This window comes from Paenibacillus sp. Lou8.1 (assembly GCF_024213565.1).
GTDB classification, from domain to species: Bacteria; Bacillota; Bacilli; order Paenibacillales; family Paenibacillaceae; genus Paenibacillus; species Paenibacillus polymyxa_B.
Map to the genome: position 1 here is coordinate 57672 of NZ_JANAVN010000018.1, position 54088 is coordinate 111759.

A 54088-nucleotide genomic window follows, 5' to 3' on the forward strand; every position below is an offset into this window, starting at 1 on the left:
TGCGTTGCTGGTATTCATGCCGTTGATTTTCTTGGAGGTGAAATGCATTTATGAACCAGACTGATCATGCTCATTCAGATCATTCCATTGTGTTGGTAGATGGGGTATGCCACTTTTGTCAGGGAGCGGCCCGCTTTATTATCAAGCGTGACCCTAAGGGAACATTTCATTTTGGTTCCCTGCAATCCGAGGCAGGACAAGAACTATTACGTGCAGGAGGACTATCTACAGATCAGCTGGATACGTTTGTGCTGATTGAAGACGGTACGTATTATACAAGGTCCACCGCTGCTTTGCGAATTGCCAAACGTCTTCGTTTTCCATACCCGCTGGCCTATGTGTTCATCCTGGTTCCCCGCTTTGTGCGCAACGCTGTCTATAACTGGGTGGCGCGTAACCGATATCGTTGGTTTGGCAAGGATGAAGAGGATCAATGTCAGATCCCCCCACCAGAAATCAGACAACGATTTTTTTAGTTGCTTTTTTAAGTTTCTTTTTTGGAGCGATGTCTACGAATTAGTAAGATCACAGCGATCACGATTAGTATCAGGCTCGTAACAGCTACATACACGATATGTCGTACATTGGGTACGTTAACAGACAATTTTAGCTCGTTAGATTCCAAAGGAGCAATGTCCCAATACAGTGTTTTTCCGTCTTCCGACACACGGTCCGCATTATTGGTAGCAGGTTGGATGGGTAAGGATAGGCTGAAGTTAAGATCCAGCTGCCGCTCCAGTAATTTGCGCGCAAACACATTCATTTGCTCAAATTTGTCACTCAGTCCTTGAGCTTCTTCAGGAAGCATCCGTGGTAGATCGAGCTTCATGGTAAGATCAATATTCGTTGTGAAAAAATGTTGGCTCACAGCGCGCTTTATTTCTAATCCCTCAGGTAGATTTAATCCCTGACTGGGATTTTTTTTGTTTGTGCTCCAATCTCCTTGATAATGCCCCTTGATTTGATATCCCTTTCTTCCCTGTTCAGCTAGCGGCTGTACATCTACATTGTTGCTTTGAATACGCTTGACTAATCGATCTAGTAGCCCGGGATTGTCCAACATCATCAGTGTCTGGTTGTTTACACTGAACGTTGCATCCAGATCTACACTTTGATCGAGATGAACATCTACATGGATGTCACCTCGAGCACAGGAAGTTAGGGCAAGCAGACAGCACACCAGCATAAAAATAAGCAGTATTTTTCGTATCCGAACTTGCCGACGTTTGTTCCGATAAGGGCTGTATCCTGTTGGCTCCATGACCTGCACCTCTTTATATGTATTCTTTGGTTTAACGATTGGATATCTTCTATATATTACACATTGGGAGAACGAAAATCGAACGGTATAACGAAATACATAAGAATTATATTTTTTAAAAATGTTTCCCTAGGTAAAAACTTTAGTGTATACTCTAAAATATAGTATTGATAAAAAATAATTGAATCAAGGAAATAGTTTGTCCCAAAACGAAGTTCAAAGGAGGATTTTAAAACATGAACAAGCAGTTTAAGAAGGCTTTGCCGCGATGGGTAACGACAGTTGGAGTATTGTCTCTAGCTCTGGTTTTAGCGACTGCATGTACCGATGCTAAGAAGAAGGAGCAGGGAACTGCGAGAGAAACAGGACAAAAAATAAAGGCTACGGCTACCATCGGTATGATCTCTGACATTGTCGGCAAGGTCGGCGGTAATCATGTAGAGGTCACGGGAATTATGAAGTCAGGCGTTGACCCGCATTTGTACAAGGCTTCTCAGGGAGATATGCGCAAGCTGGATCAGGCCGATGTTATTTTTTATAACGGGTTGCATCTGGAAGGAAAAATGCAGGACATTCTGGAGAAGATCAGCAAGCAAAAACCCGTCATACCCGTGTCCAAAAACATCGCACAGGATCAGTTGCGTGCAGGTAGCCCGGAAATGGGATCTGAGCATGATCCGCATATCTGGTTTAACGTACAGAATTGGATGTCTGCGGTAGAAACCGTCAGAGATGAATTGTCGGCGCTAGACGCTGTTCATGCGGAGGAATATAAGGCCAACGCAGAAGCCTATCTTACTGAGCTGCGAGAGCTGGATGATTATACGAGAAAGCAGATTGCCAGTATACCGGAAGCCCAGCGCGTGCTTGTCACGGCACATGATGCTTTCGGCTATTTCGGAGATGCCTACCACATTCAAGTGAGAGGACTTCAAGGTATGAGCACAGAATCAGAAGCGGGTTCTCAAGATGTGACCAAGCTGCGAGATTATCTGGTCGAACATAAAATCAAGGCTATATTCGTAGAATCTAGTGTTCCGAGAAAGGCCATAGATGCGGTTATTCAGGGGGCCGCTCAGCAAGGTCATACAATTAAGGTTGGTGGCGAGCTGTATTCGGATGCCATGGGTGAAGAAGGCACAGAAGATGGCACATATATTGGAATGGTCAAGCATAACGTTAATACGATTGTTAAAGCTCTTAAATAAGGAGGCAAAGATACATGGGGCATTCACCACTTGTCGTTCGTGATTTATCGGTAGCTTATCAAAAAAAGCCCGTTTTGTTCGATGTTTCCTTTGAGGTGCCGGAAGGCAAGCTGATTGGTATTATCGGCCCGAACGGGGCTGGGAAATCTACGTTGATCAAGGCAGCGCTTGGACTGATTCCAAAGCTTAGGGGCGAGGTGCTGGTCTACGGCAAGCCCTATAAGCAACAGTTGCTCAAGGTTGGCTATGTACCACAGCGGGAGTCGGTGGATTGGGATTTTCCGACGAACGCGCTGGATGTGGTTATGATGGGACGGTATGGCAGATTGGGCTGGTTTAAGCGTCCGGGTGCAGCAGATCGTCAGGCTGCGATGGAGAGTTTGGACAAGGTTGGAATGAGCAAATATGCAGACAGGCAGATTAGTCAATTGTCTGGCGGTCAGCAACAACGTGTTTTTTTAGCCAGAGCACTCGCGCAGGATGCTCAGCTTTATTTTATGGATGAACCGTTTGTCGGTGTGGACGCTGCAACAGAAAAAGCCATTATTTCGCTGCTCAACGATCTGAAACAGCAGGGTAAAACCGTACTTGTCGTTCATCATGATTTATCTACAGTCACGGATTATTTTGATCAGGTTATGCTGTTGAACGGGCATCTTATGGCGTTTGGAGAGACGACAGATATTTTTACCGAGGAAAATCTGCAGCGTACGTATGGCGGGCGTCTGAGTATACTCAAAACAAGCCCGGATTCCGGTACGATACTCGGAGTGAGGTGAGCAGTATGACAAGTTTGGCAACGCTTTTGACCGACCCGAATATGCAGTGGATTTTGCTGGGCTGCATTTTGCTCGGTTTAAGCAGCGGGGTGATTGGCAGTTTTATGTATTTGCGCAAGCAGTCGCTCATGGGAGATGCCTTGGCACATGCAGCTTTGCCGGGGGTATGTGTGGCTTTTATGATCACAGGTACAAAATCCGTGTTTGGATTTATGATTGGGGCCGCCATTGCAGGGATTGTTGCGACCTTTGCCATCAGTGCGTTAACCCGGTATTCACGAATTAAAAGCGATTCCGCGATTGCAGCGGTGCTGTCGGTATTTTTTGGCTTCGGCATTATGTTGTTGACCGAAATTCAGCATAGTGGCGCAGGCAACCAAAGCGGATTGGATAAATTTCTATTTGGTCAAGCTGCGGCAATGGTATTGTCTGATGTCTATACGATGGCGGTAATTTCGGTGGTACTCATCGGAATATGTATATTATTTTTCAAGGAATTTAAGCTGCTCAGCTTTGATCCCGGCTTTGCCCGCGGACTTGGTTTTCCGGCAGGTTTGCTGGATAAGTTGTTGATGCTAATGATTGTCATTGCGGTGGTTGCTGGCATTCAGGCCGTGGGAGTCATTATGATGGCTGCCCTGCTGATTACCCCGGCCGTGTCGGCAAGATACTGGACAGAGAAGCTGGGTGTCATGGTGTGCCTATCAGGCTTATTTGGTGCTATAGCGGGACTTGGCGGGACGGTCATTAGCTCTTTGGGACAAAATCTGCCTACAGGACCGTTATGCGTGTTGTGTGCGACTGTGGTGTTTGGAGTGAGCTTGATTTTTGCGCCGCAGCGCGGGATGATCTCCAAGGCTATCGTTCGGTTGAACGCCAGAAAAAATCTGGAGCAGACATTCGGAACACAGCCAAGGGAGGAGCGTGCCCTATGAGTTCATTCTATGTAATTTTGACGGGAATGTTAGTGGCAGGGGGATGTAGTATCGTTGGGTGCTTTCTCGTGCTTCGAAAAATGGCTATGATCGGTGATGCAATCAGTCATGCGGTATTGCCGGGGATTGTCATTGCCTTTCTCATCAGCGGATCGAGGGATTCGGTGTGGATGATGTTTGGTGCGGCTGTGCTGGGTCTTCTAACGGTGTACCTAATTCAGCTATTCCAACAAAGCGGTCTGCAAAGTGATGCTGCCATTGGCGTGGTGTTTACGACATTGTTTGCTATCGGTGTTTTGCTGATCAGTGTGTTTGCTTCCAATGCCCATCTGGATATGGATCACGTTTTGTATGGTGAAATTGCTTATGTGCCGTGGAATACGCTAGAAATAGCCGGCTTCGATGTCGGTCCGAGAGCTGTGTGGATTACGGGCGCAATGTTTTTGATCAATTTGCTCGTGATAGGGGGCTTTTTCAAGCAATTTAAAATCACTTCCTTCGACCCCGCCCTGGCAGCTTCATTAGGCATTCCAGTTGTTTTTTTTCATTATCTGCTGATGAGCCTCGTCTCACTAACGACGGTGGCATCATTTGAGAGCGTGGGCGCAATTCTGGTGGTTGGCATGCTCGTTGTGCCGCCGCTTACCGCTTATCTGCTGACGGAGAAGTTGTCTCGTATGATTGTATACAGCGTCGGATTTGGAGCCATCAGTTCGGTTGTAGGCTTTTACACAGCAAGTGTATTGGATGCTTCTATTGCGGCATGTATGCTATGTGTATCGGGTGTGTTGCTGCTTTTGGCTTTTCTCTTTTCCCCGTCTCACGGTGTGATATGGCAAAAGTTATTTCAACAACGGGGGATCGTTGGCGAAGATAGCAAGTGATTGTAGGAAGTGATCCCATATGAGTTACCTAAAATAGCGTGTATTCAGGCATAAGAGACCTGAATGCACGTTTTTTTGCGCTTATACTGCCCTGCGCGGCTTTTTATGGAGCAAGCTTGATTGATCATCTTGAATTGATTGGGACACGGGAGTACATTCATTACAACCATATAAGAATGAACGGAATGAGCGGTTACGCTGGGGGAGGAACGAAAGTGGAGAGCTTCAAACGTAAATCACCAGAGGAAATACTGGATTCGATTAACAAACTGCATCGAGGCAGACTCAAAATATACATGGGTGCGGTCAGTGGCTCGGGCAAAACGTATCATATGCTGCAGGAGGGACAATCGTTGCAGCATGAAGGTATTGATGTTGTAATTTGCGCGGTCTCAACCATGCAGCGGCCTGTGACTGTGGAACAGGTCGGCACGCTGGAGCGCGTGCCTAGTATTCATTGGATAAAAGATGGTGAGGAGCAAAAGGATCTGAATGTGGAAGCTTTGGTGACACGAAATCCCGAGGTGGTACTGGTGGATCATTTGGCACATCATAACCGGAAAGACGCCCCATTTCCAACACGGCTGGAGGATATTCGGTATTTACTGGAGCAGGGAATTAGCGTCATTACGACGGTTAATGTTTATGAACTCGAAGGAATTACGGAGTGGGTATATCAGCTAACAGGCTTTGAAGCGGAATATACGGTTCCAGTTGATACACTGGAGCTGGCGGATGAAATTCGTCTGATTGATGCCACCCCGGAGATGATTTTGGAACGGCTGGCGAAAGGCTACATGCATACACCCAATCCTGAGATGTTTCACCGGGGAAATCTGGGTAAATTGCGTGAGCTAGCCCTGCGATTGGTAGCAGAGGATGTGAACGATTCGCTGGAACGGCACCGAGAGGAGTTAGGCTTGCACGGGGCGTCAGGAGCGGCAGAGCGTATTTTGGTACCTGTTCAATATCATTGGAATGGGTCTATTTATGTACGTAGGGGAGAACAGGTCGCCAAGCGGTTGGGTGGAGATATGCTAGTGGTCTCCTTTGTCAGCTCGAAGCGCAGGCTGTCCAAGGAATCAGCAGCCTTCAAGCGTTCGATTGAGCAGTTGGCTGACAAGATCGGATCAACATTTGAAGAAATCCCGCTTTTTTCCCGCAGAAGGTTGCCTCGTCAACTGATTCATTATGCGGTGACGCACAATGTTACCCGAATTGTTATGGGGCATTCTCGGCAGACTCCGTGGCAGGAGCTGATGAAAGGATCGCTGGTGAACGGGATTTTAAAACGAATGAAAAATATGGATTTGCTGCTGATTGCGGACCGGGCCGAGCAGGAGGGTGAGCGAATCTTGCCAACAATGAGACAGGAAGAGGGAGATAATGATCCGTATCATCGTTTGAGTGTTGAGGAAGCACAGGCTGAGGCAGCCAAAATCCTGCGGGGCAAGCTCAAGGTATACATTGGCGCTGCTCCGGGGGTCGGCAAAACATACACGATGCTGAGAGAGGGGAATGATCTGCTGGAAAGTGGGATCGATGTAGTTATCGGACTGCTGGAAACGCATGGAAGAGCAGAAACATTGGCACAAGTAGGCTCTCTGGAGATGATTCCCCGTCAGTCCATTGAGCGTCATGGCGCACATTTGGAAGAAATGGACACCGAAGCCATTCTCAGGCGTAATCCCGAGGTGGTGCTTATTGATGAGCTTGCACATACCAACGTGCCCGGAAGTATAAGATCTAAGCGCTATGAGGATGTGCTTACCATTTTGGAACAAGGTATTTCTGTGATATCCACAATGAATGTACAGCATCTGGAGAGCCTGAATGATGCGGTAGAACAGATTACTGGCATACGTGTGAGAGAGACTGTTCCCGATCATATGATGCGTCTGGCCGATGAAGTACAGCTTGTGGATGTGGCTCCTAAATCGTTGCAGCAACGCATGCGTGAGGGCAAAATATACGATCCTGTGAAGGTGGAACAGGCACTTAGCCACTTTTTTAAACTGGGCAATCTGATTGCGCTGCGTGAACTTGCTTTGCGGGAATTGGCAGATGACGTAGATGAGCGGCTGGAATCCTGGGATCGACACGAATCACTTCGGGGACCGTGGCGCAGGGAGGAAGTGATCTTCGTAGGTGTGACGCTAAGCGAAAATGCTGAAAGGTTGATTCGCCGTGGTTTTCGTATCGCCTTTCGTCTGAAGGCTGTGTGGATTGTGACTTATGCTCATGTCGGTGAGCGTATCCCTGAGAGACTGAACCCTCGTCTGGAACAACTAAAGTTGCTGACCCACCGACTGGGGGGGACCTTTGAGATACGGCTTGTTTCCAGCCGACGCGAAATTGCCGACATTTTGATTGCTCCGGTGGAAGGATATTCAGGTACACAGCTCATCGTGGGGCAGTCTTCCCGAAGTAGCCGTTGGGGTAAGGCTGCGGTTGTGCCGAGGATTCTCCGTCAAGCACGTCATATGGATGTTCTCATTGTGGCGGATTATGATCCGGATATTAAGCTGGAGGTAGATCATTAATTAGCCCAGTAAATTCATAAATAGTCATATGCTGGTTACCGATGGTTCGCTGCTTCCATAGTATATTCTATCTCAAAGAAATGGAGGCGAATTTGAATGTATAAACATCGTAAGCATGATTGTCATTTTCCAAAGCCAAAAAAACGTGTCTTTAAGAAGATCATTAAGGTGACTGTCATTAAGTTTAAACCTAAATTTAAACGTGATCACTGGAAACATGAAGATTTTGATAAGAAATGTCATTGCCGGAAACGTCGCCATCATCGCCATCATGACTGTCATCGTCGTCACCACAAATTCTACTAAGATGAAGATAGTAGGAGGCGGGGCTAGACTGCCCGCCTTCTCCTAGTACGAGGATTTTGGAAGATACTTGCACAAAAAATACTTGCTCTAATATAAGCGCTATGCTATTCTACCAGTAAATAGATTGCACGTGACGGAAGCACCGTTCACCAACCGTATGTACTTACGGATGGATGAACGGTGCTTTTTTGCGTTGTTGTGTTAGGGAAAGGGATGAGCGTTATGGTTCCAGTGAAAGTGGTATTGGCTGTAGAAGGCCGGGATTATATTGAGCCGCTGCTGAATTATGTTCACGGAAGCGAGTACGCCAGAAGGCTGAGAATAACGGCTTTTTCGCAACCGGAGGCATTTCATCAATACATGATGGAAACCAGCGGAATGAAAAGACCGGACGTGGTGGTTGGTGAAGCGGCTTTTTTGAATCTATGGACAGATAGGGAAGCTGCTGATATTCCTTGTTTGGTATTGCATGAGGGAGAACAAGTGAGCGAATATGGACAGTCTTTATTAAAATATCAGCCCTTATCTGAGCTGGTCGGTTTTATTTTGGAAACGGCGAGACAGAAGTCGAACGGTCGGAAATGTGTAAACAGCCGGGAAGGTGGACTGATTATCGGCATGGTAGCAGCTTCCGGCGGACTGGGCAAGACAACGGCCGCACTCAATATGTCCAAACAGCTGGGGAGTGAGGGATATTCGGTATTCTATCTGAATCTGGAGACGGTGGATTCAAGCTCGTTGTTCACTGGTTCAGGCAGTGCTAGCGAAGCAGAAGGAGAAGGGCTATCCAGGCTGCTCTATGATCTCAAGGCGGAGGGGAATGAGGGCATTCCATTATCCGTGGCAGCCTATTGTGTTCGCCGCCCTGAAATTCAGGCGGATACTTTTCAGCCTGTTTATAATCGTAAGGAACTGACGGACATGACTTGTGATGAAGCGAAAGAACTGATTCGAACGGTTGCCGAAAGCGGACAGTATGATGTAGTGATCGTAGATGGCGATTCTGAAAAAGGTGACCGGGCTCAAGCCGTGCTTGAAGCTAGTCATAAGCTGATCTGGTTGCTGGCAGACGATTTAATGAGCATGCACAAGTGCGGATTATGGCTGGATGTTTTAGAAACCACGCAGTCTGAAGGGCTTGAAGATATGATATGCAAAACCAGCTTTGTGGTGAACCGCTATATGGGAACGATGATCAACTCGTTACCTCGTGACTTCATGGAGCTAAACGGAGCGTTACCCTATATACCTTCATGGAAGCAGATGCAGCACCGTGAGCTACTGCTTAGTTCACCTATTTATCAGCGGGAAATTCGTCATCTGTGCCACGAGCTGCTGAATGTGGACAGTGTAACACATCCGCCGGCCGTTTGGTCTTAAAAGGGGCTGATGAACATGAATGAGGAACGGTTTAAGGCATTGCGAGCAGATATCCGAAACGGGCTGGACGTAACGTCTTCGGTAAAGGATACCGATCTGGTACGGCATATTGAAAATCGAATTTTACACGATGTAGAGCTGGCGGGCTTAACTTCCCGTGAGAAGCACGCACTTGTCCGCAAGATTTTTAACTCTTTCCGTGGGCTAGATGTACTCCAGCCATTGATTGACGACCCGACCGTTACGGAAATTATGATCAACAGTCACCGCGAAATCTTTGTGGAGCGGGCTGGTGAGGTGATGCAGGTACCCGATCAATTTGAGTCCCGCGAGCGACTGGAGGATTTAATCCAGACGATTGTAGCCGGGGTGAACCGAATTGTGAATGAGGCTTCCCCCATTGTGGATGCCCGGTTAAAGGATGGGTCACGCGTAAATATTGTGCTGCCTCCAGTTGCTCTCAAGGGTCCGACGATGACAATACGGAAGTTTCCCGAGCGTCCTATGACGATGGATGACTTGATACGAATGGGTGCGCTGGATGCAGAAACCGCTGCTATGCTCAAGGACTTGGTACGTAGCAAGTACAACATTTTTATCAGCGGGGGAACGGGTTCTGGTAAAACAACTTTTCTGAATGCATTATCCCAGTTTATCCCGTCGTCTGAACGGATTATTACCATTGAAGACTCAGCAGAGCTACAAATTGTGACGGTCCCTAATCTGGTTTCCATGGAAACAAGGAATGCGAACACCGAGGGAAAGGGAGAAATCACGATTCGTGATCTGATTCGTTCCTCCCTGCGTATGCGGCCTAATCGCATTGTGGTGGGTGAGGTCCGGGGAAGTGAGGCGCTGGATATGCTGCAAGCCATGAATACTGGTCATGATGGAAGTCTATACAATACAATGTGGTAGTCATATGTAATAAGCGCTCATAAAAGAGCGCTATAAATTAATTATAAAGTACCTCACCAATATAAGCATCGAAAAATTTGTTCTTTACGCCTTTAACATTCGTTTCATCTGTATGCAACACTATTTTAGAACACAATGTGAAAATCATATCTTTCTTTTCTTCATCATCCATTTCAGGCCACAATTGATCAAGCTCTTTTAAATCATCGGATTTGGGAACAGCAGACATCATGTTCTTATTTTCAGCCATATGTTTTTTGATTTCTTCTTCAGCTGCATCTTCTTCCATAATACGTTTACGGATCTGATCCTTAGTGATAAGACCTTCCACAAACATGTATTGCCACTTTTCGCGTCGTTCCGCTATTTTTTTTAACTCTTTCTTTGCCAAAGCAATTTCGTCTACTACTTTAATCTCATTATTTTGCATAGTAGCAGCAACTTGTTTAACGGTTTCCTGATCTGTGGTGACTTGCTTAATATACTCCATAAATAGATGCTCCACATGTATCTGTCTAAATGTAGGCATGTCACAGCTTTTATTAGCGTGTTTGTTAGAGCAGATATAATAAGGCGTACGGACAAGGCTTCCATCGGTCCTTTTTCGCTTGTTGGACATCTTACCAAACATAGCTGCTCCACAGCGTCCACAACGCAGCACGCCAGAAAACCAGTAGGTCTGTACACGGCTGAATCCTCCGCTAGTTCTACGTTTCATATATTCTTTTGTTTCTTCATATTCCAGGCGCGTAAAGATAACGGGATGTTCCCCATCACCATACAGACATTTTACTCTGTCATCGCGTCCGTGGTTAACGTAGTTTCCTCCTGGTAGTTTGGAACCCAGCCGCAGGATACCAGCATAAAACGGGTTCTCTAATGTATAAGTTACCGTTGCGGCAGTCCACAGTTTGCCGCGGCGAAGCTTACCTTCACGATTGAGTCTCACTGCAACTGACTGGTAGCCAAGACCGCTCATGTACAACTTACGGGCATAACGGATTATTTCTGCTTCTTCTTCTATTAATTCACTATCTTGTGTGTATCCATAGGGCAGGACTCCACCTGGACGCTTACCTTCTAATATCATTTGCTCTATACCAAACCGCACTCGCTCAGAGATGGTGCCACGTTCCCATTCTGCCATCGCAGCTACGATTGTGATAAAGAGACGCCCCATAGCAGTCGTAGTATCAAATATTTCAGTGGCTGACTTGAACTTTACACTACGCTTATCAAAACGCTTCAAAAGGTCGTGCAGATCGCTTACAGAGCGCGTGAGACGGTCAAGTTTATAAACGAGTACCACGTCAAATTTATGTTCTTCCATGTCCGAAAGCATGCGTTCCATTTCAGGCCGCTTAAGGTCTTTAGCTGACTGTCCTTCATCTATGTAAAAGTCGTGGATTTCCCAGTCTTGAGACGCTGCATAGCTTGTGAGCCTTGTACGTTGTCCTTCAATAGAGAAGCCATCTTCTACTTGCATGTCGGTACTTACCCGGATGTATACTGCTACTCTCATAGTGTGCCTCCTAACTGTCTTACTAGAATTGTAAGGTGTATACTGCAAAATAAAAAGCCCTCTTAACAGAGGACTAATGTGGTATAATCTGGATTGTACGACATAACGGCTATCAAGGGCGGTCGGCTAATCTCCTGTAAAGGGGGTGAAGCCATGGAAGTTAAAGACACGCTGATGTTGATGATTCAATTTGCAACATTGGTGATTCTGATACTTTCTTTCCATAAACGGAAATAGACCGCCCTGTGGTAAGGTCAACGGTCTATTTCGTGATCGCAAACCAAGCCGACCGCTCTTATAGCGGACATGTTGTACAGGGGAGCGGCTGCAACCGTTCCCTTTTTCTATTCTTATGGTATCATACGAAGTTTATACATTGCAATTCAATTTCCAAATGGAATACAATGAAATGAATAGAGGTTCTATTTAGGGGTGAAATTTATGTTTAGAATGGAACGGCGAGGTAAATGGTTTGGCGGCGGTACTAGCTTTCTTTATGTGGACGAATCTACTCATCGAGAGAAAAAGGAACAAGAATACTACATTATCAATGAACAAGAATTTCAAATCATCCGTGTGAGAGATGAACAACAGATAAAAATGATGCATAATTGTTTGTATGGTGCTCAAATGAAGCATCATGAGATAGAATGGTTAGTTAACAACGCGGAATTTGAATATTTCGATAGCGTAGATGAATATATAACCAAAAAACAGGAGTTTTATGATAGTGTCCTACGGGGCGATAAATAAACACAAATAAGCTCTGCTAACCTTAATGGGTCGGCAGAGCTTTTATTCATGGCAATTCAATTACTGATTAAAATTAAAATCCCCAACCTTAAGGCTGGTGCATGCCTCTGTTGGGGATTTTTGCTTACTTACATTGATAAACGAAAATGATCCACTCTTAGGTTGGCACCAGTGTAGGTCACTTCTGGATTCATTTTACCATATCCGTTTATTCAAGCAAGAGCATAGTTAATCATTTTTTTTAAGCCTTTCGATCATATGAGTAATTATTTTTTGTCCTTCTTCGTCTAAAGATTCAAAGTCCTTAAGTAATTTCATTTTATGCTGATCCTCTAATTTTAACTTTAAGTCTTCATCAATTATGTCTGCTTTTTCTAATAATATCTCGTAAGGATATTGGTAAGCTTTAGATAAAAGTTTTAATGTATCAGAAGTAGGTTTTATAGGTTTTTTGCTTCGAAGATCATTTCCTTTTTCTAAAATACTTAAATACGTGTGACTTATTCCAATTCTTTCTGCTGCTTCCCTTAATGACTCTTTTCCTCTGAGATCTCTTAATAAATCCCCTAATTCTGACATTTCAATCCACCTTTTTAATAAAAGTTATCGAAAACAGTGCATTTGTGTAACACTAACTTTACATTATGTTTGACAGGAACTAAAGAAAGTACTGATTTTTTTCTGTAAAACATACTTGACTATTATGTTTAACATGTGTTACATTGTCATCAAGGAGGTGTTACACATGTTAAACAACAAGCTTCGTGAATTCCGTAAAAGGAGAGGGATGTCTGTTGCTGAGTTAGCGAGGAGAGCTAAAACAACTCGTCAGACAATCACTAGTATAGAACTTCACGGACAAGAACCATCGGGTTCGTTACTGATTTTAATCAGTGAAGTGCTAGAAAAAGACCCAAGGGAAATTTTTTTTAATCGACTTGTAACACATGTTGAACAGAACGAGAAAAGTGCATGAAAGAAGTGATTATATGGCGCAACTTTCACTTTCATCAGACTTAATCGAAGTAACTGCTGAAATTAACAGTTTCAAACAAGTTGCTGGACAGGCTGTCTTTGAGATTGGAAAACGATTGAAGCATGTGAAAGACAATGATCTTGTACATGGACAGTGGGAACCTTGGTTGCAATCAATAGATATTGCACCGAGAACAGCAAGAGCATTAATCCAAGCTTATGAACAGTTTGGAAATCGGCAGACGTCTGCCGATTTACCAACCGGGAAAATTTTCGAAATGCTCTCACTTCCAGAATCGATTGACCGTGAAGAATTCACTAAGCAAGCACACGAAATACCCTCAACTGGCGAACAGAAGACAGTTGACGAAATGACCGTTCGTGAGCTTAGAGAAGTGAAGAAAGCACTTCAACAAGCACAAAAGCAAGCCGAAACAGCCAAAAACTCAGCGATTCATTATGAACACCTGTGGCAAGAAGCGAAGAATCAACCTCCTCAAGTCATAGAACGTCCGTTTGAAGTGGTTCCAGATTCTTTGAAAAAGAAAATTGAAAACTTAGAGTTCGAAAACAATGATTTAAGGCACGGTTACAAGAATGCCAAAGAAAAGCTACTGGAGTATGAAGTAAAAGACACTACTGATTTTGATGAAGAGAAGTCTAGAAAACAACTTCACAGACTTCAACTTGATGCAAATTATAACTCCTTGGAAGTTAGAGTTCATATTAATAAGTTTCTCGAAAAAGTGGCTATTTCGAGTTACATGCTGGGTGCTATTGCTTCATCGGATGCCCAAACAAAGAAAAGTCTTCAACAAGGAATACAGATGTTAGAAGAATTCACTAAACAAATAAAAGGTGCCATAAATGGCCGAATCATAGGAGGAAATTCAAATGAGTAAATCCCCACAAGAATCCAACCAAGTTTACAGCTTTCTTCAAAAGTCACTTGCCAATCAACGTGAACAAGGCAATGCAATGGAAGTAATGCTAGATCGGATGATGGTGATCGAGCAAAGTGTAAATCAAACCGCTGCTGAAATTCAGGTGTTTGCAAAAGAATTTAGAGACATAAATAGACTGCTCCCTGCTGAGATTGACGAACTTTATATGGCGGTGGTAGAGAAGTCCACTGAGTTAGCAAAGATACGTCACAAAGAAGCGGAAGAAAATTTCCCAAAAATCGTTGGTAAGTACCGTAAAAATATCTGGAGCAAAATGAAAAAGAAATTTGGAACTAGCAAATACATTCATATAAAACGAATTGATTTTGAACCAGCTCTTTCATTTGTAGAAAATTTTGACCCCGAGAATTATCTATAAAATATTCCCTTAGGAGGATTGCTAAAAATGGACAAACATGAACTAACTCGCAAACAACTAAGAAAGCATTACGAACAATGTCACAAGTCAGCTATGAGCTTTATTGAAATTGTAACGAACGCCGCTGGTGACCAAATGAAAATTGAAGGAATAGAATTTGACCCTAACAATATTTCTGTTGAACAAATCTGCGAACTGGCTGCAAAAAATTTAAACGCTGATGTAATAGATTTGATGCCTGATTATGTTGAGCTTATGGAGTTTGAAAAAATGGTTGTGAGTGTTGATAGACCCTAGTTTCAATCTAGGGTGTCGGCATTAGTGGACACCCTCTATCAACATCTTGATTCATATGTAAGAACAACCACAACCCATTGTACATCTAGGAGGCGTCTACATGAAAGTAAATTCTACCAACGGTGAATTAAAGCAAAATACGCCAGTCCTGAGTGAACGTACACGACTAGAGTTCACCCGCAAAATTATATTGCTTAACCAAAAGTACGGACATCGAGTTACAAACCTGGAGGGAGAGAAGAAAAGTGGCTAAACATCCAAAGGAGATTGAAAACCGAGTAGTTACCCCGTTCCCGTTTAAACGTCCTGAATCGAACAACGCAGTGATTTGCAAGTGCGGCTGCGGCTGTGAGATTCACACGAGCATGGACAGTTATGTAATCATCGACGGTGATTTGTTCCTTGACGATGGATGTGTAACAAATTGGCTCATTAAAGAAGCAGGAGGGCGGCGAGTATATGGTGGGGCTTGCTAACATGACCAGAGCTGAGTACATCGCATATCTGCGAGATCAATCATTCTGGCTCAACCAATTAGCTGATGAAATGGAGGACGGCAGACAGGATAGTCGTTGGGCAGTGGATTTTAACTTGAAACGTCCTGATGTGATTTATGAGAAACGCGCCAAAGTATTGGACGAGCTATTTCACCCAGAAGACAGCAGGGAGGATCAACGCACAGCATGAGTTTTCGCAACATAGACGATATTTTAAAGCATTACGGTTGGGAAGGTGAGGTGAAATACTCGGAGGTGAAGAAAGATGAATCTGACGGATCGCAGGGTGTTTCTGGAGTTGGCAAAGATCGCAAAACAACGCGGAACGCTAACAAAGACGTTGCTGAGGGTGTACCTACGGAACATGGTGATAGCTTATAAAAAAGAAAAAGCCGCCGATGCAACGGCAGCACAATTCATAGCATAAGAAAATTATTAACGTGATTATATCACTGGAATGGAGGATTGGCAATGGTTACTAGATATCGTTATGTACCACAACATAAGAACGGACACTATATAACCATATATTCTGAGCCTACAGAAGATTTTATGAAAGCAGCCCGATTTTCCCGAGAAGATGACTTGAATAACTGGATATTAGGTCGTTATGGTCCTGATGATCCTCAAAACTTTCGGATAGTGCCTATAAAGGTCACGTATGAGTTGGTCGTGATTTCTAATGAGTGAAAAACTTAACCTTTATCAAAAGATAGTTAAGGTTCGCCAAGTTGCTGATAGTTTTTCTAAAGATGCATCTGGTTACGGATATTCCTATGTATCAGGTAATCAAGTGTTATTGAAGATAAAAGATAAGATGAATGAACTCAATCTACTTCTTATCCCATCAACAACTGTAGGAGAGCATCATACACACGCCTATAAAACCTCAAAGGGTAAAGATGCTTTGGACTTTATCGTAAAAGGTAACATGACCTATACCTGGATTAATGGTGATGTGCCAGAAGAAAGAGAGGTTGTGTCGTGGGCTTACTATGGTCAGCAAGATGAAATATCTAAAGCATACGGATCTGGGCTCACATATAGCGAACGGTATTTCTTATTGAAGTGTCTGGGTCTACCTACTGATGAAGATGATCCAGATGCTAAACCTAAGAGGGATTACAAAACATCAAATTCAGAAAATAAAAGTACAAATAACAACGAACAAACAAGATCGAATGATTCCCATTCTAGTGGAAATGGATTTGCTAGTGAAGGGCAAACAAGGATGTTGTACGCCAAATATAAGGCTACTGGATGGCTCGGATTTGGAGAAGTTATTAACTATATAGGATATGAAATTACCAAGTTTGCAGAAGTCCGAGCGGCAGACGTAACCAAGCTTGCTCAGTATCTAGATAAAAACAAGGTGGCGTGACTATGAACAAATATGACCGTGATAATGACCCATTTTACGACGACGGTGGACCAATACCAGAACCTGTTGACGGACCATTTTAGGAGGTAGCTATGGCACTCGCGAAACGCAAGAAACCTATATCGGAGTGGCGCCAGAATATTCTGGCCCACCATAACCGCCGGGAGAAGCCAAAAAAGAAGCGTGCTCCTGTTGATCCAGAAGCTATGAGCAAGGAAAAGGTACGTGCTGCTGTGTCTGAGCGTGATGCATCCGTAGGCGCTCATAATTGCTGCCTATTGAGTGGTAGACCGGGACCGGGATTACACTTGCACCGCATCGTTTACGGCTCACAGGGAGGCAAATACGAGGTAGATAACTGCGTATTGCTCTCATATGACATGCATGCATTGGTACACAGCAATAAGCGAGTATGGCAACCCATATTACTAGACCATATCAAAGCTATGAAATATGCACCTGATATGACTCCAATATATCAAGCGCAGAGAGGACAAACACAGTGATGACCAAAACGAGAAAACCAAGCATCCAGACCTTGGCTAATAAAATAGCAAAAATAGCGAAGGAAAAGGGATTTGTAGTCCAACGATATGATGCCTATTCCACCAGCAGTATCTATCTAAAGCTTGATTATGGAGTTGCAAACAGCATCCGTATAGGTGACCATGCCGGGAAGAAACACCTTTCATATAGATTCAACCTGCTAACCAACATAGATAAAAGCTATGTAGAACATGGTGAATACAAGAAAAACTATTACTGTGTCGATGATTTGGAAAAGTTGATAGACGATATTTCAAGCAACAAAAATGATCAGATCGAAAAGTATGGTGCTCAAAAATACCAGCAGCTTATGAAGAAGAATCAAGTGGAAAATGCAAATAAACGTGGGTTTTGGAGCAAAGCAAAAACAGTATAGCCCCATAGGGGATAAGAAGGAGGGAACAGCCCTCCATAAGGGGGAGAGACACAATGCATCCCCTATACCAAAGGAGAGATGTACAGATGGCAAAACTCAAATTTGAAATGTGGAAATGTCAGACAAAACGAGGGTACATGTCACGTTTTACGGATGGACGCGGCATCAGTACGGATTCATGGTGGGACAGTCCTCAATTAAGCATAGATCATGTTGGCCCAGAATACCTAAAACAACCTCATCGTCACCCGAATACGAGAAATGATAGACATATTAACTTTATTAAAGATAGATACAAAGTCGAGATGGCAAGATTGAAGGCAAGTGAGGGAGAGGCATAACAGCCTCTTACCCTACCCAATCAAATTAAAAGGAGAGAATGAACATGGCAAAAGAAATTTTATGGAGCGAAAATCAGGAATTTGCATACGGAATTAAGGCAGAGTTCATCAACAAGGAAGACTTTATAGCTACTGTAAAGGCCGAGCACGAGGACCTGACAGACGAAGAGTGCGATGTTGTAGATGTTGAGGTATGCACTGGTCTGTACACAGATGAGACGTTAGAGGCTGAAAGGATTATCCTCCTGAAATATACAAATGTGCAGATTGAGAACTGGTATGTTGGACGGATTGCGGAGCCGAAAGAAAGTAATTCGATTGAATAGGGGCCTTCTGGCCTCTTACCCTATACCCCTTAAGGAGCGAACAACTCGGTGGGATAATACACCTCATACGCCGCATAGAGCGGTTTTATACGGATGAAGACGGAGATACAGTATTTGCCCTATACGAAGACATAGATGGATACGTGCATTACAGATACTGCAACTATGATACGGATAAATATACGATGCTGTCACAGGCGTTTGATAAAGAATTTAAGGAGGAAGAACAGTCATGAGCCCCAGCGCAGTCAAGGAAGGTCAGACATACCACAACGGTAAAGGTGAAAAAAGAACGGTAATCTTGATTGGCAATCGTGTTGGTAAAGACGGTGAGCTGTATTACAAGAAAGAACACGTTCGCGGCTGGTACCTTATGACCCTAGTAGGCTTTGCAAGGTGGGCAAAAGGTGAAGTATCAGCATTAGGGGAGTAACCACCAATACAATACGCTCCTGGTTGAGCGTTGGAAGGATGATAGATATGTCGGTAAAGGATATGACAGACCAGCAGATTAATAGGTGGCTTGCAGAATACATGGGATACACCATATCAGAGTACAAAGATAAGTGGGGGTGGCTCATGTGCCCTAACGGAGATAACGTGCATGAGTCATTATTCCCGCTGGATGAGTTATGGGGTTTTGTGCCGGATTACTGCAACAATCCTGCCGCCTCTCTGGAGGTACAGGCAGCAGCAATAGAGTTGGATCGAGTAGCCTATGTAAATAACTTGTATGAGGCATGTTACGAATTTAAACGAGTTAAAGATTCTGTGTGGGATGAAATTAATATAGCATTTTTGCTTAACGCCAGCCCATGCCAAAGGGCAGAAGCTGCCTATTTAACATTATCCAGTCAGGATTAAACCAATACAGGGTGTAGGACCTACACCCACTAAGGGAGGATGAATGGTATGCCGGAAGTATTTAAAATGCCAAAGTATCCATGTGCATTCTGTAAAAAAAGAGAGTCTACCCAGCTATGCGATTTCGTCATTGGGTACAGTTGGACCAGCATGAAAGATGAAAGAGGTCGCCTGATCGGAGGGCAGCATCAGACTTGTAACAACGGAATGTGCAAGGAATGCGCTACGAATTACACGGGATTTGAATTATGCCCTTCTTGTGTGCAGTTGTACAAATTGATTCAGGAAAAGCACGACCGTAGGCCAAATAAATTTCTTGCTGATGTTGCTTTCGGCAGATATGAACCTGGGGAGAAACAACAATGACAGATAAACCGCAAACGCATGTGCAACCTGAACACGCGTCTGGAGACACCCCATGATAAGAGCCTATACCACTATATTAGCAGCTGTACTGTTGTTTATAGGTGTAGTGCAAGTAGATAGGTATATGTTGATTGAGCAGATAGAGCCTAACACATTGATCATAGGGAGAGTTGCCCATGAGTGACGCTATACGCCCGTCTCACTACTCTTTCGGTGGCATTGAACCAATTGACTTCATGCATGCGAAAATGTCTCCTGTGGCTTACAGAGGCTTTCTAGCGGGCAACGTAATTAAATATATTTCTCGCTATGAGCATAAGAATGGATTGGAAGATTTAAAGAAGGCGAGATATTACCTTGATCGTCTCATAAAAGACTCGGAGGAAAGTAAAGATGGCAGCAAACAACGATTACACACTACTGAAGATTGACCTCGCCTATGCTGTAGAGAAGCGAGACGAGGCCGACAGATACGGTAATTATGCGGATGTCATGCACTACGAATGGCAGATAGACCGCATTAAGCAAAAGATGGATCGGTTAGAGCAGAGAGGGGCCTAGTCCTCGTCTGGTACGTACTCCAGTAGCTCACCAATACCAATTTCAAAATAGGCGCAGAGTGCTTCGATGGTGGAATAGTCAATACGGATGTTAGTCCCGTCATATAGACGACCCAAAGCCGGGGCGCTCACGCCAGTTTCCTTAGCTAATTTATTGATACTTCTAATTTTTTTACCCGCCATAAGCATAGGCAAATTACTTTTAATCATCACTTATCACCTATTCCTATCATACGTATAGTAGGCGATAAGTAAACGGTATAAACTAAAATATAACGATAACGTTACAAAATTAACGATAACGTGTTATAATGACGTCAATGAGACTTGAAGGAGTGAATGATAATGGCAGAATACACCAAGACAAAAAACATCCCCTACCGTCTCGATCCGCAGGAACACAAGAGGTTGAAATTATTCTGCGTAGAGCACGGAATACCGATGCAGCAATTTTTGGATAAGGCAGTTAATGAGTACATGAAAAAATGGTCGTGCCACTCAGGTAATCAAGACAAACAAGCGATATAGGCGGTGATCCTATATGGCTGCTCAGCTAGAGAATGGTTACACCCTGATAGCGCATGAATTATTAGAATCACTTTATAAAACAAGGATAAACGGTTCCCAAGCAAATATAATCATGTTCATCTTTAGGTTCACATATGGATTCCATCGAAAAAGCCATGAACTAGGAAATGCATTTATTGCAGAGGGGATGGGTATCCGAAAAGATCAGGTAAAACGAGAGCTTAATAAGCTCATTGATATGAAGATCGTGAAAGTATTTGAGGAAAGTACACACGTTAAAGCGCGAGTGATTGGAATTAATACGAATACTGCAGAATGGGATTCTAACAAAAAAAGTACCCAGGGGGCTAAAAAGACCCCTGGTGACGAAATAGAACCCACTGTGGGGGCTAATCAGTCACCACCCCCAGGGGGCTATTTACCCCCCCAAGATATATATTCTTTTAAAGATAATCTTAAAGATATTACTACTGACGAAAATAATGATTTTGAAAAAGTAAATAAAGAGTACGGACGAATTCATCAATGCATGGGTTTGAAACCATCAGATTGGCCTACGGTTACTGAATTGCTAAGTAAGGGAGTGCAGGCAGACCTGATCATAAATGTTATGGAGGAGAAACACGCTAAAAAGGTTGAAGACGGCGGCAAGGTCCATTCATTTTCCTTTTATACCAATGCCATTAAAGAGAAACATAAAGGTAAAGGAGCAAAAAGCAGTCGCATGTCTATCTTTGATGAATTAGAAAGGGAGTTGGGGTAGATGGAAAAAAGGGAAGCTATTGATATCGTAAAGAAAACAGCAGCGTATTTCCCAAGTTGGAAGATTGATAAATCGGTTGTAGATATTTGGGTGGATAAACTCCAACAATATGACTTTGAAACTGTAATGGCTAACTTGAGCGATTATCTAAGCCTGGGAAAAGACTTCGCTCCTGGCATACCTACTTTAATAAAAGCGAATGAGAGAATTGAAGCTAATAAGGAAATTGAGAGAACGCGTGAGATGATCCGTAGGCAGGATGAAGAACGCAAAGACATACCGAAAGATCCGCCGTGGGTCAGGGAAGGTATAACGCGACAGGCTTGGATGCAGAGGTTATTGGCGGAGAAGCGAGCTGAGGCTCAATGAGCTACTTCAGCTTAGAGGCAGAACAATCTGTACTTGGTTCCATTCTGTTAGCTCCAGATTTGATATACGAGTCTCTACTAATGCCAGATGCATTTTATCACGAGGGTCATAGGGTCATATTTGAAAACATGCTTTCATTACGAGAAGAAAATAAAAAGATAGATGTTGTATCTATAACTTCTCGTATGGGACAGGCCTTGCAGGATGTTGGCGGTATGAGTTATTTGGTTGACCTGAGCAAGTCGGTTCCATCCGTTTCGGACTTCGCTTCACATGAACGTATTGTGAAGGAAAAGCATTTAATGCGAACCGGAATGATTGCTGTCAAAGAAGTATATAGCGGTGGTCATGAAGATCCTACCGAGTTTGCGGCAGAGCTAATGAGTATTGCTGAAAAAATTGGTGACCAGTCTCGTGATAAAGAAGGATTCTCACATATCAAAGATGGGCTCATGAATCACTTCGAGCTTTTGAATGACAAGAAGTACAACGGACAGGCATTGGGAGTCAGTACAGTTGGCACGGAGTTAGACAGGATAACAGGCAAATGGCAGAAGCAGACGCTCAATATAGTGGCTGCAAGACCTTCTATGGGTAAAACAGCCTTCCTCCTAAACAACGCCGTTAGAAACGGTAAGGAGGGCCTTACAGTCGCTATATTCAGCCTAGAGCAGCCTGAGATGCAATTGTATGACCGGATGATAGCCGCAGAGTGCTACATAGACGGTGAGCGCATCCGAACCGGACAACTGAGAGACGACGAATGGGAGACATACACTCTTGGATTATCAGTTCTGACAGAAATGAATGTATTTATAGATGATCGTCCAGGACTGAGTGTCCAAGAAATCCGTGCAGCTGTCAGAAAACTGAAAAAGAGGCATCCAGACTTAATTGTATATATCGACTATCTGCAACTCATAAAAGGTGGCAAGAAGTTCAGCAGCCGCAATGAAGAGGTGGGTTACATCAGTTCCAGCCTTAAGCAGATGGCGCGTGAAAATGATTGTCCAGTTATATCACTAGCTCAGCTCAGCCGTGGAGTGGAGCAGCGTCAGGATAAACGGCCGATGATGAGTGACTTGCGCGAGTCTGGAAACATCGAACAGGACGCGGACACCATATCCTTTTTATATCGGGACGACTATTACAACCGAGATACCGAGAAAAAGAACATTATCGAAATCATTGTAGCCAAGAATCGTGAGGGATCGGTAGGGACAGCAGAAATGATGAACTTAAAGCAATACGGTAAATTCAAAGATTTTGATTATAGACTCCAATAAGAAGGGAAGAAGATAGGGTGAATCGCGATGAATTAATAGCTAAATGGAATAGTATGCAACCGAGGGAACGGGATGCTTGGGTAGCTACGGCTTTGATGGGCTTTGAAGTGGACAGACATAGAAAAGGCTGGGTTAAGGACGGCAGCATGACAAGTTATCCATCTAGTTACTCTACCGACATTTCCGCAGCATGGGAAGTGGCGCAGCAGTATCCGATCATGACTCTGACTAGAACACAAATATTCGAAATTAGCCCAGTGGAGTACAGCTGCACATTTTGGAGTGATGTAGATTCAGGACCAATTGAAGTACCTGCCAAGACTGCACAGGAAGCGGTGTGCTTGGCTGCTCTGATATCGGTATTAACCCAAGGAGAGGGGATAGAGGAATGATCCAGTGGATTAAATACGACCCGAAAGATAGATCAATAGAAAGCCATGTTGATTACCTGGTTACATGCGGTATGACTTTACAGATAGCTCAACATGCACACTTGGGATCTGGTGAATATGGTTGGTTAATCCAATACAATCATCAAATCAATGTAACCCACTATTCAGAAATCAATATGCCGGAGGCCATCGAGACGAACGAACAGCCTAGCGAAGCGGCAGCCGAATAAAATCACAGCCCCTAAAGGGCAAGGAGAGGAATAAGGGATATGTCAGATAAGAATGTAGTTTTTGATGATATCGGTGCATATATAAACCGACAAATTGCGAATGGATACATCACCGAAGATGGATACCCTTTAAAATGCCAACATTGTGATTCCAAAAAAATAAATATTGAGGATGTCTACGATGAACATGTCGTAGTTGAAAAGGAAGCTACTTGTAGGGATTGTGGCAGTCGTGTGGGTTATTGGTCATATGGAACGTGGGAGGTCTAAACCAATGGATAAGAAGATACAAGTGAGTAGACCCATCAAATTTAGAGCGTGGGATAAGTACAACAAAAAGTGGATTGATAGAGTGCTAGCTGGTTGTAATTCGGACGGAGCGGACTATGTATGTAACTTGGTATGGAACGACGAAGTGGGTGATTGGATGCATTTTGATGAAGGCTGTGGAGACATAGTCCAATATACCGGACTAAAAGACCGTAACGGTAAAGAGATATATGAGGGAGATATATTGAAATGGTACGACAGAACGTTGTCTTGGTACAGAAATCCAGATAAAACCTCGTACTCTCAAATTATAGACGTTGCTGTATTCTCAGATGGGTCTTTCAGAACAAGAAAATACAGAGAGCTATTGATAAATCTATGCGGAACCAAGAATTTCAATTTTCTTAAAATATCTGAAATTGAAGTAATCGGCAACATCTATGAAACCCCATCACTACTGGAGGATACCCCATGAATCCAATAGACGACTATGACTACTTAGACGAGGACCTTGAAGGTTCCCTTCGTATAGCTAGAGCAGAGTTAGAGTGGGAGAAAGCACAGGAGGATGAGGCAGCATGATAAAAAAATACTATCGCACTGGTGGAGTTATCAGGGAGCAAAAGCAGCCGAAGAAAAAGAAAGGACCACGGGCACCACGAATGATTGGATATGACACACCATGTGTTGAGCCTGACAGACTCATAGCAAGCCTGTACGAGCCATTAGACCCTGAGATAAGCGAATATATTAGGCATCAAGCGAATGCAGGCGTACCACGATCTCAAATCGCTAAAAGGCTTGGTATACCTAAAACGAGGGTAGTTCACGAACTGGACAAGACCAAAAAGTCAGAGCATGGAGGTGCAGCATGATAACGTTTGAGGTAGATATTACGCCAATGGGTGCAGTTCGTATGACGCAACGGAGCAAGTGGAAAAACCCGTCAGCACAAAATTACCTCACCTACAAAACTAAGATTGGTTACTTGGCGAGAAAGAAGTTTGATAAGCCGTTATCAGGACCTGTAGGAACAGAGATCGGATTCTATTATCCGGTACCGCAAAGCTGGAGCAAGAAGAAAAGAGATGAGGCGCTGAAAGGTAAAATATTCCCTATAGTCAAGCCTGATATTGATAATTGTGTCAAAGGAATTTTTGATGCTCTAAATAAAATAGCTTGGCAAGATGATAACCGAGTTGTCGCCCTGATCACACGTAAGTATTATTCCGAACGACCACGAATCGTTATCAAAGTATGGGAGGTAGAAGCGGCATGATAGCATGTTGGATAAACCACAAAGACGGATATACCCTTATGGACGATTCTGGGACTCGTATAGGCGTGATAAAGGTGATGGATAACCGAATACTAGGGCGGAAATTAAAAGGTCTCTACGAGCCTGCTACGTGGTTTAAAATGGATGGTCATAGATTCATAGGCAAACCACCAGATAAACAAATAGGAGCCTAACGATGGACTTAATAGCAGCGTTATTGATCTATGCAATCGTAATGGTTGCCATACGCAAATATTTGAGATAGTCAAACCTTACATGTATACGAAATGTTGTGTAATAGTGCGAAAAATGTACTATAACGGCACTATATGTGGTATAATCATAGTATAGAGATGAAAATAATCGGATAACGAGGTGTGTATAGGTGGACAAACAACAACAGCTAGAAAATTTGCGGTATGAATTACGGACGGAACAGCAAAAACTTGCAGCAGCAGACCAAAATAAGGTGGCAGTGCTTACGCAGCATATTACAGATTTGGAACAAGATATTGAGCAGGATGCCCGACTAGCTGAATATAGCCAGCGCGAAGAAGAAGCACATGCAGAAATTGCTTATATACTGGACGGGCTTGAAGTAGATGGTATGAAAATGCGTCAGCTATGCAGTAACGAAGGAGCTTACCAGGTTCTAAGAATTGCAGTGCAAGAAATGATGTCTGATCGTGATACAAAGTATCTTGAGGAACTGAAACGTACACAAGAAGAAGCGGCAGCCATTAAGAAAGAACGCGATGATCTGCAGAAGCAATATGACGATCTGTATGAAAAAACGGACGGACTTAAAAAGGAATTGCAGGCGGCACAAGAAGAAATTACGGATCTTGGACAGAAACGGGATGCGGCAGCGCAAGAAATTACACGGTTGAACAGTCACATTGATGATCTGCGTGCTGAAGCTGCTATTGGTGCATCTGCTGCAACTAAGGTGATAAATAGCAATACATCCGGCGCACTTGCTGAAGCTGTTAAGGCATATAAAGAGTCATTGCCAGCAATTTACGATGTGGAGCAAGTAGACAATAAGGGATCATTGTTTAAAGCTAAGTTGGCAGAGACGGAAGAAGAAATTACTTTTGGGTGGTTAGACAAAGGTAAGTATCGGGAGGTAACGGCCCAAGAGGCCGAGCAGTTTCGAAGAGCAGCCGAAGAACAAAAACGTGCTAATGAGGATCTGGCACAATCTGGCGGTGTGGAAAAGGCAGACATCGTAGAACTGCCTACGCAGTTTCAAACGCAAGAGGATGCAGACGGACTGGCTCAAGGGGACGCTGGTCAGCAAGTGGCAGGAAAGACAATTGAGGAAAGAGTCTCGGCGTTAGAAGCAATGGTATTTGGTAAAGGAGAGGTGGCCTAACGGCTGCCTTTTCCTCACATGCTTGAGCGAGATAAAAGCGTGATGCAGCATTATAGGCTTAATCATCCTGGGATAGATCATCCATACGCGGTGATGATTGACTTAAAAGATGATGAGGCTACAGGTTCATTGCTGGTCTACTTCGATTTTGATAGACGAGGTTGGAGTATCGGACGTTGGACAAAGCCATCATTCCATTTGATAGAGGAATACAAATTGCATGAAGGGTACAGAGAAGTTGCTTTTGTGCCATTAATAGAGTTGAAGGAGGGAAAAACATGAATAAGGACAGGGTAACTGAGTTGTTGAAAGACTTTAGATCATATGAGTATGCAGAGAGAATGTGTCGAGTAGCTCTTGGCCGTGACGAGTTGGTGCCAAACACAGCTAATTTATCAACTAATCGCTTGATTAAGCATGGTTCATTGGACGGCCTGAGGTATGCACGCATTGTAAGTATGGTTAAAGGAGCAGTCAGCGAGGTTCTGAGTGACGATCAGCAAATGGTCATAAATCAAAAGTATCTGGACAGAAACACATTAACATTGCATGAGATAGCGACAAAGATGCATAAAGACCCTAGCACTATTTCACGCCTGCATACCGAATCTATACGTAAATTATCCATTGCACTTGAACCGCTGAGTGAGGATGAAATGGAGATTACAAACTTTGATCACATGTTTGATCCAACGTGGATATTCAGGGAGCCTGCATGATTTACGCATTTTTTTGCACGCAAAACCGTGTGAGAACCTGCTAAGATAGTAGTATAGGAAATATGCGATGGGCAACGGTAGCTAAATGCGCAGTCGCTGTCCACGCTGTTTCTTCAAATGATATCTGTACAGAGAGGGTAACGGGTAACCGTTGCTCTTTTTGTTTTTGCCGAAGGCCATCGAGTCGAACGAAATACTTAGCGAAGCGGAGGCCGTATAGAGGGTTTTCCTATAAGGAGGGATATAACATTGAAACTATATTCAGATGGAACTATAGAAGGTTCACCACAGGAAGTATTGGAGTATCTGAAACTAAAGTATCCAGCGGTCACGTTGAAGTGTGAGAATGAACCAAAACAAGCGAGAGGAATACAGTCGCCACTTACGCTGAATTACATTAGCACAAAAGACCTAACGGAAGCATTATCAGCCAGAAAAGGCGTACGTAAATATGATGTTTCCCCAGAAGGAGATATGGTAATTCGTGAAGGTGAAATAGGCTGTGTAATTACAGGTCCAGCAATTGTATTGGTAAATGAAGATTAAGCATCCCGTAATCTAAACCCGAAACACCGAGGGGTGACGGTAAAGTAAGGTACACGGGAGAGAGGAGGTAACACATGGCAGAGCTGAGACCGCAAATTATGTTATTTGTAAACGAGTATTTGAAGAACGGCAACAATGCGACTCATGCTGCAATAGCTGCCGGATACAGTGAGAAAACAGCATCGAGTCAGGGGAGCAGATTGTTAAAGTCTGTTGAAGTTCAACAATATCTTAACAAAACTGAACAGAATCTTAACAAGGACTTGCGTATGATGTTCGCTGATGATGCTGTCAAGGCGCGAGAAGTTCTGCTGGAGATCATGAATGATAAAGCTGCTCAGCACAAAGATAGGCTGGTTGCTGCAAGGGACTTGCTGGATCGTGCTGGCTATAAACCAATAGATAAGCTGCAAGCAGATGTAAGTACTGAACTTAACATTAAGGTCGAACTGCCGAAAGGGTTTGGTGCCGATGCCGACGATTAACATCGATTTAACCGAGTTGCCGAACCTGACGAACGACACGTTCTATCCACTCTACGGCAACAAGGATAGATATCTGGTGTTGATGGGTGGCGGCGGTTCGGGTAAGTCGGTGTTTACGGCTCAGAAGATCATCCTGCGGCTGCTGACTGAACAAAAGCATCGTATCCTTGTATTGCGTAAGGTAGCTAAGACATTGCGTGAGTCGGTGTTTATGGAGCTTAAGAACGCCATATACCGATGGGGATTGGAAAAGCTGTTTAAGATCCCGAAGGGAACCAGCTCAGAACTTCATATCAGTTGCATCAACGGCAATGAAATATTGTTTGCTGGTCTGGATGACGTTGAGAAGCTTAAGTCTATCTCAGGCGTAACCAGCGTTTGGATGGAAGAAGCCAGTGAGTGTACTCCCGAGGACTTTAGACAACTTGATATACGGCTACGTGGACGCACAGTGAACTATAAGCAAATGATGATTACGTTTAACCCGATTGACATTAATCACTGGCTTAAGAGGGAATTCTTCGATAACCCGAAGCCAAACGCCACGACGATCCATAGCACATACAAGAACAATAAATTTCTCGATGATGATGCTATCCGAGTGTTGGAGGCGTTTAGAGAGACAGACCCGTACTTCTACCAAGTGTACGCGCTTGGTGAATGGGGTGTGCTTGGTAAGACTATATTTAACGCTCAGAAAGTCAGCGAGCGTATATCATACCTTCGTGTCCATGATCCTGTGGTGCAACGAGGGTATTTTGTTTACCAAAAGGATGTAGCGGATAAGATCATTGACAGCACTATCAAGTGGATTGAGGATGACAGTGGATATATAAATATCTTTGAACGTCCACGTTCTCACATTCCTTATGTAGTTGGTGGTGATACGGCTGGTGATGGATCAGATAACTTTACGGGTCAGATCATAAACAATGTGACTGGTAATCAAGCTGCGCGGTACAAGAACCAGTTTGACGAGGATTTGTATGCTGAGCAGATGTATTGTCTTGGTAAACATTACAACAACGCGCTAATGAGTATTGAAACTAACTTCAGCAGCCATCCCGTCAAGGTGTTGACTCGCTTGGACTATCGTAATCAGTATGTCAGAGAGCGCGAGGACACGTTTACTGGATCGATAACTAAAGCGTATGGATTCCGCACAGACAAGCTCACCCGGCCTTCTGCCATTGCTGAACTGGTACGTGTCGTACGGGAGTCAGTACACCTCATTAACGACTTGGACACACTCAATGAGATGCTAACCTTTGTCCGTAATGAGAAGGGGAAACCAGTAGCTCAGGAAGGTGCACATGATGACTTGGTTATGGCACTGGCTATTGCTTACTACAGCCGTGGGCAACAGGACGATAAAGCATTTGAAAGAATGGTAGAGGAAAAACCAACGCCATTCCCGTTCCGTAGTGATGATGATATGAATACAACTGATAGTTACTTATCGTGGTAGATAATGTTAATATAAGGAAAAGGGAGTGGTGAGTAAATGTCGAAAACTTACGGGAATTACGTTGTAGTTGATGGTGAATTAGATATTATTGATGAAAAGGTCATTGAAGAAACGAAAGAGTTACTTTTGGAACACGCTGAAGAATCCATGCGAGAAACAGGTGTTGAAATAGATAAAGATCGTGTGGAATGGGTGATTAGGCAAGCTTATAAAAGCTCTTTCGGACCAGTGCCTGAGAAACTGACAGCAGAATCTGAACCGGTTATAACTATAGGATGGACATATATTGTGGACGAAACCGAGTAAATCTCAAACAACCACACACATATTTAATTTAAAGCCTTTCCTACAAAGTGTAGGGCGGGCTTTTTTTGATACTAAAACGATAGCAGGAGGTGCCATCAAATGGATGAAGCTATCAAACTAGGCGACCTACTCAAGCTACCTGACTTGGAGGAAGAGACAAAGCAGCTCATTAACGCCAAACTACGCGAGTTGATAGGTGAGGTTAAGCCGCCTGTACCGCTCACACCAGCGCAACAACAAGAGGTGCAGAGCCTAATGTCTGAGTACCTTTACGGCTTAATCAAGAAAGAAGGTGAATAAGCATGCAACAGACGCTTGATAAGCTGGCTGGAGAACTGGAGAAGCAATATAAAGATGGCCTGTCCTATTTCCGTAGGATGGGCTTTCTTGATAAATGGCCGGAATATGAGCGATTCAAAGCGTCTGACCAATGGCCTGCTGCTACACAGAGGACTAAGCATCTGCCTCGTCCGGTGTTCAATGTCATTAAGATGATTGAGACGCACAAGGTTGCTAACGTCATGTCCGAGCAGATAAAAATGATCTTCTCTCTTGAAGAGGTTGATGATCAGCAGCCGGAGCAAGAAGATGACCCAGGCGAACTGTTCAGCCGTAACTCGGAGTCCACGTGGGAGCGTATCAAGCAAGATGAGCTTAACGAGGAAGCGTTGGACACAGCAGCCAACACTGGCACAGCTATATGGCATTACTACTGGGACAACAGCATTAAGGGTGGCAACAAGTATCCCTACATTGGAGAGATGGAAGGTGAGGTCCTTGATCCGATTAATGTGTTCTTTGGTAATCCGCAGCAGAGGAATGTACAAAAGCAACCATACATCATTATCAGCAGCCGTGAGATGGTTGAGAGTGTCCGTGAGATGGCTAAAGCCAACGGTGTTACTGAACTTATGGCAGAACAGATCAAGCCTGACAAGGAGACACAAGACCAGGGGTATGACATGGCGAAGGTGGAGCTTAATGATAGCAGTAAGGTGACTGTATTAACTCGTTACTGGCGAGAAGAAGGACAGGTTATGTTCTGCAAGGTAGCCTCTGGTGTAACCATCAAGAAGGCAACACCTACCGGATTGTCACTCTACCCCCTCGTGGTTATGCAATGGGATAGACGTAAGAAGTCCATACACGGCATAGGAGACACAGAGGGACTTATTCCTAACCAGAAGGCTATTAATACATTAGTAGCCATGCAGATACTGTCTGTGCAGCTTACAGGCTGGCCTAAGCTGGTGTACAAGTCAGGCGCTATCAACCCGAGCAAAGTAACCAATGCACCGGGCGAGATGATAGAGGACAATTCGCCTCCTGGCAATGGTGGAGTTAGTTACCTTAACCCAGGACCAATAAGCGCGAATGCTGCCAACTTGGTCGAATCTATCATGGCTTTCACTCGGCAAATGACCGGAGCAGACGAGGCAGCGACTGGATCAGCACCCAGCGCAGACCTTAACGCAACGGCTATTATGCTGTTGCAAAAGGCTGCTGCAATCCCGATTGAGTCTATCAAACGTCGCTTTTACCGTGCTATAGAGGACATTGGACGTATTTGGGAGGACTTTTGGAAGGTCAAGTACAATCTGCCGCGCCAGGTTCTCCTGAAAGACGATGAGGGTGACGATTACGCTACTATGTTCAATGGATCGCAGTATCAGAATGTGGGATTTACGCTTAAAATCGACGTCGGTCCATCATCCACATACAGCGAATCTTTGGTAGTGTCAGGCCTTGAGAACGCGCTTGGTGCTGGTCACATCACATATGAGCAGTATCTAAAGTACATGCCGAAGAACACAGTACCTTACCGTGACCGTCTCATGAAGGAAATGGACGAGAAGAAAGGTATTATCGGCATGATGGAACAGATTGTCGAGCAAATGTCACCGGAGGAACGAGCACAGTTCGATACCCTAACGCCAGAACAACAGGTCATGACGCTGCTTAATGTAGTAGCACCACAACAGCCAGCACCAGAACAAATGATAGGACAAGCACCACAAGCGGTACCAATGCAACAACCAGTGCCAATAGGCATGTAATACGGGCTTCTGCTGAGACTGCGGAGGCCCTTTCTATATACAAAATCGGGCGTTGAATCGTTATGGTCGCCGCATAACAAGGAGGAATTAGCGTGGAAGATCAATTGGAAGTGCAAGATACGGGCGTTGAAGAAGCATCTGCCGCCGAGATGCAGCAAGAAACAGGTCAAGAATCACTACAATCCGAGCAAGTAGATACAAACACGGGCGTTGAAGATTCTGAGGTCGCCGCTCAGAACGATGAAAAAGGTTTTGCCAAGGCACTGAAAGCTCGTGAAGAGCAGATTAGAGCCCAGCTTGAACAGGAATACGGTACGAAGGCTAAAGACGCTGAAAAGTACCAGCAAGCACTTGATCGCACAGCTAAGTATTACGGATTTGATAACCACGATGATTACATGGCAGCGCTGGAACAGGCTGAAATGGATCAACGGATCCAGCGAGAGGCTGAAAAACTGAACGTTGATGAATCTGTCATTCGCGAGCACCTACAGCCGCTTAACCAGAAGGTCAGTGAGTATGAAAAGCAACTCAATGAGCTTCGGGAAGCTGATGCATTGCGTCAAGTAGAAGCTCAGATAGCGGCTATGGAAAAGGACGACACGCAATATCCTGACTTTGGCAAGTACAAAAACGATGTTATTAACCTCGCTGCTACTAATGGGTATACGCTGGATGTCGCTTATAAGCTCTTTACATATGACGAGCGAGTGAACACAGCTAAAACCCAAGCAGAGCAAGAGGCAATACGAAAACTACAACAAAACGCGGACAGTTCCACGGGCTCACTCGGTGCCGATGCGCCAGACCAGAAGGGTGGATACCTCGGTATGACCCAAGCTGAGCGTAAAGCATTTAGGGACAGCAGGCGTGGACGCGTAAACTAAGGAGATGACCAGACATGGCAACACAAGTACAAGGTTATAACGCAACAACCGGAGTTAACGCATTAACGGCAGAACAAGCGGAGTTTTACCAAGACGAAATGTTGGAGAGATTGATTCCTGAGCTACAATGGACTAAATTTGCTGAAAAAAACAAGAACATCCCTAAGCGTAAGGGTGCGACAACAAGCTTCCGCCGCCTGAACTCTTTGGCTGTTAACACCACGGCGTTGACTGAAGGCGTGACTCCAGACGGTGTGAACTTGGATATCGTAAAAATCACAGCTATTGTACAGGAGTACGGGGCATGGGCGAAGATCTCTGAGTTTATTGACCTGACTGGTCTTGACCCACTGCTGCAAGAAACAGCTGGTCTCATGGGTGAAAACGCTGGTGAGAGTGTTGACATCATTGGACGTGACGTTGTGGCTGCGGGAACAAACGTATTTTATGCAAATGGCAAGGCATCCCGTAGTACATTGCTGCCGGCAGATAAGATCACAGCGCTGGATATCCTGAAGGTACGTCGGACGATGAAGCGTAACAAGGTTAAGCCAATCCGCTTGCCTAATGGTGGTACTGGCTATGTAGCGATGGTCCACCCAGACGTAGCACTCGACATCATGCAGTTGCAAGAGTGGAAAGACCAGAACACCTATGTAGACACCAAGAACCGCGAAGAAGGTATGTTGGGTAAGATGTACGGCATTTACTTCATGGAAGTAGACAATGGCGTTAAATACGCCTCTGGTTCGGCTGGTGCTCCTGCTGCCAATGACGCATACGCTACTATCTTCCTCGGCCGCGGTGCTTATGGCCTGCCGGATATCGAAGGATCTATGAAACCTGAAATTATCGTTCATCCAGCTGGATCTGGTGGTGTAGCTGACCCGCTTAACCAGTTCAACACCGTAGCATGGAAATGTGCATTCGCGGCTGTACGACTGCAAGAACTGGCTATCGTACGGTACGAATCTGGCGCAACAGTTTAATACACGGAGCCTTCGGGCTCCTTTTAATTTGAGGAGGAAACAACATGGCAACGAAAGATACTGAGAAAACACCGGAACAAATGCAGATGGAAGAGAAAGCTTTGGAACGACAAGCAGCTGCAGCCGAAAAAAGTGTATTGGAACAGCTCAAGGCAATGCCGAAAGTTAAAATTATGATCCCGGATGATCCGACCAACCCTAATGATAAGGTAGTACCCATCGGATTTAATGGCGTAGTGTACACGGTGCCTCGTGGTAAGTCCGTTGAAGTACCAGAAGCCATTGCAGAAATCTATCAATACAGTTACGAAATGACGCGTGAGGTTAATCAACGTATTGAAAACAGCACCAAAACAGAAATAAAAGGTATGTAGCAAGGCCCCGATTGGGGCTTTTTCGTTTATAAAGGGGTGATGCAACGTGAAACTGCAAGAAATACTGGACGAAATCGCAGAAAAATACCCGCACGGCCTGTCCAATGATAGTGTAATCCGTAAGATAAACAGTATTCAAAGCGTGTTGTTTCGTACCACATTTCGAGTAAATACGCTTTGGCAAGATGACATCATGGAAGGCATATTTGCCTATCCACTCCCTTGCGCTCGAACGAATGTCATTGACGTGCTTGTGAATGACACAGAATATCTATATCAGGATGTTAAGACAGGAGCTAATATACCTTTCTATTACTTCACAGATGGCGATGAACTCGGATTATACCCCACACCGGACAAAGATAGCATTGGAGGCTTAATGATATTTTATAATCGTGAGCCAAAAGAATTGCACGCGGGAGACTTGGGACTGGAGCCGGAACTCGACCGAGATTTTCACATGTTATTGGTGTACGGGTCGCTGGTTCAGATAGCTGAGAATTTCAACGATGTTAACATGGTTAATAATTACACAGCTAAATACAACGGTCTTATTACTGAGTTCAATAAGACCAACGATGAAACCCCGGATTACCCTATCATTGAAGATGTCATGGGGGTATTGTCATGAGTCAAGCGTCGCAGTTAATTGCAGCTCAATATCGAGAAGCGGAACTAATAAAAAGACAGTATGCTAATGCGATATATATTGTAACTTCTTATGGAATTTACCCTGATGGCAATGATTATTCTGCTCTGCTAAACCAACTCATTTCTTCTATCTCTGGAGGTATAATTCATTTTCCGGCTGGCACATATATTATTGGCGACACAATCAGAATTAAAAGCGATATCGTTATTCAAGGGTCTAGTGTGGATGCTACAATTATTAAACTCATGAACGCGACCAACAAAACTATGTTGGATGCTTCTGGTTCTAAAAATGTTACCATACGCAACTTAACGGTAGATGGAAATAATTCAAACCAGACGAGTGGACATGGTTTATGGTTCCATACCGCTTCGAACTTTCTGATTGAGGACGTAAAGGTAATAAATTGCAAGAACAACGGGATATCCTGTTGGCAGGATGCAAAAGGAATTATTGACCGTTGCGATGTTTCCTATTGCGGTGGTTCGGGGATACGAACTGTATTTGGTACATCGTGTCTTTTGATCCGTAATACAGTGTGTAGTTATTGCGACGAGAGTGGGATATTGCTGGAGCATGCGCCGTATTCACTTTTGGACAACTGCGAAACGCACCATTGTACAGCACAAGGGGAAAACAGTAATGGTTTCAGTATTCAAACAGATAACGTAACCCTACGGGAATGTAAGGCGCATGACAATTACAACTACGGGATATATATAACGGGAGCTAATGCAATTGTAGATTCTTGCAGACTTTATTCGAATACGATTGGTGGACTTGACTTATATAACGGGAACAACCTGCGAAGTGGATTCATTATCAAGAATAATTACTTTACCAACAACCTAGGCAGCGGATTCACTGCTTTTTGGGCAGCGGATTTAATTTGTTCTAACAACATAATTAAAAGTAATTCGCATGACGGCATTGACTTTGACGGCGTTCAGCATTGCGTTATAAAAGAAAATGTTATTTCCGGTAATGCCTATTATGGTATTAAACTCAGAACTTCGGGTTCCTACCAAACCACTGATATGCAAGTTTCGGATAATGACTTGTCTAGAAACACACAAGGAACTCACCTGCTCACTAATGTAGGAAGGTACCTATACCTTAAAAATAATATTGGTCAGTCTCCAGTCGGGCCCATTACGACACCAGGCGTTCCGGTCAGTAACGCAGAGCTGGTCAACCCCTTCCCACATGATGTACGTATGGCGATAAAAGGCGGCACGGTAACGGATATAAAAATTAACGGTATAAGTACAGGATTGAGTGGGGGTTTGTTACCTCTGAGCACAAGTGAGTCGGTTATATTGGTTTATAGCGTAGCTCCTACCTGGACATGGATCGGGGTGTAACATGGAATATTGGACCTCAACCCCACAGAAATCCAAATCTGCAATCATGACGCTTGCTGATGGCCTAAATTTAGGGGTCGAATCTATAGAAATCAAAGACAGCCAGTGTATAGCAGTGGTTAATATGGACTCATCATTATACCCAACACTCCAGGTAAGAGATGGATTCACCGAAATTAGCCGTCACACAGGATATTTAAACCGAATCTTTAAGTTCAAGGATTACTGGTATTGCGGTAATGAAAAGGGATTATATAAACTTTCAGGCACTACATGGTCGGTAGTATATGAGTATGCAGATACTAATAGCAGTCGGTTATGGGAGTATGCGATGTTCTTCGACGGTAGCAAGCTTTATTTTCTGGATGGCTCCCTACAACTAAGACAATATGACGGATCTTCATTATCAGTGGTGTCAGGTGCTCCAGGAAGTGCGTTCATTACATCACATGCCAATAGGTTTTATCTGGCAAACAAGAATGATAATCTATTGTCTTTTTCTGGCCTTAGAGATGCAAACGACTGGAGCAGTACCGACAAATATGTTGGGACTGGAAAAATAACCGTGGAAACGCAAGATGGTGAGAAGCCTAGCGGACTAACAGCATTTTCGAATCATGTTATCCTGTTTAAAAAATACACTATGCATAAACTGTTTGGCGAGGACTCTACAAACTTTAATATGACGCAGCCATATGGTGTCGGTTGTATATCAGATCGGACAATTTGCCCAACTCGGGACTCATTGTACTGGCTCGGTCCCGACGGCTTCTACGACTATATGGGCGGTGCTGCACCAACAAAGATCAGCGAACCGATCAAACCATACATTAATAAAATTAATATGTCATACGCCCACTTGTGCTGTGCTGGCACGGATGGGCGTTTTGTATATCTTACATTGGTTACAGATACAAACACATTGCCTAATGTGACATTTAAGTATGATCTACAGCGTCAGGCATGGTGGTTAGTTGATTTTGTTGCTACTTCTTTTTTTCTTGACGGTCAAACCCTTTATTTTGGAACGAACGACGGCAGAATAATGAAGATGGGCGGCACGACAGACAACGGGGCACAGCCAAAGTGGTTCATTGAAACCAAACCATTTTCAGAAGATGACGAGACGGTCAGAAAGGCCATTAACCGCTTGTTTATCGTGGCAGACATAGAACCCGGCTCCACGCTCAATGTCGCCTATGCTGGCGGCACAGAAGGCGGTGTATGGAATCAGGTGTATACCACCAGCAATGGCACGGGCGCAATACAAAGTATCCGTATCCCGGTCATTGTTCGTACGCCAGAAACATGGTACCGCTTGAAGCTGTCTGGTACAGGTAAAGCGAAGATACATCGTATTATAAGAGAGGTGAGCAAGCGCAATGGCTAATGTTGAATTGCCATCTGTAAACCCTAGCTTAGGGGATATAAGTCAATCTGGCGTGGATCAGTTGCGTTCACTGGTTAAGCAACTCCACAATGCATCTGTTATGCAGACCGAGGAATTATTGTACATCCTTAATAACTTAGACACTCGCAACGTAAATGAGATTGATGGGGATATCCTTGTGACGGGGACGATTACAGCAGCTAAAATGAACGTTCAAAAGCTTTCTGCTATTGCTGCGGACCTTGGCGCAATAACAGCCGGGGTAATTGATTCGGTGGAAATATACGGCTCATACATCGCCACAAGCCGTGATGAGTTCCCTAAAGTAGAAATGTCGCCAGAAGGATTCAAGGCATATGGTCCAGCAGGTGGAGAGTCCCTGACGCTCGGCCAAGCCGATGATGGTGGGGCGCTACTATTCAAGGATAATGGATCGCCGCGCGGCTCAATCTATGGTGATACAGAAGGATTGCATGTAGGTAATATGGCAAGTGTTCATATCAAATCTACTGATGATAAGACCTATCTGGATGGTGCAGTTAGTTTTGAAAATGCAACGGAAGTCAGCGGATTAACAATAGATAGTATTACAAATTTGAAATCAACAATAAGTGCTATACAAAATGATATCGCAAGTATTAGAGGAGATATCTACAATGATATGGTAGTCAATGCTACGTTTGATCCTGATTCTCGAAACCTTAAACTTTTCAGTAGAGCAAGGACTGTTGCCACCGTATATATCCCTTCGGGTGGTTCATCCAGTTAATCATTTACTAGCTTAATACTCGATGGTAGAATTAGGACAAATCTACTATTCGGGGGTACCAGCGTGAAAAAATGGGCATATCTATTAAGTGGTATAGTGATTGGTGCAGTGGTTGCAACAACTGGTAGTGTATTTGCGGACCAGATCAAATCTATGGTTGGACAGACGGTAGCAGGAGAGTACAGCGTGAAGGTTAACGGTAATTCGCTGACTGAAAATGCTATTGTTGTTGATGGCAAGGCTCATGTGCCATTGCGTGCTGTATCCGACTCTTTAGGGGCGAATTTAAAAGTGGAAGGTAAAACAATCAACATTGATACACAATCAGAGTCATCACCGGAAGTAAAAAAAACAGCTAGTCAGACGAATGTTGGTAGCAAAATTGAAGGTGTTCCACAACAAAATGATAAATCTAAAGAATATATAGATTCCGTAAAAAATTATAAGTCATATTGGGAAAAAACATTAAGTGATGCAGAAGAAAGTCGAGTTAAACTAAACAAACAACTTGATGAATTATCAAATCTTCCAGCTAGTAAAGACCCTATCACCCAAGAAACAAGAAAAAAATCTTTGGTTCGTACACAAGGTCTTATAGAGGAAAAAAACAAGGAAATTGACGAATATAAATCGAAAATTGCCGAAATAGAAGCACAACTTGACTCATTAAATAAATAATCACTAAGGACTCCCTAAGTTTTAGGAGTCCTTTTTATATTCATGGCTTTCTTTTAAAGTTGGAGTAGTTAAATTTAGCGAATTTATCATATTCAAAGTCCCATGACTCTTCATCAAATAACTTGGTATCAACGAATGGTATGGTGTTTAGGTGATCAATTAATAGACTGAAATAATGATCTTTGTCCAGTTGATAATTTCGTATTCGTACTCTTTCTCTTTCTATTAGTTCAATTTTATGCTCAAAATTTAATTTATTTTCTGAACTAGGCAATTCCATAATGGTATCTAATCGTTCTTGAGAGAGCGACAGTGCATGTCTTGCATGGATATATACCTTCGATATATCTCTTGCTTCACGATCAATACTTGTTACACCACAGATAAAGTCTAATGATTCATCTAAGATAATTGGCAACTTAACTAAGGATTCCAAATTAGGTTGTCCAGTTCCCTTTTCGAAACGTCCATAATATGGTTGAGACACTGAAAGGAATTCAGCCATATCTTTTTGAGTGATTCCTTGTTTCTCACGAAGCCATTTTAAACGAGCTGAAAAAATTTCCATAACAAATAACCTCCAGGCATTGACAATAAACTATGTGTAATATAATATTAACCTATTGTTATAAGGGGGTGAACAAATGGATAAACGTCGTAACAACATTACCTACTTACGATTGCGAAATATACTATCGCAAAAAGATGTAGCAGAGACGCTAGGAATTTCTCAGGTTTACTATGGCAGACTTGAGAAAAATCCCGAGAAAATTTCTCTCGGTATGGCATCTAAGCTAAAAACTTTGTTTAAAGTTGATAGCATCGACGAGCTACTTGAGGAAGTTGTCTAATATCAATATTACCATAACGCATAATATTATAACAGGAGGTTGTCTAAAGATAAAAAAATATAAATATGCAGTACCCAAGTTATGTTTTTTTGAGCATCTAAAAGTATTTTTATTTAAGTGTTCATATAAAGAAGGAGGAAAGAAGAAATGAACAACTACAAACCTATTGTTTACAAGAATCAACGTGTACTTACCACGGTACAACTTGCAGAGTCGTTTGGAACTGATACAAAAATCATTAGTAAGAATTTTGAACGGAATGAATCCAGATACACAGAGGGCAAGCATTTTCACCTTCTCACTGGAGATGAACTAAGGGAATTTAAGGCGAGTCGTCAAAATGACGTTTTGCCAAATCTCAATAGACTATATCTCTGGACAGAAAAAGGAGCATGGATGCACGCTAAATCAGTCAACACAGATGAAGCTTGGGAAGCTTACGAAATGCTTGTAGATGATTACTATCGCATTAAAGAAGTAGAAGTTTCTCCATCTTATATGATAGATGACCCAATCGCTAGAGCACAAAGATGGATCGAAGAAGCAAGAGGAAGGCTTTTGTTAGAAGACACGATAAAAGAATTTACTCCTAAAGTCGCTTATTACGATACTATCCTTAATTCCAAGGGAACTGTTACTACATCTCAAATCGCTAAGGACTACGGGTTAACTGCTCAACAACTCAATACAATTCTTAAAAACGCAGGCATGCAGTACAAGCTTAACGGACAGTGGCTACTTTATAGTAAACACGCTAATAAAGGGTATGCACAATCTCATTCTTTTAATGTAACTCGTAGCGATGGAAGGAAAGAAGTTAAGATGATTACAAAGTGGATGCAGCGAGGAAGAATCATGATACATGAGTTGTTAGCGTCCATGGACATCAAGCCAAATATTGATAAGGAATATAATGATGCAAAATAAAAAGAGCCGCTTAAAAAGCGACCCTTCACAATTTGTCACCTCCCGAACCGCCAAGAACGTTAGGTGACTTTTAAAACTTAAGGGGTATACCCTCTAATTAATCACATTGTAACATAGATTTTTATTAATAAAAGTATTTTATAGTCAAAATTTGTGTTCTTATTGCCTAGATTTTTTGTGATGTTAGAGGTGTATGCCCTTCATTTCTGGAGGCAAACATCATGGACGAAGAGACTATGGACTTTATATTAAATTCATCACCTGATCAATATCTAGCTCTAAGAAATAAACTTGCTGAACTAAATGATGTATCCTTCACAAATTTTATTTCTACATTAGATAGCCTTATTGAACTGAGCTAAGTTTTCAGCCGAGTTATTTTCGTAAGAACAGATACCGTCCACTAAACGGACATCATAAAATCACTGCCCTCAAAATTGAGGTTAGTAAAAGCATTCCACTTATTGTGGGTGCTTTTTTTATTGAAAAGGAGATGATCTTATTTGGGCTAGAGATGGACCGTATCAAAATGCAATCTGTATTGTCCTAGTGTTCGAAGGGTGTGTTCAATACAAACACCTTTGCAATTTATAATGCTTTTATTATGGGAGGAAAATGGGATGAAAACAGAAACTTACCAGATTAAAAAAGGACAAAAATGTACAATTGATGCGGAAGTCTATGGAATGACTATTGAGGGTCCAGCGACATTGATTGTTTTGACACAAGCCGCCAAAGAAGCAACGGCTTGTGATGTTGACGGTCAGTAGTATTATAGGTGTTTTCTTAACCAGTCGTAACTCTCGGTATCTAGTTTTGCGTGCCAATTTTTATCGGCTTTTATAACCAAAACTTTGTCGTCGCTATCAATGTGAGGTGCCAAAATATTATAGACCTCTTCCGCTGATTTTTGGGTGCTGATTAGCCATGTGGAATCAAGTTTGTGCATCCAAGGACCGCAAGATTTAATAGCACTATAGAGCCCCGCATAATCTTTACCGGCTTTATTCAAGTCGTAACTTACAACAAATACAGACATATTTCTCACCTCCTATCCATCTTATTATTCTAGTAGATAAGTAATATTTTGGATAGAGAAAATTAGGGCTATATAACTATGTAGTCCTTTTTTGATGTCATGAAAGGAGTATAACTATGGCGGTTACAAAACAATTGAAGATCGGTAATGGTGGTGCCAACTATAACATGGCTGAGGCTACGCTTAAGCGCCAAATTGCGCAGAACCAATCCAACATAGCTAACAACACCAATTATAAGCAGAACGAGACACAGCGCGCCTTGCAGGTCATTCAACAGCGTCGGACAGCGGGACTGGATACATCTGCACAGCAAAAATATCTGACCGAAAATCTGGGGTACAAAGCGCCAACAACTACACAGTCACAGCCAACAGCAACACCATATAAACCAGTTAATACACAAAGTACTAATACGCAACAAGGCTCAGAGTTGATGGAGAAGATGAAGCAGATAGCTACCAAGCAGGCAACGCCTTTCTCGTATGACGTTAACAGCGACCCGGAGTATCAGGCAGCTCTTAAGCGTGCTCAAACAAATATCCAGACGGGCAACAATCAGGCTCAGGCCGAAATGAACCGTCGCGGCATATTGAACAGTACAATCACATCCGATCGCATGGGCGAGATTGCAGCCAATGAAATGGGCCGTGTGGAAACGGACGTTGTTCCTTCACTCGTCAGTCAGGCTTACCAGCGCTACCAAAACCAGCAAGCACAGGAGCAGCAGCAGTTCCAGAACCTCGGAACCACAGCACAGATGTATCAGGGAGAGGACCAACGCGGCTTTGGTAACCGTGTAACAGCAGCTGGAATAACGGGCAGTTGGATGCCTGAGGGTGCGCAAACGATAATCGACAACATCCTCCAGCTTAAGCAACAGGCCGAAGCACCAGGAGTGACAGCACAGCAACGAGCACAGTACAGCGGACAGGCCAATGGTTTAAGAGCACAATTAGCGAACATGGGTATTAATGCAAATCAATACGCAGCCAATGTGAACTCAACAGCGGCGCGTGCTGTTAATCCGGGTATTCGCACTCTGCAAGCACAACAGCAGGATCTAGCGGCACAGGGTCAAGCATTTACACAGAACCTTCAAACAGCACAGTATAACCAAGGTGTTCGACAGTATGATCAAAACTTTGCTTATCAAGTGGCACGGGATGCGATTACAGATAAGCAATGGCAGCAAGCGTTTGACCGGGATGTTAATCAGTTCGGTATGAACTATGCACTGCAAAAACTCCAAGAGACAAACAACCAAGCATACCGTCAGGCCTCATTAGCACTAGATAGGGATCGTTTAGGTTGGGATCAGGATAAAAGTATTGTGGATGCCGAGGCTAAACGAGCGCAGGAAGCGGCACAAAATATGACGCCACAGGCATTCGCCAAATCTTACATTAATCCGCTTGTCAAGCGAGATAAGAGTGGCGTAGTGCAAAATAAAAATGATGTAATTGCCGCTGCTGTAGCGAGTGGATATAACGAAAGCCAGATTGATGGGATCTTAGCCCAATACGGGGTAACTAGCGAAGATGTTAAGACATTCCAAAAAAGTATTTCGGGAAACTGATGAGCCCCGGTGGCGCCGGGGCCTACAATAACTATTACAAAGCAACTAAGGACGCAAAATCGAATCCGCGTAATTACTCTGTTGCTAGTTCTGCTGTAGCCTCAGCAATACAGCAGAAAGGCTTACCACAAAGCTGGTTACAACCTACGCTTGAATTGGTTGCAAGGGAGTCTAGCTTTAATCCAAATGCCAAAAATCCGAAGTCCACAGCTCGTGGGCTTTTTCAGTTTTTGGATGGAACGCGTAAATCCTACGGCGGTAATAGTGTGAACTGGAACGACCCAACGCAACAAGCATTAGCAGGAGTTCAATATATTAAAGACCGATACGGCACACCTGAAAAAGCATTAGCGTTCTGGGATAAAAATAAATGGTATTGAGGTGAACAAGGTGAGTAAGTATGACGAGTTGAGAAAAGCAATGGGATTAGCGCCTGCTGATCCTTCAAAAAGCAAAATTCAACAGTACCGCGAAGCCAAACTTGCACCTATAAAAACAGCTGAGCCCGTGAGCGCTGGTAAATATGACGGATTAAAAATGGACATGGGACTAATACCAGATACTCGAGTAAATAAAGGCATTACTAAACTGCCGGATGCGCTCAAGATCGGTCCCGGATTTATCGAGGGCAGCACATTTGCACGTGCAGCAGCTGGTAACCAAAAAGCTAAAGATACGTACAAGGCGGCTACGGGCCTGGATATCCAGCCGCCCCAAGGTCCTCCTAACCCTACTGAATACCAATTACGTATGGCTGAAATTAATGAGACATTGCGCAAACATCCTTCATTGGAACCGATACGGCCTTTTTCAGAAGGTGTGACTAAGTTAATGTCCGATACAGACACGGGTAATTTTACGAATCGTATGTTTAGCACAGGCGGCGGCATGGTAATTGGAGATCGACCATACTACAACGTCACAACAGGCAATGCAACAGCGGACAAAGTAGCGGACTATGCAGGTAATGTAGGCGGGGTATTAGCAATGGGGATTAACCCTGCTGCTCCTGGTGTTAAGGGACAGAACTTGTTCACAGGTCCATTGGAAGCAGCGGAAGGTGCGCTTGCTACGCGTGCGGGCCAAGCGGTTACAGGAGCGTTAAGCAAACAAGCCTCTCGATTACCGGGAGTAAGCGCAGTAACTGCAAATAGTTACGCGCGAGGTGCCTTGAGTGGGGCGGCTGCTGGCGCAATCAACAGCACTGCAATTGGGATCAACCAAGACCAAACTACAGGGAGAGAGATGCTGCACAATGCAACATTAGGAGCTGCTCTCGGTGGAGGTGGCGACGTCATTTTAAGAGGGTTTGGGTCTGGCTTACGCGAAGGCTTGAACAGGTTGAAAGGCAGAGAACAAGTGATGCCACAAGCAGATGAAATGCTTGCTTTACCTCTTGGACGAACTGACCAGCGCATGGCACAGGCAGGACAGCGTTCTAGTTTAGCGCGTGGTGACGATGTTATTGTAAACCCTACAGACTGGGCACCAGAACCATTGGGGCTTCCGGCTGGTCGCAATTCTACATTTGTTGGTGAGTCACCATTACCTACGCAACGTGTGGGAGCGCGTCCAGGTGCAAGTCGTGAACCTGTACAACGGGTGAGTGAATCGTCTATTAATCGTCAGCGAACCTTTAGCATGAACGATCCTGCTGTGCCTGAGTTTATGCGTGCGAGACAGGCTAGACAACAGGCTCGAATTGACGATAACGTTACTGTTCCAGAATCCGCACCTAATCAAAATATACCGATCAGTGAAGCGCCGCCTATGAAGTCCAATTGGTTTACAAATCTTTTCGGTAATCAAGGAGTCGGAATATCTGCCGGGACAAGAAATGCCAGAAGGAATTTAGCTACAACAGAAGGGCAGATCGTTGATAATCCTTTGCGCACAGATGTGGAAGGTATAAAGGCTCAAGGAAAGTCTATGCTACGTACATCCTACAATAATCAGGTAGATTTAATGCGTCCGCTCAAGCATATAGACCGTGAAGCATATGAAGCAGCTCAGGACGTACGACGTGCAAATAACCTGGCCAACACGACAGTACAAGATAAATTTGTGGATCTAGAAGGAAATGTGCTTGGGCAGAGCCTTAAGGAAATCGGTAATAAAGTTGCCCGTGGACAAGGCCCAGCCTTTGAAGATTATCTTATTCTGCGTAGAGCCACCACTCGTATGGCTCGTGGTGAAAATGTATATGATCCTAAATTGGGAATGACTTTAGAAAAAGTAAAAGCGCGTAAGGCGATGCTTGAACAACGTTATCCAGAGTTCAAAGGAATTGCTGGTGAATGGGATGATTACTATCGGAAATTACGGAGACTTGATCCTGATCTTGTAAATGAAAGTCAGGTAGTTGCTATGGAAGCTGCAGAGCCTTATTATGCGAGCATGAGAAGACAGTTTTCGAAAGCCGAAAAATATTCTCAGCCATTCGCAATGAAAACACGGGGATTCAGTGGTCAGAAAGCGCCTATTAAAGACCTTAGTCCAAATGGTTCGGTGCGAAAAATTGTTAGTCCGTTTAGATCAGCAATTGAACAAACAGGTAGTTGGTACAATGCTTCTTTGCGTAATCGTGTTCTGAAAACCGTTTATCAACGGATTGAAGCTGATCCAAAAAGCTTGAAAGGCATCATTGAGATTGTTCCAGAAAACGCAGAGATGCGTGCCAAATCACTCGAGGAAATTAATAGTGTTTTAAAGACTGATGGAGTAGAAGGTTTGATGGAGAAACTTGATGCTGAATTAGTGCCGATGTTTCGTAAATCTGCGCAGAAAGGCGAACGTACAGACAATATAGTTACAGTTATGATTAATGGAAATCCTGTAAAGTTGCGCGTAGAGAATCCAGAGGTATTCAAAGCTTTGGTTGGGATGGGACCAGAGGAAAGTAACTTCGTGTTGGACCTGTTGGGCAAGTTGACGAATGCCACTAAATATGGGGCTACTGGTGCTGGTGCTCCGTTATTTGCTGCTAAGAGTGCCAGCGTAGATGTTATTCAGTCCTTAATACAATCCAAAAATCCAGTTAGGCATTTACCTGATTTATTCCATGCAGTTATATCTTCTATAGCAGACACACTGCCAAAAGGTACGCCTGGTGTAGAAAGAATCAGAGCATTAGCTCAAGATTTTAGAAGAACTGGCGGTGAATATTCTGCCGTGCTTATGGGTGATAAAGCCTTGAACCGATCGGTATCAGGCATTCTACGCGAACCTTTTGCATCGCCTAGAGGCATTGGACGTGGGATAAGAGCTACTACATCAGCTCCATTCAAATTTTTTCACAAGATTTCCGATATATCAGAAAACGTAAACCGTATTGCAGCTTACAAGAACGGATTACGTCAGAATGGTAATGTAAGAACACCTGAAGCTATCCGCAGTGCGATGCGAGATTCTCAAGAGATCACGGTAAACTTTAGCCGAAAAGGGGCAAAATCGCCGGGGCTTGAAAAAGTATTCCCTTACCACAATGCTGCGGTACAAAGTATCCGCAAATTTACAAAACAGTGGAAAGATAACCCTGTCAAAACAGCATTCGCGGTAGGTGGCCTTGTCATTGCACCTAAGCTTTATGAATATGCACAATTTAGTGATGATCCTGACTATCAGATTATTCCTGCTCGCGAAAAGTACCGTAATTTCATTGCACGTAAAAATGAGGATGGCACATTTGCTAAAATACCAATGCCTCCAGAGTACAACGCTATTGGAGCAGCTCTGGTCGATATGTTAACTGAATTCAAAGATGGTAACCCAGTCGATTGGGGTAAGTCAGCGGATGCTATAGTAAATGCTTACACACCTCCATTTCTAAGTGGTGCTCTCCAAGGGTTTACGCAAGGCGGAGGTATCAAAAAATCATTATGGGGTACACTCAACGCTACGTCATTAGCGGCACCAATTGCCGTTGCATCCAATCAAAGTTTCACAGGTGCACCTATTGAGCCACAGGATCTAGCGGCGAATTCGCCTGTAAATCGTTATGATGAACGTACATCTAGTGTGGCAATTGATATATCCAAAAAGCTGGATAAAATCAACATGGGGCTGTCTCCTAAAAATGTGGACTATCTTTTGAGGGCGTATGGAGGGGATGCAGCTAGGCTGCTGTTACCTTTAACAAGTGAACAAGGGGCAGGGAATACACGTAATACATTGTTGAAAAACTTTATAGCTGATCCACAGTTTAGCAACACTTTGACATCAGACTTTTACGATGCCAAAGAAAAAATCACGCAGGCTTATGCAGATTACCAAGATGGTAAAGCAGACTTGCCAAGTTGGTATAGTGATGACCTGCGCAAACTAGTTATGCCTCAAGGATCAATCTCTAAGAAACTGTCTGAGTTAAAAGGTCAAAAACGAGAAATAGGAAAGGATAAATCTTTGTCTGATGAACAGCGTGCGGAACAGCAAAGAGAGATTCAGATGGAGATTAACAAGCTCTATATTGATCTGAATCAACGTATGGAAGAAGCGGGAGTACCATTATAATCGTTTCACAATAGCGTTATGTGGTAATGACTACTAACTACACACCTTATTTAAGGACCCCAGGCTATCTGGTGGTCCTTTTCTTTATGGGGGAAACGAGATGGAATACATTGAGTTGGATGATGATAGCCGAGAGTGTGCGGTATCACCAGAGTTTTTGAATATGGTTTTATGGTTACTAGGCCCGACAGCACGAGACAAGTTTTTATACCCGGCGGTGGACAGCAATGTACGACTTCATAATTTCAGCGGCAGAACAGATCATCAAGAATGGGCTTTCGCTGTCAACGGCAGCCGGAATAATATTTTTAATCCTAAAGCAAAAGAAAGTGAAAAGACTGCTTCGGAAGTGGCTGCCATGGCTACTGACGGAGGAACAAGATATACGAATGATGCGGATGGAATCCAAGATAGATTTAATCATGCAGGAGGCCGGGATTGAATGGGATGCGAACACGCCAAACGAAGATTTGCCAAACTTTCTGAGGGGGCCAAGACGGCCCTTTTTATTATCCTGGGTGACGTTTACTTATGCCCAAGATGCCGACAAATCCAACAACTGGAGGGACAACGAGATGGAGAAAAAGACGATCGTAATTGATGCAGGACATGGAGCTAAGGATCCGGGCGCACTCGGGCCAGCAGGCAAAAAGGAAAAGGATTTTAACCTTACGATGGCTATTAAAGTGGAGGCATTTCTAAAGGATAATCCAGAACTGAAGGTAATCCTTACACGCCGCACAGACGTGTTTTTGGAGCTTAAAGAGCGCGTATCTATCGCGAATAAAGCTGGCGCAGATGCCTTCGTATCCATCCATGCCAACAGTAGCAGCAACCCGGACGCAACAGGCACAGAGACGTACTATATGCGTCCTACCAGCAAGAACCTTGCCAACACCATACACAAGCATATGGCAGCAGCTACAGGGCTTAGAGACCGCGGCGTAGCTTACGGAAACTTCCAGGTTATCCGTAGTACAACAATGGATGCAGTCCTGGTTGAAGTAGGCTTTATCAGCAATGCAGTGGAAGAAGCAACGCTGTTTGACAACGACTTTCAAAACAATGTCTCCCTTGCCATCGCAAAAGGCTTGTGCGCTCATGTAGGCGTGCCATTTACGGGACCCGATACAAAGCCTACTCCTACGCCAGCTACTCCTAAACCAGCCGATAAGCCAGCAACATACCCGGAAATTGAGGTGATTGTAGGCAAGCAAGATTTTGTTGGCTATAGCATTAACAATGTAACCTTTGTGCCATCCAGACCAATTGGCGAAATGCTTGGCGGTAAAATCGGATATACAGGTGGCAAGGTGACTATCAATGGTGATGCAGTAGAGACGATAAACATCAATGGTATTGGTCATGTGCCAGCTCGCGCGCTAACCACAGCGCTTGGGGCTCGCATCTTTTGGGACAAGACAAATCCTAAGCGTGTAGATATTTTCCCTAAACTATAATAAGGAGTGATTATAATGAAGGAACAATTAATAGAAGCAGCTCAACCGTATGTGTTAACCATCGTAACAGCGCTGATTGGCCTATTGGCTACGATTGCTACAAGTGCTCTTAAAAAGGCGCAGCAGAAGGCTACTGAATACTATGTGTCCAATACATCCGTGAAAGACCGGGAGTTCTTGCATAAAGTTGGTGTTGAGGCTGTTGCTTATGCGGAATCGGTGTTTAAGGACTTCGAAGGAGACAAGAAGTTGCAGGAGGCCATTGACTATGTGATTGGCAGATTGCGTGTGATGGGCTTAAATGTGACGGAACAGGAGATACGGGCCGTCATCGAAAAGGCTGTGCAAGATTATAATGCAAATGCGAAAAAATCTGCTTGAGCCCTTCGGGGCTCTTTTTTGTTATACTTAACGAGGAGGTGAGAGGATGAACAGTGTTGTTGCTGAATATATGTATTTTGATGGTCCGCGAGAGAAAAGAAAATCTATTGGTTTCCAAACGGAGCTGAATGACGAAACTGAGATTGAAGAGCAAGCCAAAAAAGAAGCTGCCGCTATTGTAGGTCAACCCGTTAAGATTATAAGAATCAAAATTGTATAAGAGGTACATACATGACGCTTGGACAAATGTTCAGGCGTTTTTAGTTTATCCACAGAAAATGAATACCATATTATATTAGATGGAAGTTTGTCAACTGGCCACGCAAATAATATCCGCGATATGGTCAGCCGGCTGGAAACGATGGTGCTCGGAGGAGCAGAGCTTCCGCTTGGAGTAGTACGGCAGCAGATCAGCTCAGCTATTGATATATTCGTTCATCTGTCACGGATGCGTGACAAATCTAGACGAGTGCTGGAAATTAGCGAAGTGATTGGCTTTGAAAATGGTGAGGTGACGCTTAACCCTCTTTATCGTTTTCAGGAACGAGGAGAAAGTAAGGGGCGAATCGTAGGAGGTCTGGAACGTTGTGGCGAGGGTCTGCAACATACTTTGAAGCTGCAAATGGCCGGGATCAATCCGGAAAACTGGCACAGGGGAGGAGTATCAGCGTGAAGCCAGGAAAAACGACTGCCAAGCAAGTATCACATGAAGTCCCTTCTCTGCCAGATTATACGGTATATACATTATCGACAGTACAAAAAAGTCTGTGCATATTGTTTAGTGGCGTGCTGTTTGCGATGATCGGCTATCTATTTTATCACCAATGGATATTATCATTGCTGTGCGCTGCCGGGGCTGTGGTGACGCCTCGTTATTTTAGGCAATTTTTACTGCAACGACGCAGGTCTGCTCTAAGCATCCAATTCAAGCAGGCTTTATATTCACTCTCATCTTCTCTTTCAGCGGGAAGGTCGGTGGAGAATGGTTTTCGTGAGGCTGTAGAGGATTTGAGATTGCTTAGTCCAGATGGAGATCACGACCTGATTTTTGAATTTAATATCATTACCGCCTGTCTTGAAATCGGACAGCCTGTAGAGGCTGCTTTGCAGGATTTGGCCCGTCGCGCGCAGATGGAGGATATTACGAATTTTGCGGACGTATTTGCGGCTTGCAAACGAACCGGAGGTGATCTGGTGGAAGTCGTACGACGAGCTTCAAATGTCATTGGTGAGAAGTTGGAAATTCAGCAGGAGATCGGTGTAATGATTGCGCAGAAACGTTTTGAATCGAGGGTTATGTTTGCGGCCCCTTTTTTGTTTGTATTGTTTATGACGATGACGGCGGGTGATTACATGATGCCCTTATACAGCGGTACAGGTATGATTTTATCAACCTTTTGTTTATTGGTGCTTGGTGGGTGTCTTGTGTGGATCAACCACATTATGAAGATTGAAGTGTAAGGAGAGATGGGTGTGGTGATGTTGGTTTGTCTGGTCATGCTGGTTCTGCAAGTGGGAGGTTGGGTGGTGCTGAACCAGATGCATAGTGCTAAGTATGCGCATTTTCGCCATATGAAGCTGGAGGGACTGCGGCTGCAAAGACTTTCAGTCCCATTTGTACACATGATTCATGCTTCACGTGCTACTCACAGGCTGCCTTTGCTGATGTTTAAGCTCCAGCGTTCGGTGCAGAAGCTGTATGGTATGCGCAACAGCGGAGAAAAAACGATGCTTTTTCTGGCAGAAATGTTGGGTTACGGATATATGATGGCTGCTGGTGGAGCTTTAATTTCGCTTATGCTGGGCGGGGATGCGGCTGGGCTGGTGCTCGGATTGGGACTTGGTATTCTGGTACCCATCGCGCTGATCAAGGATTTGCATGGGAAAGTACAGAAGCGGGATCAGCAAATTTTAATGGAACTGCCTGAACTGTTGAGTAAAATGATGCTTTTAGTAGGTGCAGGTGAGACGGTACAACGAGCATTGCTACATTGCGTGGAACGTAAAGGGGCGGATACGGAACATCCGTTGTATCGAGAACTGAGGCAGACGGTGGCGGAATGGGAAAGTGGTTTTTCCTTTCAACAGGCATTTGAGCACCTGAGCAAACGTTGTGGTATTCAGGAAATGACGGTATTTACGACGACAGTTTTGTTGAATATGAGGCGCGGCGGGAGCGATTTCGTGATGGCTTTACGTGAGTTATCCCAGACGTTATGGGTCAAGCGGACTTCAATTAGCCGCACAAGGGGGGAGCAGGCTTCATCTAAGCTAGTATTCCCGATGGCGCTGATTTTGCTAACGGTAATTGTGCTGGTGGGCGCTCCGGCTTTAATGATGATGAATATGTAGGAGGAATACAACGATGATGACATTAGTAACAGGCAGTATTCGTAAATTGTACAAGGATGAGGATGGTCTGGGTACGTTAGAAATGATCCTGATCATTGCCATTCTGATTGCGGTGGCAATTATTTTCAAGGATCAGATCAAGAAAATTGTAGAAGGGCTTTTGAAAAAGGCGGATAAAAAAAGTAACGATTTTATGGATTCATAATGCTACGCAAATTGGCACAAAAAGAGGATGGGAGCTTCTCCTTGGAAGCTTCCCTCGTCTTTCCCATTCTACTGCTGGTCATTTTTGTGATGTTATTTTTTTGCCTGTACATATATCAAAAATCTATATTGGTGCAGGTCGCTGCTACTGCTTCGGAAAGGGCCGCTTACAGTTGGGATAACAGCTTCAAGGACCCACGTACGGGAGCATTTACACAAGGGCAACGGGATTCTCTCTATTGGCGCTTGAAGGATGATGTTATGCTAGGAGCCCTGTTTGGCTGGACCGGAGCCAACAATCAGGAAAGTGTACAGGTGCCGGGCGGCAATGGGGGAGGCTCGTTACCTGCTCAAAAGCTGTCCAATGCAGAAAATAATATGCCTGCGGGCATGCAGGGGCAGATGACATATGAGAACAGTATGATTCACCGTAAGGTGACCACAAAGTTAAATAAGATAGTGAAGGTACCTTTGCTGAATCAGTTTTTAGATCAGACAGATTTGCAAGGGGAAATGAGTTCTGGCGTGGTCGAACCTGTAGAATGGATTCGTACGGTGGAGTTGGTCCGTTATTATGGTGCGAAGTTTATGGGCAGAGGATCATGTGAAAAGGTAGATTCGGCAGTTGTAGGGAAAGTATTGATGCAATATGGTCAAAACGGTCAGTGAGAAGTAAGTAATAGGAATGTAACTGGAAAGGAGGAAGCGGGTGTTTGGTAAGGGACACAATACAAAGGACGGGGAATCAGGTGCTGTCACGGTCTTTTTAATTCTGATTTTGGCGGTTATGTTCGGTTTTATTGCTGTATTTATTGATTACGCGAGAATTGCTGCACTGCATGTGCAGACCGAACGGCTGACCCATGCGGCGGTTCGTTCAGTGATGTCTGCTTATGATCCGACATTACAACAGGAGTACGGTTTGTTTGCTTATGGCGAAGGCGGCGGAGAACAAATTATGGTCAAAGTGCTCAATGACAGCGCGCGACGTACGGCACGCGCAGAAACGCTACCGCTTATGAATATGAAGCTGGATTCTAGTTCCTTGAAAATGGAAAGGGAGCTTGGTAAATATGCCATATTTAACGAGCAGATCCGTGAAGAGATGAAGTATAAAGCACCTGTCGATTTTACGTTTGAAGTGCTCGAAAAGCTAAAGCCGCTCTCTCAAAATATGAAAGAGGCTTCACATACGGTAGATTTGCTGAAACGGCTGCAAAAGCTGTACGACAGACGAGAGGCCAAACTAGATGACATGCTGGAGAAGC

Annotated in this window: 77 protein-coding genes and 2 pseudogenes (1 of these 79 running past the window's edge); 73 read left to right on the top strand and 6 right to left on the bottom strand. The window is 43.9% G+C overall.

Annotated features, from left to right (window positions below):
* The first annotated feature begins 50 nt into the window (after nt 1–50).
* Nucleotides 51–476: a thiol-disulfide oxidoreductase DCC family protein gene (locus NLX78_RS22635; RefSeq protein ID WP_061829569.1), complete on the top strand. Its 426-nt coding sequence runs from the start codon at nt 51–53 to the stop codon at nt 474–476.
* 8 nt (nt 477–484) lie between these two features.
* Here the strand turns inward: NLX78_RS22635 and NLX78_RS22640 are convergent, their stop codons facing one another.
* Entirely contained in the window at nt 485–1261 is a 777-nt protein-coding gene (locus tag NLX78_RS22640; protein ID WP_061829568.1) for a DUF3153 domain-containing protein, read from the bottom strand.
* Nucleotides 1262–1497: 236 nt separating this feature from the next.
* Between NLX78_RS22640 and NLX78_RS22645 the strand changes: the two genes are divergently transcribed.
* The 7 genes and pseudogenes from NLX78_RS22645 to NLX78_RS22675 form a co-directional block, all read left to right on the top strand.
* Nucleotides 1498–2469: a metal ABC transporter solute-binding protein, Zn/Mn family gene (locus NLX78_RS22645; RefSeq protein WP_069291388.1), complete on the top strand. Its 972-nt coding sequence runs from the start codon at nt 1498–1500 to the stop codon at nt 2467–2469.
* Nucleotides 2470–2483: 14 nt separating this feature from the next.
* A complete protein-coding gene (locus tag NLX78_RS22650) occupies nt 2484–3248 on the top strand; it encodes a metal ABC transporter ATP-binding protein (RefSeq protein WP_061829566.1) in 765 nt (254 codons plus the stop codon).
* 5 nt (nt 3249–3253) lie between these two features.
* Nucleotides 3254–4183: a metal ABC transporter permease gene (locus NLX78_RS22655; RefSeq protein WP_254351562.1), complete on the top strand. Its 930-nt coding sequence runs from the start codon at nt 3254–3256 to the stop codon at nt 4181–4183.
* Nucleotides 4180–5067, top strand: coding sequence for a metal ABC transporter permease (locus tag NLX78_RS22660; protein WP_254351563.1), 888 nt, complete (start codon nt 4180–4182; stop codon nt 5065–5067). Before NLX78_RS22655 ends, NLX78_RS22660 begins: the two co-directional genes overlap by 4 nt.
* A gap of 215 nt (nt 5068–5282) precedes the next feature.
* Nucleotides 5283–7610, top strand: a complete 2328-nt coding sequence (locus NLX78_RS22665; protein WP_254351632.1) for a histidine kinase — start codon at nt 5283–5285, stop codon at nt 7608–7610.
* A 528-nt stretch (nt 7611–8138) separates the two neighbouring features.
* A complete protein-coding gene (locus tag NLX78_RS22670; protein WP_254351633.1) occupies nt 8139–9296 on the top strand; it encodes a P-loop NTPase family protein in 1158 nt (385 codons plus the stop codon).
* Between the two features lie 15 nt (nt 9297–9311).
* Nucleotides 9312–10196: pseudogene (locus NLX78_RS22675) on the top strand (TadA family conjugal transfer-associated ATPase); the annotation flags it as partial.
* 55 nt (nt 10197–10251) lie between these two features.
* On the opposite strand, the gene NLX78_RS22680 reads toward NLX78_RS22675, so the two are convergent.
* Nucleotides 10252–11736 carry a recombinase family protein gene (locus tag NLX78_RS22680; protein ID WP_254351564.1) on the bottom strand — a complete coding sequence of 495 codons (1485 nt, stop codon included), beginning with the start codon at nt 11734–11736 and terminating at the stop codon, nt 10252–10254.
* Between the two features lie 153 nt (nt 11737–11889).
* Here NLX78_RS22680 and NLX78_RS26800 point away from each other — a divergent pair, with 153 nt between their 5' ends.
* Together NLX78_RS26800 and NLX78_RS22685 are read left to right on the top strand one after the other, a co-directional pair.
* Nucleotides 11890–11973 carry a putative holin-like toxin gene (locus NLX78_RS26800; protein ID WP_223822117.1) on the top strand — a complete coding sequence of 28 codons (84 nt, stop codon included), beginning with the start codon at nt 11890–11892 and terminating at the stop codon, nt 11971–11973.
* Between the two features lie 204 nt (nt 11974–12177).
* On the top strand, nt 12178–12489 hold the full coding sequence (locus tag NLX78_RS22685) for a hypothetical protein (protein ID WP_254351565.1): 312 nt from the start codon (nt 12178–12180) through the stop codon (nt 12487–12489).
* Between the two features lie 228 nt (nt 12490–12717).
* On the opposite strand, the gene NLX78_RS22690 is transcribed toward NLX78_RS22685, so the two are convergent.
* Complete coding sequence (locus tag NLX78_RS22690; protein ID WP_254351566.1) at nt 12718–13068, bottom strand: helix-turn-helix domain-containing protein; 351 nt, start codon at nt 13066–13068, stop codon at nt 12718–12720.
* A gap of 166 nt (nt 13069–13234) precedes the next feature.
* Between NLX78_RS22690 and NLX78_RS22695 the strand changes: the two genes are divergently transcribed.
* The 19 genes from NLX78_RS22695 (at nt 13235) to NLX78_RS22785 (ending at nt 20342) form a co-directional block, all read left to right on the top strand.
* Complete coding sequence (locus tag NLX78_RS22695; RefSeq protein WP_254351567.1) at nt 13235–13465, top strand: helix-turn-helix transcriptional regulator; 231 nt, start codon at nt 13235–13237, stop codon at nt 13463–13465.
* Nucleotides 13437–14366, top strand: coding sequence for a DUF3102 domain-containing protein (locus tag NLX78_RS22700; RefSeq protein WP_254351568.1), 930 nt, complete (start codon nt 13437–13439; stop codon nt 14364–14366). Before NLX78_RS22695 ends, NLX78_RS22700 begins: the two co-directional genes overlap by 29 nt.
* Nucleotides 14359–14787: an ORF6C domain-containing protein gene (locus NLX78_RS22705; protein ID WP_254351569.1), complete on the top strand. Its 429-nt coding sequence runs from the start codon at nt 14359–14361 to the stop codon at nt 14785–14787. The genes NLX78_RS22700 and NLX78_RS22705 overlap by 8 nt, the downstream gene beginning before the upstream one ends.
* A 27-nt stretch (nt 14788–14814) precedes the next feature.
* A complete protein-coding gene (locus NLX78_RS22710; protein WP_254351570.1) occupies nt 14815–15084 on the top strand; it encodes a hypothetical protein in 270 nt (89 codons plus the stop codon).
* A gap of 100 nt (nt 15085–15184) precedes the next feature.
* On the top strand, nt 15185–15337 hold the full coding sequence (locus NLX78_RS22715; protein WP_254351571.1) for a hypothetical protein: 153 nt from the start codon (nt 15185–15187) through the stop codon (nt 15335–15337).
* Nucleotides 15330–15560 (top strand): hypothetical protein, encoded by a 231-nt coding sequence (locus NLX78_RS22720; protein ID WP_254351572.1) that lies wholly within the window; start codon nt 15330–15332, stop codon nt 15558–15560. Before NLX78_RS22715 ends, NLX78_RS22720 begins: the two co-directional genes overlap by 8 nt.
* A gap of 1 nt (nt 15561) precedes the next feature.
* Nucleotides 15562–15771: a hypothetical protein gene (locus tag NLX78_RS22725; protein WP_254351573.1), complete on the top strand. Its 210-nt coding sequence runs from the start codon at nt 15562–15564 to the stop codon at nt 15769–15771.
* Nucleotides 15768–15962, top strand: coding sequence for a hypothetical protein (locus NLX78_RS22730; protein WP_254351574.1), 195 nt, complete (start codon nt 15768–15770; stop codon nt 15960–15962). The genes NLX78_RS22725 and NLX78_RS22730 overlap by 4 nt, the downstream gene beginning before the upstream one ends.
* Before the next feature lie 90 nt (nt 15963–16052).
* On the top strand, nt 16053–16271 hold the full coding sequence (locus NLX78_RS22735) for a hypothetical protein (protein ID WP_254351575.1): 219 nt from the start codon (nt 16053–16055) through the stop codon (nt 16269–16271).
* On the top strand, nt 16264–16962 hold the full coding sequence (locus NLX78_RS22740) for an ERF family protein (protein ID WP_254351576.1): 699 nt from the start codon (nt 16264–16266) through the stop codon (nt 16960–16962). Before NLX78_RS22735 ends, NLX78_RS22740 begins: the two co-directional genes overlap by 8 nt.
* Nucleotides 16963–17054: 92 nt before the next feature.
* Entirely contained in the window at nt 17055–17468 is a 414-nt protein-coding gene (locus tag NLX78_RS22745; protein ID WP_254351577.1) for an HNH endonuclease, read from the top strand.
* Entirely contained in the window at nt 17468–17884 is a 417-nt protein-coding gene (locus NLX78_RS22750) for a hypothetical protein (protein ID WP_254351634.1), read from the top strand. The genes NLX78_RS22745 and NLX78_RS22750 overlap by 1 nt, the downstream gene beginning before the upstream one ends.
* A gap of 86 nt (nt 17885–17970) precedes the next feature.
* A complete protein-coding gene (locus NLX78_RS22755) occupies nt 17971–18225 on the top strand; it encodes a hypothetical protein (RefSeq protein WP_254351578.1) in 255 nt (84 codons plus the stop codon).
* A gap of 44 nt (nt 18226–18269) precedes the next feature.
* Nucleotides 18270–18551, top strand: a complete 282-nt coding sequence (locus tag NLX78_RS22760; protein WP_254351579.1) for a hypothetical protein — start codon at nt 18270–18272, stop codon at nt 18549–18551.
* A 232-nt stretch (nt 18552–18783) separates the two neighbouring features.
* A complete protein-coding gene (locus NLX78_RS22765; RefSeq protein WP_068938620.1) occupies nt 18784–18984 on the top strand; it encodes a hypothetical protein in 201 nt (66 codons plus the stop codon).
* Between the two features lie 47 nt (nt 18985–19031).
* Complete coding sequence (locus tag NLX78_RS22770; RefSeq protein ID WP_254351580.1) at nt 19032–19415, top strand: hypothetical protein; 384 nt, start codon at nt 19032–19034, stop codon at nt 19413–19415.
* Between the two features lie 48 nt (nt 19416–19463).
* Entirely contained in the window at nt 19464–19781 is a 318-nt protein-coding gene (locus NLX78_RS22775) for a hypothetical protein (RefSeq protein WP_254351581.1), read from the top strand.
* Between the two features lie 176 nt (nt 19782–19957).
* The gene (locus NLX78_RS22780; RefSeq protein ID WP_274483842.1) at nt 19958–20212 is read left to right on the top strand and encodes a DUF3310 domain-containing protein; all 255 of its coding nucleotides are present in this window, start codon (nt 19958–19960) and stop codon (nt 20210–20212) included.
* Nucleotides 20175–20342 (top strand): hypothetical protein, encoded by a 168-nt coding sequence (locus NLX78_RS22785; protein WP_153795528.1) that lies wholly within the window; start codon nt 20175–20177, stop codon nt 20340–20342. Before NLX78_RS22780 ends, NLX78_RS22785 begins: the two co-directional genes overlap by 38 nt.
* On the opposite strand, the gene NLX78_RS22790 is transcribed toward NLX78_RS22785, so the two are convergent.
* On the bottom strand, nt 20339–20551 hold the full coding sequence (locus NLX78_RS22790) for a helix-turn-helix domain-containing protein (protein ID WP_007428636.1): 213 nt from the start codon (nt 20549–20551) through the stop codon (nt 20339–20341). The genes NLX78_RS22785 and NLX78_RS22790 overlap by 4 nt on opposite strands.
* Before the next feature lie 135 nt (nt 20552–20686).
* Between NLX78_RS22790 and NLX78_RS22795 the strand changes: the two genes are divergently transcribed.
* The 27 genes from NLX78_RS22795 to NLX78_RS22925 all read left to right on the top strand — a co-directional run bounded on the left by NLX78_RS22795 (nt 20687) and on the right by NLX78_RS22925 (nt 39520).
* Nucleotides 20687–20869, top strand: coding sequence for a hypothetical protein (locus NLX78_RS22795; protein ID WP_254351582.1), 183 nt, complete (start codon nt 20687–20689; stop codon nt 20867–20869).
* Between the two features lie 13 nt (nt 20870–20882).
* Nucleotides 20883–21632 carry a replication protein gene (locus tag NLX78_RS22800; RefSeq protein WP_254351583.1) on the top strand — a complete coding sequence of 250 codons (750 nt, stop codon included), beginning with the start codon at nt 20883–20885 and terminating at the stop codon, nt 21630–21632.
* Nucleotides 21633–22001 carry a replicative helicase loader/inhibitor gene (locus NLX78_RS22805; RefSeq protein WP_142613852.1) on the top strand — a complete coding sequence of 123 codons (369 nt, stop codon included), beginning with the start codon at nt 21633–21635 and terminating at the stop codon, nt 21999–22001.
* Nucleotides 21998–23287: a replicative DNA helicase gene (gene dnaB, locus NLX78_RS22810; RefSeq protein WP_254351584.1), complete on the top strand. Its 1290-nt coding sequence runs from the start codon at nt 21998–22000 to the stop codon at nt 23285–23287. Before NLX78_RS22805 ends, dnaB begins: the two co-directional genes overlap by 4 nt.
* 53 nt (nt 23288–23340) lie before the next feature.
* A complete protein-coding gene (locus NLX78_RS22815) occupies nt 23341–23679 on the top strand; it encodes a BC1872 family protein (protein ID WP_254351585.1) in 339 nt (112 codons plus the stop codon).
* Nucleotides 23676–23909, top strand: coding sequence for a hypothetical protein (locus tag NLX78_RS22820; protein WP_254351586.1), 234 nt, complete (start codon nt 23676–23678; stop codon nt 23907–23909). Before NLX78_RS22815 ends, NLX78_RS22820 begins: the two co-directional genes overlap by 4 nt.
* A gap of 39 nt (nt 23910–23948) precedes the next feature.
* A complete protein-coding gene (locus tag NLX78_RS22825) occupies nt 23949–24179 on the top strand; it encodes a hypothetical protein (protein WP_254351587.1) in 231 nt (76 codons plus the stop codon).
* A 4-nt stretch (nt 24180–24183) separates the two neighbouring features.
* A complete protein-coding gene (locus NLX78_RS22830) occupies nt 24184–24654 on the top strand; it encodes a YopX family protein (RefSeq protein WP_254351588.1) in 471 nt (156 codons plus the stop codon).
* A 103-nt stretch (nt 24655–24757) separates the two neighbouring features.
* Nucleotides 24758–25054, top strand: a complete 297-nt coding sequence (locus NLX78_RS22835; protein ID WP_254351589.1) for a hypothetical protein — start codon at nt 24758–24760, stop codon at nt 25052–25054.
* Nucleotides 25051–25458, top strand: a complete 408-nt coding sequence (locus NLX78_RS22840; protein ID WP_254351590.1) for a RusA family crossover junction endodeoxyribonuclease — start codon at nt 25051–25053, stop codon at nt 25456–25458. Before NLX78_RS22835 ends, NLX78_RS22840 begins: the two co-directional genes overlap by 4 nt.
* A gap of 385 nt (nt 25459–25843) precedes the next feature.
* Nucleotides 25844–26836, top strand: a complete 993-nt coding sequence (locus tag NLX78_RS22845; protein ID WP_254351591.1) for a coiled-coil domain-containing protein — start codon at nt 25844–25846, stop codon at nt 26834–26836.
* Nucleotides 26837–26854: 18 nt separating this feature from the next.
* Complete coding sequence (locus NLX78_RS22850; protein WP_254351592.1) at nt 26855–27118, top strand: hypothetical protein; 264 nt, start codon at nt 26855–26857, stop codon at nt 27116–27118.
* Nucleotides 27115–27555 (top strand): hypothetical protein, encoded by a 441-nt coding sequence (locus tag NLX78_RS22855; RefSeq protein ID WP_254351593.1) that lies wholly within the window; start codon nt 27115–27117, stop codon nt 27553–27555. Before NLX78_RS22850 ends, NLX78_RS22855 begins: the two co-directional genes overlap by 4 nt.
* A gap of 249 nt (nt 27556–27804) precedes the next feature.
* Entirely contained in the window at nt 27805–28101 is a 297-nt protein-coding gene (locus tag NLX78_RS22860) for a BC1881 family protein (RefSeq protein ID WP_254351594.1), read from the top strand.
* Between the two features lie 74 nt (nt 28102–28175).
* Nucleotides 28176–28586, top strand: a complete 411-nt coding sequence (locus NLX78_RS22865) for a terminase small subunit (RefSeq protein WP_254351595.1) — start codon at nt 28176–28178, stop codon at nt 28584–28586.
* Entirely contained in the window at nt 28573–30054 is a 1482-nt protein-coding gene (locus NLX78_RS22870) for a PBSX family phage terminase large subunit (RefSeq protein WP_254351596.1), read from the top strand. The genes NLX78_RS22865 and NLX78_RS22870 overlap by 14 nt, the downstream gene beginning before the upstream one ends.
* Nucleotides 30055–30090: 36 nt before the next feature.
* Complete coding sequence (locus NLX78_RS22875; protein ID WP_254351597.1) at nt 30091–30360, top strand: hypothetical protein; 270 nt, start codon at nt 30091–30093, stop codon at nt 30358–30360.
* Nucleotides 30361–30459: 99 nt separating this feature from the next.
* Entirely contained in the window at nt 30460–30660 is a 201-nt protein-coding gene (locus NLX78_RS22880; RefSeq protein ID WP_254351598.1) for a hypothetical protein, read from the top strand.
* Between the two features lie 2 nt (nt 30661–30662).
* Nucleotides 30663–32417 (top strand): portal protein, encoded by a 1755-nt coding sequence (locus NLX78_RS22885; RefSeq protein WP_254351599.1) that lies wholly within the window; start codon nt 30663–30665, stop codon nt 32415–32417.
* A gap of 92 nt (nt 32418–32509) precedes the next feature.
* On the top strand, nt 32510–33304 hold the full coding sequence (locus NLX78_RS22890; protein WP_254351600.1) for a GumC domain-containing protein: 795 nt from the start codon (nt 32510–32512) through the stop codon (nt 33302–33304).
* A 14-nt stretch (nt 33305–33318) separates the two neighbouring features.
* Complete coding sequence (locus NLX78_RS22895; RefSeq protein WP_029516288.1) at nt 33319–34293, top strand: N4-gp56 family major capsid protein; 975 nt, start codon at nt 33319–33321, stop codon at nt 34291–34293.
* A gap of 44 nt (nt 34294–34337) precedes the next feature.
* Complete coding sequence (locus NLX78_RS22900; RefSeq protein WP_254351601.1) at nt 34338–34667, top strand: hypothetical protein; 330 nt, start codon at nt 34338–34340, stop codon at nt 34665–34667.
* 46 nt (nt 34668–34713) lie between these two features.
* Nucleotides 34714–35298, top strand: coding sequence for a phage adaptor protein (locus NLX78_RS22905; RefSeq protein WP_254351602.1), 585 nt, complete (start codon nt 34714–34716; stop codon nt 35296–35298).
* Nucleotides 35295–36683: a right-handed parallel beta-helix repeat-containing protein gene (locus NLX78_RS22910; protein WP_254351603.1), complete on the top strand. Its 1389-nt coding sequence runs from the start codon at nt 35295–35297 to the stop codon at nt 36681–36683. Before NLX78_RS22905 ends, NLX78_RS22910 begins: the two co-directional genes overlap by 4 nt.
* A 124-nt stretch (nt 36684–36807) precedes the next feature.
* Entirely contained in the window at nt 36808–38073 is a 1266-nt protein-coding gene (locus NLX78_RS22915; protein ID WP_254351604.1) for a hypothetical protein, read from the top strand.
* A complete protein-coding gene (locus NLX78_RS22920; RefSeq protein ID WP_254351605.1) occupies nt 38066–38842 on the top strand; it encodes a hypothetical protein in 777 nt (258 codons plus the stop codon). Before NLX78_RS22915 ends, NLX78_RS22920 begins: the two co-directional genes overlap by 8 nt.
* A gap of 63 nt (nt 38843–38905) precedes the next feature.
* Entirely contained in the window at nt 38906–39520 is a 615-nt protein-coding gene (locus NLX78_RS22925; RefSeq protein WP_254351606.1) for a stalk domain-containing protein, read from the top strand.
* 40 nt (nt 39521–39560) lie between these two features.
* On the opposite strand, the gene NLX78_RS22930 is transcribed toward NLX78_RS22925, so the two are convergent.
* Nucleotides 39561–40088, bottom strand: coding sequence for a helix-turn-helix domain-containing protein (locus NLX78_RS22930; RefSeq protein WP_254351607.1), 528 nt, complete (start codon nt 40086–40088; stop codon nt 39561–39563).
* A 76-nt stretch (nt 40089–40164) separates the two neighbouring features.
* Here NLX78_RS22930 and NLX78_RS22935 point away from each other — a divergent pair, with 76 nt between their 5' ends.
* The 4 genes from NLX78_RS22935 to NLX78_RS22950 all read left to right on the top strand — a co-directional run bounded on the left by NLX78_RS22935 (nt 40165) and on the right by NLX78_RS22950 (nt 42068).
* On the top strand, nt 40165–40371 hold the full coding sequence (locus NLX78_RS22935; protein ID WP_254351608.1) for a helix-turn-helix domain-containing protein: 207 nt from the start codon (nt 40165–40167) through the stop codon (nt 40369–40371).
* Between the two features lie 147 nt (nt 40372–40518).
* Nucleotides 40519–41298 carry a phage antirepressor KilAC domain-containing protein gene (locus NLX78_RS22940; protein WP_254351609.1) on the top strand — a complete coding sequence of 260 codons (780 nt, stop codon included), beginning with the start codon at nt 40519–40521 and terminating at the stop codon, nt 41296–41298.
* A 221-nt stretch (nt 41299–41519) separates the two neighbouring features.
* Nucleotides 41520–41660 carry a hypothetical protein gene (locus NLX78_RS22945; protein ID WP_254351610.1) on the top strand — a complete coding sequence of 47 codons (141 nt, stop codon included), beginning with the start codon at nt 41520–41522 and terminating at the stop codon, nt 41658–41660.
* Between the two features lie 258 nt (nt 41661–41918).
* The gene (locus NLX78_RS22950; RefSeq protein WP_254351611.1) at nt 41919–42068 is read left to right on the top strand and encodes a hypothetical protein; all 150 of its coding nucleotides are present in this window, start codon (nt 41919–41921) and stop codon (nt 42066–42068) included.
* A 2-nt stretch (nt 42069–42070) separates the two neighbouring features.
* Here NLX78_RS22950 and NLX78_RS22955 read toward each other — a convergent pair whose 3' ends face one another.
* Entirely contained in the window at nt 42071–42337 is a 267-nt protein-coding gene (locus NLX78_RS22955) for a hypothetical protein (protein ID WP_254351612.1), read from the bottom strand.
* Nucleotides 42338–42453: 116 nt separating this feature from the next.
* Between NLX78_RS22955 and NLX78_RS22960 the strand changes: the two genes are divergently transcribed.
* The 13 genes and pseudogenes from NLX78_RS22960 to NLX78_RS23020 form a co-directional block, all read left to right on the top strand.
* Complete coding sequence (locus NLX78_RS22960; protein ID WP_254351613.1) at nt 42454–43914, top strand: hypothetical protein; 1461 nt, start codon at nt 42454–42456, stop codon at nt 43912–43914.
* Nucleotides 43914–44294: a lytic transglycosylase domain-containing protein gene (locus NLX78_RS22965; protein WP_254351614.1), complete on the top strand. Its 381-nt coding sequence runs from the start codon at nt 43914–43916 to the stop codon at nt 44292–44294. The genes NLX78_RS22960 and NLX78_RS22965 overlap by 1 nt, the downstream gene beginning before the upstream one ends.
* Nucleotides 44295–44304: 10 nt before the next feature.
* Nucleotides 44305–48423 carry an LPD38 domain-containing protein gene (locus tag NLX78_RS26805; RefSeq protein ID WP_254351615.1) on the top strand — a complete coding sequence of 1373 codons (4119 nt, stop codon included), beginning with the start codon at nt 44305–44307 and terminating at the stop codon, nt 48421–48423.
* 100 nt (nt 48424–48523) lie between these two features.
* The gene (locus NLX78_RS22975; protein ID WP_254351616.1) at nt 48524–48865 is read left to right on the top strand and encodes a hypothetical protein; all 342 of its coding nucleotides are present in this window, start codon (nt 48524–48526) and stop codon (nt 48863–48865) included.
* Nucleotides 48822–49883 (top strand): N-acetylmuramoyl-L-alanine amidase, encoded by a 1062-nt coding sequence (locus NLX78_RS22980; RefSeq protein WP_254351617.1) that lies wholly within the window; start codon nt 48822–48824, stop codon nt 49881–49883. The genes NLX78_RS22975 and NLX78_RS22980 overlap by 44 nt, the downstream gene beginning before the upstream one ends.
* A 15-nt stretch (nt 49884–49898) precedes the next feature.
* Complete coding sequence (locus NLX78_RS22985) at nt 49899–50264, top strand: phage holin, LLH family (RefSeq protein ID WP_029516299.1); 366 nt, start codon at nt 49899–49901, stop codon at nt 50262–50264.
* Between the two features lie 46 nt (nt 50265–50310).
* Nucleotides 50311–50484, top strand: a complete 174-nt coding sequence (locus NLX78_RS22990; RefSeq protein WP_235307802.1) for a hypothetical protein — start codon at nt 50311–50313, stop codon at nt 50482–50484.
* 78 nt (nt 50485–50562) lie between these two features.
* Nucleotides 50563–50937 (top strand): annotated as a pseudogene (locus NLX78_RS22995) (CpaF family protein); the annotation flags it as partial.
* Complete coding sequence (locus NLX78_RS23000; RefSeq protein WP_254351618.1) at nt 50934–51725, top strand: type II secretion system F family protein; 792 nt, start codon at nt 50934–50936, stop codon at nt 51723–51725. The pseudogene NLX78_RS22995 and the gene NLX78_RS23000, both read left to right, overlap by 4 nt.
* 6 nt (nt 51726–51731) lie before the next feature.
* Nucleotides 51732–52616: a type II secretion system F family protein gene (locus NLX78_RS23005; protein WP_254351619.1), complete on the top strand. Its 885-nt coding sequence runs from the start codon at nt 51732–51734 to the stop codon at nt 52614–52616.
* 13 nt (nt 52617–52629) lie between these two features.
* On the top strand, nt 52630–52821 hold the full coding sequence (locus tag NLX78_RS23010; RefSeq protein ID WP_013309278.1) for a Flp1 family type IVb pilin: 192 nt from the start codon (nt 52630–52632) through the stop codon (nt 52819–52821).
* The gene (locus NLX78_RS23015) at nt 52821–53489 is read left to right on the top strand and encodes a TadE family protein (protein ID WP_061829560.1); all 669 of its coding nucleotides are present in this window, start codon (nt 52821–52823) and stop codon (nt 53487–53489) included. The genes NLX78_RS23010 and NLX78_RS23015 overlap by 1 nt, the downstream gene beginning before the upstream one ends.
* Nucleotides 53490–53529: 40 nt before the next feature.
* Nucleotides 53530–54088, top strand: the 5' portion of a protein-coding gene (locus tag NLX78_RS23020) for a DUF5702 domain-containing protein (RefSeq protein ID WP_254351620.1). The gene runs 1658 nt beyond the window's last position; only the first 559 of its 2217 coding nucleotides appear in the window; it begins with the start codon at nt 53530–53532; its stop codon lies off the right edge, out of view.

Bases quoted from the DNA above. Each gene is read 5' to 3' on its own strand.
- NLX78_RS22635 (WP_061829569.1), top strand. From the start codon at position 51: ATGAACCAGACTGATCATGCTCATTCAGATCATTCCATTGTGTTGGTA.
- NLX78_RS22640 (WP_061829568.1), bottom strand. From the start codon at position 1,261: ATGGAGCCAACAGGATACAGCCCTTATCGGAACAAACGTCGGCAAGTT.
- NLX78_RS22645 (WP_069291388.1), top strand. From the start codon at position 1,498: ATGAACAAGCAGTTTAAGAAGGCTTTGCCGCGATGGGTAACGACAGTT.
- NLX78_RS22650 (WP_061829566.1), top strand. From the start codon at position 2,484: ATGGGGCATTCACCACTTGTCGTTCGTGATTTATCGGTAGCTTATCAA.
- NLX78_RS22655 (WP_254351562.1), top strand. From the start codon at position 3,254: ATGACAAGTTTGGCAACGCTTTTGACCGACCCGAATATGCAGTGGATT.
- NLX78_RS22660 (WP_254351563.1), top strand. From the start codon at position 4,180: ATGAGTTCATTCTATGTAATTTTGACGGGAATGTTAGTGGCAGGGGGA.
- NLX78_RS22670 (WP_254351633.1), top strand. From the start codon at position 8,139: ATGGTTCCAGTGAAAGTGGTATTGGCTGTAGAAGGCCGGGATTATATT.
- NLX78_RS22680 (WP_254351564.1), bottom strand. From the start codon at position 11,736: ATGAGAGTAGCAGTATACATCCGGGTAAGTACCGACATGCAAGTAGAA.
- NLX78_RS26800 (WP_223822117.1), top strand. From the start codon at position 11,890: ATGGAAGTTAAAGACACGCTGATGTTGATGATTCAATTTGCAACATTG.
- NLX78_RS22685 (WP_254351565.1), top strand. From the start codon at position 12,178: ATGTTTAGAATGGAACGGCGAGGTAAATGGTTTGGCGGCGGTACTAGC.
- NLX78_RS22690 (WP_254351566.1), bottom strand. From the start codon at position 13,068: ATGTCAGAATTAGGGGATTTATTAAGAGATCTCAGAGGAAAAGAGTCA.
- NLX78_RS22695 (WP_254351567.1), top strand. From the start codon at position 13,235: ATGTTAAACAACAAGCTTCGTGAATTCCGTAAAAGGAGAGGGATGTCT.
- NLX78_RS22700 (WP_254351568.1), top strand. From the start codon at position 13,437: ATGTTGAACAGAACGAGAAAAGTGCATGAAAGAAGTGATTATATGGCG.
- NLX78_RS22705 (WP_254351569.1), top strand. From the start codon at position 14,359: ATGAGTAAATCCCCACAAGAATCCAACCAAGTTTACAGCTTTCTTCAA.
- NLX78_RS22710 (WP_254351570.1), top strand. From the start codon at position 14,815: ATGGACAAACATGAACTAACTCGCAAACAACTAAGAAAGCATTACGAA.
- NLX78_RS22715 (WP_254351571.1), top strand. From the start codon at position 15,185: ATGAAAGTAAATTCTACCAACGGTGAATTAAAGCAAAATACGCCAGTC.
- NLX78_RS22725 (WP_254351573.1), top strand. From the start codon at position 15,562: ATGACCAGAGCTGAGTACATCGCATATCTGCGAGATCAATCATTCTGG.
- NLX78_RS22730 (WP_254351574.1), top strand. From the start codon at position 15,768: ATGAGTTTTCGCAACATAGACGATATTTTAAAGCATTACGGTTGGGAA.
- NLX78_RS22735 (WP_254351575.1), top strand. From the start codon at position 16,053: ATGGTTACTAGATATCGTTATGTACCACAACATAAGAACGGACACTAT.
- NLX78_RS22740 (WP_254351576.1), top strand. From the start codon at position 16,264: ATGAGTGAAAAACTTAACCTTTATCAAAAGATAGTTAAGGTTCGCCAA.
- NLX78_RS22745 (WP_254351577.1), top strand. From the start codon at position 17,055: ATGGCACTCGCGAAACGCAAGAAACCTATATCGGAGTGGCGCCAGAAT.
- NLX78_RS22750 (WP_254351634.1), top strand. From the start codon at position 17,468: ATGACCAAAACGAGAAAACCAAGCATCCAGACCTTGGCTAATAAAATA.
- NLX78_RS22755 (WP_254351578.1), top strand. From the start codon at position 17,971: ATGGCAAAACTCAAATTTGAAATGTGGAAATGTCAGACAAAACGAGGG.
- NLX78_RS22760 (WP_254351579.1), top strand. From the start codon at position 18,270: ATGGCAAAAGAAATTTTATGGAGCGAAAATCAGGAATTTGCATACGGA.
- NLX78_RS22765 (WP_068938620.1), top strand. From the start codon at position 18,784: ATGAGCCCCAGCGCAGTCAAGGAAGGTCAGACATACCACAACGGTAAA.
- NLX78_RS22770 (WP_254351580.1), top strand. From the start codon at position 19,032: ATGTCGGTAAAGGATATGACAGACCAGCAGATTAATAGGTGGCTTGCA.
- NLX78_RS22775 (WP_254351581.1), top strand. From the start codon at position 19,464: ATGCCGGAAGTATTTAAAATGCCAAAGTATCCATGTGCATTCTGTAAA.
- NLX78_RS22780 (WP_274483842.1), top strand. From the start codon at position 19,958: ATGAGTGACGCTATACGCCCGTCTCACTACTCTTTCGGTGGCATTGAA.
- NLX78_RS22785 (WP_153795528.1), top strand. From the start codon at position 20,175: ATGGCAGCAAACAACGATTACACACTACTGAAGATTGACCTCGCCTAT.
- NLX78_RS22790 (WP_007428636.1), bottom strand. From the start codon at position 20,551: ATGATTAAAAGTAATTTGCCTATGCTTATGGCGGGTAAAAAAATTAGA.
- NLX78_RS22795 (WP_254351582.1), top strand. From the start codon at position 20,687: ATGGCAGAATACACCAAGACAAAAAACATCCCCTACCGTCTCGATCCG.
- NLX78_RS22800 (WP_254351583.1), top strand. From the start codon at position 20,883: ATGGCTGCTCAGCTAGAGAATGGTTACACCCTGATAGCGCATGAATTA.
- NLX78_RS22805 (WP_142613852.1), top strand. From the start codon at position 21,633: ATGGAAAAAAGGGAAGCTATTGATATCGTAAAGAAAACAGCAGCGTAT.
- dnaB (WP_254351584.1), top strand. From the start codon at position 21,998: ATGAGCTACTTCAGCTTAGAGGCAGAACAATCTGTACTTGGTTCCATT.
- NLX78_RS22815 (WP_254351585.1), top strand. From the start codon at position 23,341: ATGCAACCGAGGGAACGGGATGCTTGGGTAGCTACGGCTTTGATGGGC.
- NLX78_RS22820 (WP_254351586.1), top strand. From the start codon at position 23,676: ATGATCCAGTGGATTAAATACGACCCGAAAGATAGATCAATAGAAAGC.
- NLX78_RS22825 (WP_254351587.1), top strand. From the start codon at position 23,949: ATGTCAGATAAGAATGTAGTTTTTGATGATATCGGTGCATATATAAAC.
- NLX78_RS22830 (WP_254351588.1), top strand. From the start codon at position 24,184: ATGGATAAGAAGATACAAGTGAGTAGACCCATCAAATTTAGAGCGTGG.
- NLX78_RS22835 (WP_254351589.1), top strand. From the start codon at position 24,758: ATGATAAAAAAATACTATCGCACTGGTGGAGTTATCAGGGAGCAAAAG.
- NLX78_RS22840 (WP_254351590.1), top strand. From the start codon at position 25,051: ATGATAACGTTTGAGGTAGATATTACGCCAATGGGTGCAGTTCGTATG.
- NLX78_RS22850 (WP_254351592.1), top strand. From the start codon at position 26,855: ATGCTTGAGCGAGATAAAAGCGTGATGCAGCATTATAGGCTTAATCAT.
- NLX78_RS22855 (WP_254351593.1), top strand. From the start codon at position 27,115: ATGAATAAGGACAGGGTAACTGAGTTGTTGAAAGACTTTAGATCATAT.
- NLX78_RS22865 (WP_254351595.1), top strand. From the start codon at position 28,176: ATGGCAGAGCTGAGACCGCAAATTATGTTATTTGTAAACGAGTATTTG.
- NLX78_RS22870 (WP_254351596.1), top strand. From the start codon at position 28,573: ATGCCGACGATTAACATCGATTTAACCGAGTTGCCGAACCTGACGAAC.
- NLX78_RS22875 (WP_254351597.1), top strand. From the start codon at position 30,091: ATGTCGAAAACTTACGGGAATTACGTTGTAGTTGATGGTGAATTAGAT.
- NLX78_RS22880 (WP_254351598.1), top strand. From the start codon at position 30,460: ATGGATGAAGCTATCAAACTAGGCGACCTACTCAAGCTACCTGACTTG.
- NLX78_RS22885 (WP_254351599.1), top strand. From the start codon at position 30,663: ATGCAACAGACGCTTGATAAGCTGGCTGGAGAACTGGAGAAGCAATAT.
- NLX78_RS22895 (WP_029516288.1), top strand. From the start codon at position 33,319: ATGGCAACACAAGTACAAGGTTATAACGCAACAACCGGAGTTAACGCA.
- NLX78_RS22900 (WP_254351601.1), top strand. From the start codon at position 34,338: ATGGCAACGAAAGATACTGAGAAAACACCGGAACAAATGCAGATGGAA.
- NLX78_RS22910 (WP_254351603.1), top strand. From the start codon at position 35,295: ATGAGTCAAGCGTCGCAGTTAATTGCAGCTCAATATCGAGAAGCGGAA.
- NLX78_RS22915 (WP_254351604.1), top strand. From the start codon at position 36,808: ATGGACTCATCATTATACCCAACACTCCAGGTAAGAGATGGATTCACC.
- NLX78_RS22920 (WP_254351605.1), top strand. From the start codon at position 38,066: ATGGCTAATGTTGAATTGCCATCTGTAAACCCTAGCTTAGGGGATATA.
- NLX78_RS22930 (WP_254351607.1), bottom strand. From the start codon at position 40,088: ATGGAAATTTTTTCAGCTCGTTTAAAATGGCTTCGTGAGAAACAAGGA.
- NLX78_RS22935 (WP_254351608.1), top strand. From the start codon at position 40,165: ATGGATAAACGTCGTAACAACATTACCTACTTACGATTGCGAAATATA.
- NLX78_RS22940 (WP_254351609.1), top strand. From the start codon at position 40,519: ATGAACAACTACAAACCTATTGTTTACAAGAATCAACGTGTACTTACC.
- NLX78_RS22945 (WP_254351610.1), top strand. From the start codon at position 41,520: ATGGACGAAGAGACTATGGACTTTATATTAAATTCATCACCTGATCAA.
- NLX78_RS22950 (WP_254351611.1), top strand. From the start codon at position 41,919: ATGAAAACAGAAACTTACCAGATTAAAAAAGGACAAAAATGTACAATT.
- NLX78_RS22955 (WP_254351612.1), bottom strand. From the start codon at position 42,337: ATGTCTGTATTTGTTGTAAGTTACGACTTGAATAAAGCCGGTAAAGAT.
- NLX78_RS22960 (WP_254351613.1), top strand. From the start codon at position 42,454: ATGGCGGTTACAAAACAATTGAAGATCGGTAATGGTGGTGCCAACTAT.
- NLX78_RS22965 (WP_254351614.1), top strand. From the start codon at position 43,914: ATGAGCCCCGGTGGCGCCGGGGCCTACAATAACTATTACAAAGCAACT.
- NLX78_RS22975 (WP_254351616.1), top strand. From the start codon at position 48,524: ATGGAATACATTGAGTTGGATGATGATAGCCGAGAGTGTGCGGTATCA.
- NLX78_RS22980 (WP_254351617.1), top strand. From the start codon at position 48,822: ATGGAATCCAAGATAGATTTAATCATGCAGGAGGCCGGGATTGAATGG.
- NLX78_RS22985 (WP_029516299.1), top strand. From the start codon at position 49,899: ATGAAGGAACAATTAATAGAAGCAGCTCAACCGTATGTGTTAACCATC.
- NLX78_RS22990 (WP_235307802.1), top strand. From the start codon at position 50,311: ATGAACAGTGTTGTTGCTGAATATATGTATTTTGATGGTCCGCGAGAG.
- NLX78_RS23005 (WP_254351619.1), top strand. From the start codon at position 51,732: ATGGGTGTGGTGATGTTGGTTTGTCTGGTCATGCTGGTTCTGCAAGTG.
- NLX78_RS23010 (WP_013309278.1), top strand. From the start codon at position 52,630: ATGATGACATTAGTAACAGGCAGTATTCGTAAATTGTACAAGGATGAG.
- NLX78_RS23015 (WP_061829560.1), top strand. From the start codon at position 52,821: ATGCTACGCAAATTGGCACAAAAAGAGGATGGGAGCTTCTCCTTGGAA.